The following is a 52,020-nucleotide window of genomic DNA, read 5'->3' as shown; positions in this document are numbered from 1 at the left end:
AGCCGTTTCGACTATTTCAGATAAACTACGACCACGATAGCCACGCCCAGGATCAGTAGTGCCAGGCAATAATTGAGGATCGTTCCGGATTGCCGCTTTTTTCCCTGATTGTACTGGTGGTGAACGGTAGACATTCTTTTCCCCGCGACAACATTAATTGGTTCTGGCGAGTTGGTTTCATGTCGACCGCGCGGCGAGACTGTGGTCAACGGTGGCTTTCAACTATATCTATCGGCAACTACTGGTAAATGCAGAGTCGGAGCGCATCCGACCCTGCATTTGATAGATTCTTTTGTGATTTTGGCTATCAGGGGAGCCAAATCACTTTGTTCGCACTGCAGAGATAGGCGATAAGGTAGAGGATTGCCGCAAAACTAGGCCAGACTGAATCCAAAGTTAATGGCGATCATCTCGGCCAGTACCGGAACTAAGCACTGAAGCTGCTCCATTGACCGCGAACTCCCAGTCGACCAGCGGGCCAACTCGCAGTGTCCCTTTGGGGAAAGGCATCCCCATGAAAAAGCCGACCGGCGCGATCAATATGACCGCCACCAGCATTCTGATCGAGACCGGCATTCCGCCAAACATCCCAAACAAATATCGAAAGACAAAAGCATCCAACAACAGCCAGCCAATAATTGCGAGAAATACGGTCCGATTTGAGAACTGACGCGCACCGGCTCCTGATCCCAGACGCGATCAGCAGAGTCAACAGCACCGGTCACGATACTATGCAGCGAGGCTCCGATCAACAACGACAGTACTTCTGGATCAACACACCTCCACCGCCATGAAGCCCACGCCGATCGCAAAGAAGTAAAGCCAGGGTCCTGCCGCGAGATGCTCCCCTTGCTCAGATAGGGATCAGGTTGACCGGCAAAAATGATCACCACCACCACTGCGAGAATGATCAACAACGTCACCTTCGAGAGGGAAAGCCGGAGAATTCCGGGCATAGTTGAAACCTTCTGCATATTCTCCGAGGTCAAATTGCGCCAGAGCCCGAGTTGCGCGACAAACGGTCGGTTGTCGGAGACGGGGAGAGATCTATCTTCGTGAACTGCGCTTTCGCCAGCCATCGTTAACGATCCGCGCGATTTGATTATTCGCCAATGACTCGTTCGCTGGAGGATACAACAGATGGATCTGGCCGAATCGTTCCGGAGTAAGCGGCCCGGAGCGCATAGTAGCGAAGTGAATCGGTCAACGGCCGTTTCGAGAGAAGCAATATCTTCGCCGCATTTTGGCAAGTCATACACCGCGATATGCCGCGACGGGTCAGAGATGCCGCTTGCTCCGCCGAGAGCACCTCTGTTCTCCAGCGCGGCCAATGCCTCTGATACCAATCTCGGCGTGTATACCTGATGTTCCATCATCAGGAAGCCGCTGTCGGAAAGCCTCCCAGTAAATCCTCGAATGCCCCGGTCGTAAGAGATAGTTCTTTGCCAGGGCAAACGCGCCTGATGCCAGAGCCGCCCAGCTATTCGAACTGAGCGAGTAGATGACACTCAAACTTTTTCTTTTTTTTTTTTTTTTACCCCGAATTTCCGGACATATGAGCGCGCATCTTCGGTTACTAACAGTCACCGTGGATCGCGATAGAGATTCCCGGCAACTCCGCAACCGAAAAAGCATCCGTGTCGTATCATACACCGCTCTGGCTGAATCAACCTGTGCCACGCTCCAACTGCTATCGGGGACGAACGGCGCCTTGTGGTAACCGGTCGTGTCATCATTCAGCATCATCCAGTTGATGTGCGGGTTGACCTCAACCGCGTGAACCTCAGTCGCACCTTCCACCAATGCCTGCAAAACATCACCGCCGCCGCCGGATCCCAGCGAAAGGAATCTGCAGGAATCAAACTGCTGTATCAAATAGGAGACATCGATCCCCACTCAACCGGAATCAGGATTGATATCTTCCCATTTTCCGTCGACTCGATTTACCGGCGAATTGGCGACATTATCTATATTCAATCCGCGATAGTCCGGACCATAGTCGTACATTTTCAATTTAGAGACGGCATCCCAGTGCGTGTAGATCACTGCGCATGTTCCCGTCGAGGGGCCGTTGAGGGACGCCGTTCGCCCCCCGGAGCTACGATAAAGACCGCCACCGCAACACTACCGGGAGAATCCGGATCCATCCGGCGGCAAGCAGAAACGAGGCCATCAGAATAGGCAGGGCTACCAGTACCGATGCGACCGGAGTGCCGAATTGATTCATTCCCCAGAGTCCAACCAACAGTCCCAGCCCTGCGCCTATCAAATCTGCCATATAAAGGTGGGGCATCTCTGCGGAACGGCGCTTGAAGATCATGGCCAGCCCCATGCCGCCAAAAAAGAACGCGGACATCAGAATCAGAACCGTCACCAGCAGTTTTCCCACCATTGCCATACTGGCGAAGAGGGCCGAGAAATCGAGGCCCAATTGAAATACCAGCATCGGCCCCACCAGCGCGCAGAGCCCTGAGATTGCCAGATAAGGACTTAACAGCAGATCGCGATCCGCCGCCTTGCATAGTCGCAACATCAGACCACCCAATCCAAGTCCCAGGATCGCCAGCGAAAGAACAAGAAACGCAAAGGTATAGAAGAATTCTGCTGAGAAAATGCGGGTCCAGGTCAGTTCAAGGGGGAGAAGGGTCAGAGAGATCAACGCAATTGCCATCAATATTCGAGTCATGGTCACTCCAGGTGTCTTGCGGGTTGCGTACCAGGGCCACCTGTTAGGTACGCATAGCCCCGGGTCACTTGTTGTGGGTAAACTTGTCCAATTTTGGCTTTCGAAAAAGTGGTTGCCTCACGCCCAAACCGACCTGACATTGAGTCCAGTCGGGCCTGTCGAAACTGCACCACCCCATGCGTGAGGGCATACTTGTGAGGATCACTATCATTCAGTTTGCACCGGCTTTGGCCGACCTGCAAGCCACCCTGCAAAGCCTGGACCGTCTCATGCCTCAGGCGATCGGCTCAGATCTGGTCGTCCTGCCGGAACTCTGCAATTCAGGATACAACTTCACTTCGCAGGAACAGGCGTGGGCAAGTTCTGAATCCGTCATCGATGGCCCATTCACCGGCTATCTCCATGCATTCTGCAGACAGCATAACTGCACGATCGTCAGTGGCCTTAACGAGCGCGATGGAAAACAGCTCTACAACTCGTCGATCCTGCTCACTCGCGATGGTGTCATAGGCAAGTATCGCAAACTTCATCTCTATTTGAACGAAAAGATTTTTCCAGCCCGGCAATCTCGGCGCGCCCGTCTTTGAGGTGAATGGCGTCCGCATCGGCATGTTGATCTGTTTCGACTGGTGGTTTGGCGAAGTCTGGCGCCTGCTTGCCCTCAAAGGCGCGGATATCATTTGCCATCCTGCCAATCTGGTCATTCCAGGCAAATGTCAGCGCGCTGTACCTATACATGCCATGACAAACAGAGTTGCGGTCGTGACCGCCAACCGGATCGGTTCCGAAGGAGGCCTCAACTTCACCGGCCTTTCGGTCGTCTGCGATGTCCGCGGAAATGTCATTGTCACCGGTCCGAGAGGGAAGAAGCGGTGATCACCGTTGATATCGATCCGAGAGAGTCGCGCGACAAAGCGGTCAACCCCCGCAACGATCTGTTCGTAGACCGTCGCCCCGATATCTACGCGCCGATCATTTCAACCGATCTGACAGAGAAATCGCGGTGACGAAATCTCCTGTCGTCAAAGCGATCTGTCAGGTGATCCGCAAGATCCCGCGCGGAAAGGTTGCTACCTACGGTCAGGTCGCCGCAATGGCCGGCAATCCTCGTGACCCACGGTCTGTCGGGTGGGTGCTACATGGCTGCTCCGAATCCGAGAAACTCCCCTGGTTCCGCGTTATTAATCGCGAAGGGAAGATCTCGCTCCGCCGGGTGAAGGGTACGAAGTCCAGCACAGTCTACTCGAAAGCGAAGGGATCTACTTTGGGTTTCCGCGACCGTATTGACCTGAAATTCCAATGGCAGCCAAAATCGCCGTGGCTCCATGAAGAAGAAATCTGCGCCTTCAACCAAAAGATCCCACGCAGGAAACCACGGTAGCGCTGCGCCTCTCTGTCTGAAGTAAGTTACGCCAATGAATCAATCCCCCTCTCGACGACTACAGTTTTGGTCCGACACCGGACTATTCTATGCCGCCCTTATCTGGGGAACGACCTTTGTCATTGTCAAATCAGCGCTGACCGGCGTCGATGCCGTGACTATGGTCGGCTATCGTTTTCTGATCGCCGGTGGCCTGTTGTTGGGCTATCTCCTGATCAAACGTAAACCGGTTCTCCCGAATATTCGCCAAGGTCTCTTTCTTGCCGTTGTTCTTTGGACACTTTATGTCACGCAGACAGTCGGTCTGAATTACACCACCGCCTCAAACTCCGGCTTTATCACCGGCCTGTTTGTTCTCTGGGTGCCGGTTTTTCTCGTGACCCTCTTCAGGCGTCGCCCCACTTTGATGGAGATCATCGCCTCGGTCATATCGCTGGTCGGTCTTTGGATACTCACCGGCGGCCTGAAAGAAGTCAACATCGGCGACCTGCTGACGATCGTCGCTTCGATGGCCTACGCCCTGCACTTGTTGCTTTCCGATAAGTACATCAAGGCGGGTGTCGATCCTATCGCCATCAGTTGTCAGCAGTTTCTATTGGTTGGCCTGGGCAGTATTGCCATGACCGCAATCACCGGGCGCTCTTTCGATGTCACCACCAATGCTGCCTGGAGTGCGATCATTTTTCTCGCCCTCTTTCCGACACTTTCTGCCTTTTGTCATCCAGATGTTTGCTCAGCGCCACGTCACCACTCCGTGTGTCACTTATCTTTGCACTGGAGCCGGTATTCGAGCGGCGGCGGCGGCCTGGACAGTTGGGAGAGCAGTTCACCATGCACAGTGGCATCGGCGGCGCATGTATTGTCATCGGCTTAGCCCTGTCGGGTATCCAACTCCCGAACAAGAGTAAGTCAGGTTCTGTTAGTTGATTCTCCTCGTCTCACTCATTTTCTCCTTGCAAACGAAGACATGGTACGCTACGTTATGTCTGGAGTGAATGACTGATCAGGTAAAAGTTTCGCCAAGCTCCGTCGTCACTATTTCACCACTCCATTTTAAGCGCTCAATACACCATCGAAAGCTTCACCGGATCACTTCCGTGCATTTTTTGCATTGATCGTTCCGGCGACCATGAACTGAGTCTTCTGATATACAGATGTATCTTCAACCTTCACCGGTTCCCCAACCGGCGTTCATCTCATGGAGGTGAAAAATGGTTCGCCTGATTCTCTCATTCAGCAGAGTTGCCGCGATCATCTGCTTCCTGGGTTCAGTGTCATGGCTAACTCACCCGTGGCTCCGGACATCCACCCGGGTCCGAACAAAACAACACAGCAGTCTCCTGGAACGAGATCAAACCGGGAGAGATCTACACCTTTACAACAATCATTTGCCAGGCCTTTTTCCAGGCGGTGACGATTGACTGGGCATGGTCACCGGCTTTCGGCGCTTCTGGTTCCTGGCTGCCAATGGGTGTGACCGCGCCGCCCCCTATCCAGCGACTGGAACCCTTCACTTGGCTCTGCTCCAGGTGGTGGATTCATGATGGGCGGCACTGCCTTTGGACCAGGGACAGCAATTCACGCCGATCGGAAACGCGGTCTACATGTCTGAAGTCTTGGCGGTGGCGCACCGTTCGCCGCACCTTTTTCCGATCAGTATCAGCCCGGCAATCAATCAATGGTTCGACTACCCAGCTCTTCCATTGTTGATGTCCCTGGTATCCCCGTTCCAATGATGGGTGAGGCTACTTATGCCTGGGTGCAATCCACCGACATCGATGGCGACCCAACGGAGACTTGAACTTCTACAATGATCCTGCCGACCTTGCCGCTATCTGGTCCTCCTCCACAAATCTGCTTTTGGCGGACCTTTCCCCTATCCGGCACTTTCTCGGCCCGCCCCAGTCATGCCGGGCATGCCGCATGGCGCGTATCTGCAGGACATAAGCCAGCCCTCGATTTTGCCGGCCCAGCCGGAACAGGATTTCTCCCTCCCGGCGCGACTTACTGTATCTGGCGCGACATTCTGGCAGGTAACATCGTGATGTCTTGGAACCCGACTCCTACCGGCGGTGCGCCATGGTCCCTGCCGCAATCATTACCGGTGGAATTCTTCCTGTACCTCCCACACTCGCTCCGGGAATCGAAGTCGCCAATACGGTTGACCTCGCGATTGACAAGGTGTTGCCGGCGGATGTCCCAGTTATGTCTATATTGTCTGGGATGCTCCCGGTCCGACCGGAACCGATATCGATATCTGGATGACCGTCAGTCCGGCTGGCGGAGCTCCCGGATCATTCCTCCCGCCGATGCGCGTCAATCAGGACCCGGTTGGTAATGGACGCGATCAATGGGCGCCGACGATCACTCTCGACCGCAACACCGGCGCGGTGATAGTCAGCTACAACGACCGTCGCAATGACCTGGCCAACAACGCCGTCGAGATCTGGTCATCCATCTCGCGCGACTGTGGCGTTACGTTTCAGGATTGCATACTCACGCGCAATGGTCCATTCCCACCGGTTAGCACCATTCCGCGTCCTTTGGGACAATACATCGGGTCCTATTTCGATTCGGATTTCAACCTGATCAATCCCTTCGGCATCGTCTGGAACGATGGCCGCAATGGTGTCGATCAGGATGTCATCTTTGAGAATGTTTTCGCCTGTGACACAGACAATGACGGCATTATCGATTCGCTCGATAATTGCGACTTCACGCCCAATCCCTCGCAGGTCAACTCCGATCTCGACACGCTTGGCGATGCCTGCGACAACTGCAGAGCGGTAACGAACAACAATCAGCTCGATACCGATGCCGACACCTTTGGTGATGCCTGCGACAATTGCCCGACCATCTCGAATCCGACTCAGCTTGATGGCGACCTGGATGGAGTTGGCGATCTGTGACAACTGCCCGACTGTCTCAAATCCAACGCAGTCTGATGTCGATTTCGATCTGATCGGCGATCTGTGCGACAATTGCCCCAACAAATACAATCCGTTGCAGGAGGATTCTGATGGCGATGGTGTCGGCGATTCCTGCCAGACAGTCAGTTGCTGTGTTGGCACCACCGGCAATGTGAACGATGGCGTTATTGAAACGCCTGACCTGTCGGATCTCTCTCTGCTCATCAGCTATCTGACAATTGTTCCGCGTCCGGTCCTGCCATGCCTGCCGGAAGCGAACGTCAACACCACAGGCTCTATCGACCTGTCTGATCTGTCGCTCTTGATAGCCTATCTGACGCAGGTACCACGCCCGACCTTGCCCAATTGTCCGTAAAGAGAAATGCCCGTCCCTTTGCGGACTTGCACACGGACGTGTATACGAAAAAGCCTCCGGATACTCTCCGGAGGCTTTTTTCGAACATCCACCCATCTTCGCCCGGCCAACGAAGGCCCCCTACATCCAATCCCTCAGAAATTTCTCCTCTCCCTCTGGGAGAGGGGGCCTGCTATCGGCGGACGGTGAGGGCGCAATTTCCCCCTCGCATCCCTGCAACTGAACCGTTACCTTACCGTAAGTATGGGAGGCTGCGCTTCGCGCGGAATCAATGGATTGCTTCGCTACGCTCGCAATGACTTTGCGCGGCAGACGTCCTCGTCTGCCCGAGTAAACATAAGGGAAACCAGAATGCGCCACCTTCGCACCATCTTTGCAATCGCGCTTCTCATCAGCGCCACCCTCGCCGGATCATCCGTCGCCCAGACCGACACCACCGGCGACACCCTCACCGCACTCGAAGTGCTGAATCTCCAGGCGGACACGCTTGCGACTTTCGTCACTTCACCCATCGCCAAACAATTCCTCGCGGCGGTCCCCGATCTACCGTCGATCGAATCCCGCGTCGTTTATGTCAACAAAACGACCCGCTCATACATGTCCGAAGCTGAATACAAAAAAGCCACAGACACGTCCAATGTCATTGCGAGGAGCGAAGCGACGAAGCAATCCATTGAAGGCTACGAAAGACGCGATGTCGGCGAAGAGTTCTACTACTTCACCCGCTATGGCACACCGCTCGCCTTCGCCCGCGCGCTCGACCTCGTCGGCATAGCCGGCCTGGCAAAATTGGATTCCGCCCGTATTGCCGACTACGGCTTCGGTTCGATCGGCCATCTCCGCCTGATGGCCTCCTGCGGCGCGAATGTCACCGGTATCGAAGTTGACCCGCTTCTCAAACTGCTCTATGCGCAGCCTGCCGATGCCGGCTATATCGCGCGTGCGCGTGTGGCAGGGGAGGGAGCGCCGGGACACCTCACGCTCGCGTTCGGTTCATTCCCCGCAGACAGCGCGACGCGCGCCATTGTCGGCGAGGGCTACGATCTGTTTATTTCCAAGAACACGCTCAAGCATGGGTACATTCATCCGGAGCGCGAGGTTGACCCGCGCATGCTGGTGCAGTTGGGGGTCACTGATTCCGCCTATGTGAAAACTATCTACGATCTGCTTAAGCCGGGGGGATATTTCATGATCTACAATCTCCATCCGAAACTGAGCGGGCCGGACGAGAAATATGTGCCGTGGTCCGATGGCCGCTGCCCGTTTACGCAGGAGCTGCTCGAAAAGACCGGCTTTACGGTGTTGGGGTATAACGTCGATGATACCGAACCTGCCCGCGAGATGGGGAAGTACTTCGGCTGGGATAAAGAGATGGACTACGCCAAGGACATGTACGGCCAGTACACGCTAGGTGCGGAAGTAGGGGGGACTATCGACGTTTCTTGTGAATCTGATCGTGACAGACGTTACATAATACAATGAGATTCTCGGCTTCATTCTTTCCACCGTGAGAATGCGGAACACTGTGGTGAAGCTCGAGAAATCGCGGGTCCGATCGATTCCACTTCTTGTGATGCCATTTGCAGTTAGCACAACGGTACTTTGCTTGTTCGAGGACTGTGCGTCGTACCAAATCGGGAATGTTCCTGTCATGTTCGGGGCTCTGTCGGTCCTGTTCGAGCACATACATTCCAACAGGTAGATCTGGTCTGCCGGTATTGCGTGTAACAATTGGCCAGCCATTTTCAGTTCTGAGTTCTCTCACACGTCTGGCCCATTCTGATTTGTCATTAGCAGCGTAACGTAATTCTTCTCCGCTTATTGGCTGACCCACGTTTTGACGGAAGAATTCAATAATTTTCTCTTTCGAGCCGCCTTTTCCCTTTCGGATGTCGTTGGCTACATGCCAACGCCTAGCAGCCTCCCGATCTTCTTCTGGGCTCGCGAGAAAATACTGATTCGGTTTCATTTCGCTGATTTCAACGCCGTTAATGACAAGAGGAGATTCCTCTTTCAGCATCTCCTTGGCTGTGATTCCACTAATGATGCTCCATCCAAATTGAACTCTAAGCTCTCGCACCCTTCTTGCCCACTCACTAATTCCGGAAACCACCATGATTTCCTCTCCATCGATTATCGTCGAAGGGTATTTCCTAAAGTAGCAAAGAATGCGATCCCTGGCCGACTTGGCAATCTCCATTGGAATTAGTGAACTTCCTAAGTTGTGCAGCAATCGATATGCGTCGACTAGTGAGAGGACTTTTCGACGTAGGTCTTTGGATCTGAGCTCCGCCTCAAAATTCATCAATAAGTCGATTAGTTCGATTCGGTGGGACTCGGGTTGCTCACATTTTGTCCGTCTTGGCATTGTTTTTGTCCGCCTATCGTTGGAAATAATTCCGAATCTTTGATGCCAGGAAGTTGTCGCGCTTGGTTTCACATTCCCATACGGTCAAAACACGCCAACCCAATTTTCGCAATAATCTGCCATTCCGTTGATCCCGCATCCTAGTAGATTCAATTTTCTCCATCCAGAACAATCTATTACTTTGTGGTTTACTTGCTCTTTTGCATCCTTTGTGGTCATGCCAGAAACAGCCATTTACAAATACAACAGTACGATGTCTTGTTAGAACTATATCGGGTCTTCCGGGTAGGTCCGACCGATGAACAGAAAAGCGATATCCATTTCGATGAAGGAGTGATCTTACTATTCTTTCGGGTGTTGTATCGCGCCCCTTCACAAGCGACATTATCTCGCTGCGCTTCTTACTAGAAAAAACGTCGCTCATGTAGCTTGTTCCTGAGAGAGCCAAAGAGAAAAAACGCAGTCTGCGACTCGAGCAGCTAACATTGGAGGAACTGCGTTGCCGATCTGTTTTGCGATTTGAGTCTTTGAACCGTGGAATAGAAAATCATCTGGAAAACTCTGCAGGCGCGCCGCTTCCCTGTGCGTAATCGGCCGATGTTCACACGGATGAAGGTACCGACCTTTTTCTGGCTTGAAGAATTCTGTTCGAATAGTTAAAGCGGGTTTATCCCACCATAAGCGCCCAAACAGGTCAGTCCCGCCGGAAGTCTTCCTTATCCAGCAATCTGGAGTCAATTTAAGGGCGCGTCGTTGTAGGTCGAACCTGTTCATTCCTTCTTCTGGAATTGCACGATATCTTTGAAGGGACTTCTGAGTCGGCGTCCTGCCGAAATGAAGGTCGAATGGTGGCGCTACTGCAGCTATTTCGGTACCTGTTGGCTGTGGAAGATCCGCTATTGCATCTCTGACTGTCCTCCATTTTTGGGGATTTGTCAAAAATGCACCATTCGATTCTAATAAATCAAGAGTGCTGCCATTACAAGGGTTATAATGCGATTTCTTAGGCGGGAAGGAGATCCTCGGATCTGCAAATGAACACCCAATAATGAAGGCGCGATACCGCTTCTGGGATACTCCATAGTCTGCTGCGCATAATACACGCGACTCGGTCTGAAAACCTAGTTTCTTGGCATAACCAAGAATCTCTGTATGCTCTGGTGTACCAAGCAACTGCGGGACGTTTTCCATGACAAACAGCTTTGCCTTAGAGTGCTTGACTACATCAAGAAACGGTCTCCATAGTTGCTTCCTCGGATCACCGTCCCGATTCTTGTTAAGCAGGCTGAACCCTTGGCATGGTGGCCCTCCAATGACCACGTCTGCATGAGGAATCTTGTAACTCCTGGCAGCCAAAATATCTATAAGGTCTCCTGACACACAGTGGCAGTCAAAATTCAAGTGGTAGGTTGTAACGGAAGCCTCATCAATATCATTTGCCCACACCGGCTCAAAACAGTGCCCGAGTCCCTTGGTGAAGCCGAGCGTCATCCCCCGCTCCAGCGAACAAGTCTATCAACGTCGGACGTTTACGACGCTTCACAAGTTCGCCAGCAATTCTAGCTCGAAAGACATCTTGTTCAGTAATTGCAAGCCTAAATTCTGAATTGGCGCTCTTTGTTCGATTACCCATCTTGTTTTCTGCTCACTTGTTGCTTCTAAATTGCATAGTAGGAAGCCGCTTGGCAATCACTAAATGAGCTGCTCTCATTCGCCTGCCGTGGGCCGGGACGCCAAGCTTCAAAAATCCTGCCAATGCTCTATCCCCTCCCGTATTACCCCGCTAGCGCTCCCTGAACTCCCCCCTCTAGTAGAGGGACCATCCCACGCTTCGGCGGCAATCTGATATCGAACCAAAACCCAACGCCAGCCGCCAAAGGTCAATCGATTCTCCTCCAACAACCTGATGATTCCACCCCGGCACCGCCCATGGATCCTGAATCAAGTTCAGGATTAGGCTTTTCCGGGCGGAGGATGAGGCGGGGGAAGGGGAAGGATGAGGCAATGGTGAGGCAGTGGTGAGGCAGTGGGGAGCGATGAGCATAAGAAAGGCGAGTCCGTTTCCGAACCCGCCATCTGATCTCTTCAAGTACTATAATCGTCGCCCTGAGCGAAGTCGAAGGGCATACATTTTACGCCACAGGATACTGCTTCTTATGCCCGACATAATACAGAATCGGGACCGCCACACGGCTGATCAACAGCGAGGCGACCTCGCCCGCCATCAATGCGATCGCCAGACCCTGGAAGATCGGGTCGAACAAAATCACTCCTGCACCGACAATCACTGCGCCGGCCGTGAGCAACATCGGACGGAACCGCACCGCGCCGGCATCGATCACCGCTTCCGCCAGCGGCATCCCTTCCTTTAGACGAAGCTCAATGAAATCGACCAGAATGATTGAGTTTCGTATGACAATTCCCGCCCCCGCCATAAATCCGATCATCGAGGTTGCCGTGAAAAACGCCCCCATCGCGCCATGCGCCGGCATGATCCCAATGAGCGAGAACGGAATCGCCGCCATCACGATGATCGGCGTCAACAGCGACTGGAACCATCCCACCATCAGAATATAGATCAGGATCAGTACTGCGGCGAATGCGATCCCCAGATCGCGGAAGACCTCTATCGTGATATGCCACTCACCATCCCACTTAAGTGCGGGCTCGAGAGTGGAGAACGGCATACTCGCATTGAGAATCTGCAGCTTATTCTCTGTCCCGCCATACTGGATCATCTCAAGCTTCTCCAGCTTTTTGTTCATATCCATGATGGCGTACACCGGCGACTCGATCTCACCCGCGACATCGCCGATGATATATGTCACCGGCATAAGGTTTTTCCGATAGATTGTTTTCTCCGCAATCGTATCAATTACCGTCACCAGTTCTCGCAGCGGCACCAGCGGTGCATCGGCGGCATTCGCCGACTGAACCGTGTTCGGCATCCGTATCTGCAGGCCGAGAATATCCGCCGCGGAGGTTTTCTGCGCGCGGGGGAGTTCCAGTATTAACGCGACATCTTCGCGCTCATTGTCGCGATGTCCGATGTCGACCTGTATCCCGCTGGACCGCAAGTTTCACCGACTGGCCGATCATCTCCGGCGGTGATGCCGTGGAGCGCCGCTTTTTCATGATCGATCGTGAAAGTCAGTTTTGGCTGATCCATCTCTTCGTAGGCGTCAACATCAACCACGCCGGGCGTCGATTTGAAGATCTCCTCGACCTTGCGCGAAAGCGCGGTGCGGGTGGAATCAGTCGGTCCATAGATCTCCGCTACCAGAGTCTGTAAGACCGGCGGGCCGGGTGGTACCTCGGCGATCGCCACCGCCGCGCGATACTTCTTCGCGATATCATCCACGCGCGGGCGTACCCGCTTGGCGATATCGTGCGACTGGTCAGACCGCTCACCCTTCCCGACCAGGTTGACCTGGATATCCGCAGAATAAGAGCCGCGCCGCATGAAGTAATGCCGCACCAGACCGTTAAAATTGAATGGCGATGCATTCCCCGCATAGATCTGGTAATCCGTTACCTCGGACTCTTTGGCGATTGCTCCGGCGATCTCGCGAGAGGCCTGGACAGTCTCTTCGAGCGAACTCCCCTCCGGCATATTAATGATAACCTGGAATTCGTTTTTGTTGTCGAACGGGAGCATCTTCACCTGCACCCAGCCGATGCCGACAAGCGCCATCGCTCCAACCAACAGCACGGTGATAGTGGTCAGGTAGATCATTCGGGTTTTCGGCTTGGTGATCAGTTTGGTCATCTGACGGCGATATGCGCGCGTTGACCAATCCTCATTGGATGCATCATGAATGATATGCTCTTTCGATTTTCCCCATTTGAGTACACGCACTGCCGCCCATGGCGTCACGATAAATGCGACCACCAGCGAGAAGAGCATTGCCGCGGTCGCGCCGATCGGGATCGGCCGCATGTATGGCCCCATCAGTCCGCCGACAAACGCCATCGGCAACACTGCCGCGATCACCGCCCAGGTGGCAAGGATAGTGGGATTGCCTACCTCGGAGACGGCATCGATCGCGATCTTCGCCCAATGTCGCCCCTTGTTCTGCGCAAGATGCAAGTGCCTGGTGATATTCTCCACCACCACGATCGCATCATCCACCAGAATACCGATTGAGAAGATCAGCGCGAAAAGCGTAATACGATTGAGCGTAAATCCGGCAAGATAAAATACAAGAAGAGTGAGCGCGAGAGTTGATGGTATCGCCAGCGCTACGATGATCGATTCGCGCCATCCCAGGGCCAGCAGGATGAGCAACGACACGGAAAAAACCGCGATCATCATATGGAATAGCAGCTCGTTCGATTTCTCTTCGGCTGTTTCGCCATAGTGGCGGGTGATCGTCATATCAACATTCGACGGGATCACTTTTCCTTCGAGGAAATGGACTTTCTCCAGAACATGTTCGGCGACCTGGATCGCATTGGTCCCTGGACGCTTGGCAATTGAAAGCGTGACCGCCGCTTCCTCCTCGTGATGCGGGCCGATCGCGGCTCCCGAACCAAACAAAACAACCTGATTCAGCTCCTCCGGACCATCGATGATCTTGGCGACATCGCGAAGGTAGATCGGGGAGTTGTTATAGACCCCGAGGACAACCTTTTCGGCATCCTCTTTCGAGCGGATAAATCCGCCGGTCTCGATTACCACTTCCTGATTGTTGTATACCAGCGACCCGGCCTTGTTCTGGCGATTTGCCTGACGGAGCACCGGGATGATCTGTAACGGGTCAAGTTGCCGCGCGGCGAGCGCTTCCGGGTCGAGCTGAATCCGGTATTGACGGCGGAGTCCGCCGATTATGTTTGTCTCTGAGACATCGCGCACCTGCTTGATCTGATCCTCGACCTCGGCGACCACGCGCCGGAGCGAGTAATGATCCAGTTCCGCGCTATGGAAGGTCATCGCAAGGATCGGGACATCATCGATCGAGCGGGGCTTCAGCAGTGGGAAAGAAACATTCGGCGGGATCTTGTCGAAGTTCGATTGGAGTTTCTGGTTCAGCTTGACCAGGCTCTTCTCGACATCCTCACCGACGAGATAACGCACGATCACCAGCGCTTCTTCGGGGCGGGAGATGGAGTAGACATATTCAACTCCGGGAATCTCCCAGATCAGTTTCTCCATGGGAGCGGTGACGCGGTTTTCGACTTCCTTGGCGGTGAAGCCGGGGACCGAAACCATGACGTCAACCATCGGCACTTTGATCTGCGGTTCTTCTTCGCGGGGGAGCATCGCCACCGCAAATGCGCCAAGCAGTACTGAAGTTAAAATAAGCAGTGGGGTCAGTTTGGAATTAATGAACCCCTTCGCCAGCATGCCAGCGAGGCCGTGGGCCGGAACTGTGTGATGTTCCTGGCTCATGGCTGGACCTCAACTTTGTCGCCATCGACTAGACCGGTCAATCCACGGGTCACGACCAGGTCGTGGCTCTCCAGTCCGGCAAGAATCTCGATCTTGTCGCCAAGGGAACGTCCAGTTCGGACAAACTTAAGCACCGCGACATTCTCCGCATTAAGACGAACCAGCGCCGCGCTGGGAATGTAGATCGACTCATCCCCTCCGACAGAAAGAAGCAACCGACCGAATTGGCCGGGGCGCGCGATCGAGGCTGGAAGATCGATCTTCACGATAAACGACCGGGTCACCGGGTCTGCGCTGGGGGAGAGCTCCTTCACCGTGCCGGTGATGGCGGTGTCCAGCGATGATATTTCTACCTGCACCTGATCGCCGATAGCGATCTTAGTGCGCTGTGATTCCGGAATGGTGACCACAAACTGCGGCGCTGATTCTTCCTCGAGAGTGAAAAGCGGCTGGCCGGGTATCGCCAAATCGCCGACATCAACCATCTTGCGTGTCACGACTCCGGAGAAGGGGGCGGTGATTGTCGCGTAGCTCATGAGCGCTTCGGCTTCATCGAGATTCGCTTCTGCTACCGATGCCCGCGCCTTGACTGCGTCAAACTCCTGCTTGGTGACGGCATCTTTGTCCAATAGCGACGTGTAGCGGGTCAGATCCAGATCGGCTTGCTCCTTCACGGCGCGCGCCTGCTGAACGCGGGCCTTGAATTCGCGGGTATCCAGTTCGGCCAGTGTGCCGCCTCTGTTTACCCGACTGCCGATCACTACCGGGATCCGGTCGATGCGCGCCTGAACCTTGGTGCTCAGGTCGGCGGTGTTGCGGGCGCGGACTGTCCCCATGATCTCGTCATGCGCGCCGGTCGTCAGACGATCCGCTTTGACCGCGCTGACCGGCTTGGGGGTTCCGGTTGCGGTATTCGCCGTCTGTTCGCTGGAACTACATCCGGTGAGCGCCGCGGCGAGCAGCAATCCGGAAAGTAACAGGGTTGTTCTCATACCTCTTCCTTTATGGTCAACTTTTTTTTTGTCGGCTCTTGACAAACAGATAAACATATAGTTATATATAAATGTGCCAACAAAAAAAGCAACAGATTTTTCGCAGATGCCCGAGCAAATGCTCGAACTGGTCGCCGGATGCTTCCAGGCATTGTCCGACCCGACCCGGCTTAAACTCCTGCGGGCCTTGAAGTCCGGGGAAAAATCGGTACAGGATCTGGTCGCGCTGTTCGACTGGACCCAGCCGAATATCTCCCGTCACCTCGGGATCCTTGCCCGCGCCGGTATGGTCAAAAAGACGAAACAGGGGTCTTTCGTCCTCTATTCTATTGCCAATCCGAGGGTCTTTTCGTTGTGTGACAATGTTTGCTCCCACGTCAATCGGGTGCTCAGCGGCTACGCCGAAGAAAAGGACTGACAGTAGTCCGGTTTTCTGGACCGCTCCTCTATTATAGTATAGAGTAGCAGAGGAGTGAACCGCGCTATCGGTTCTGCGCGGACGCAGCCTGCCGGTCGGGCAGAACCAGGCTGATCAACGGAGCAGAGATAAGGGAGGCGAGCATTCCGATCGTCCCTGCCTGCGGTGAGGGGTCCCACTAATATACAGCCCGACGCAGAGCGCCAGGCTGACCACCGATGATGTGATCGCCGCCAGTTTGGAGGTCCGTTTCCAGAGAAGACCCCAAACGAACGGTCCCAAAAACGCCGAGCCTATCGCTCCCCACGAAATTCCCAGAATAGCCACGATGGATGCTGGCTTGAAGTAGGCCAGGACCACCGAAAGCAATACGAAGACGGCAGAACAGATTCGCATCAGCATGGTCAGTTGTCTATCGGTAACCTTCTTATTAATGAAGCCGGCATAGACATCCTTGGCGACCGATGAACTGGAGATCAGAACCAGTGCCGCCAGCGTGGACATAGAGGCCGACAGGATCAACAGCAACATCAGAATAGAGAGCGACTGCGGAATGATATTGGCCAGCAGCTCGGGCATGAGTGCATCGAAGATAGGTTTGCCGTTACTGAATGCAGAGGGAGAAGATTCCGGAGACATCAACACGCGGCAGGTTGCGCCGGAAAAATAAGCAACGCCGCCGATCAAGAGCGCAAACAGCGTTGACGCTACCATCCCGATATGGATCGAGCGTTGATCTTTGATCGCATAAAACTTCTGCACCAATTGCGGCATGGCGAACGGCGCCACTGAAGTCAGGAAGACGAGCGAAAAGAGCGGCCAGAGTCCGGGAGGGCCAACCGGGTCGATCAGTTTTGGATGTATTGCGCTCAGATCGGTCTTGAGCATACTGAACCCGCCGGTCTTATCCAGTGTTGTCGCCAGGAGTACAACCGTACCGATAGCCATGATGATCCCAAAAATGACGTCGATCATAGTCATCGACTTATATCCGCCCATGACCAGGTAGAGCGCAGTGAAGATCCCCATGAAGAGAAGAGCCAGGCCGAAGTCTATGCCGAAATTCACTTGAAAGAGGTAGGTCAGTCCAATAAAGACCGCGGCTGAATACGGGACAAAGAAAACAAAAATGGCAATCGAACTGTACAGTTTCAACGCCGGGCTGTGGAACCGCTTTTCGAAGAATTCCGGCATCGTGTCGACACCATACGTGGTTGACATCTGTTTGATTCGCCATCCCATGATCCACCAGACGCCTAGTACTCCGACAACGGCGTTGCCGATTCCGACCCAAAGACCGGAGAGGCCGAAATCCCAGCCAACCTTTCCGGCAAAACCGATGAACAGCACCGCCGAGAAGTAAGCCGCGCCGTAGGTGAATGCGGTCATGAATGGTCCGATCGTCCCGCCGCCGAGAAAATAATCCGAAAATGTCTTGGTCCGTCGCATCCCGATGATCCCGATAACAATGATCATCAGGCCAAAGAGCGAAATTATGATCAGTTTTGCGAGCATAGTCGATATCCAGACGTTAGAAAGTCAACATCACTTCCATCCGCATCCAGGAGGAAGACTTGGCGAAGTCTGCATAAAATGATTCCGGGTCAAAATGCTCATACAAGATGTGCCCTGTCAGGCGTGGCTTGATCCGGTAACTCAGTTTCATAATAGTCAGGTCCCCGCGAGAGGTGCCAACCGCATCGGCGAAGACTGAGTAACTCCAACGCATCGCTTGCGTTGGACATTCGTCCGCCATGAGGTAATGGTACTCCATCGTGGCGATCAGATCGGATCCGATCGGGGCGGAGGTTTTCAGAAACAATGAAGCAAAATTGCTCCAGTAGGCAACACCCGTCTCATTGGTGAGTGTATAGACATACGACTCGGACCACTTCGGCCAGCGGCCAAAGAGCGGATCCCATCCTTCATGTTTTGCGGTCGACTCGTCATCGCCGGTGAGGTAAACGCCTCCCACAGTAAAAATCGATGGGAAATAGAGTGGCCAGTTGGTTTTGCACTCGAAATAGCCGTAGCCACCCAGTGCTGTGTGATCCTGATCTCCCCAATCACCGAACTGTTTGGCCAGTTCACCCGTGATCGTGATCTGCGGCGTGATTGGTGCCTGGGCGCGAAGGCCGATGCATCCAATTCCGGCATGGGGGAGCTTGCTCGATGCATTACGCTCCATCTGCATCAGATATGGCTCGAGCTTGATAGTGCCGAGCGAAGTATTGAAATAGACTAGTGCGGACTTTTCATCTCCCTCTGTGAGTCCCTTGTGCTGGTCATGGATCACCGGAAGGATGTCATCATCTTTCTGCTGATTGGCGAAAATCACACGCATAGTGCTCTTTGCAGAAAATTGCCAGGCCAGATTGACCGCGTTGAAATAGGCCGTGCGAGAACCATCGAGAGGACCACCCTCTGCGAACAAGAACCCTTCGCCAAGCGTAATGTTCTGGCGGCCGATAGTTGCAGCTAGCGGCAGTCCACCAATGCTGTCTCCTTTGACATACAACTGGTCAAAGACCACTTCATCATAAGTACGTTTTGTGCCGGTAGGGGCAAAGTAGCGCCGGAATTCATTGGTCAGCCTGATCCCCAACTCGTACTTCGGAATTGGCATGACTTGGACCATCAGGCCAGTACGTTGACGATAGTAACTTGTCCCGGAAATCGGAAAGTGCGAGGTATTGAAACCAAGATTGGTGGCATAATCAGTCGTTTCGATACGACTGCGGAGCGTGACGCCGACCTTTACTATTGAGGTTGAATCTGCGGCCTCGACAAGACTTGAAGAGATCACCAGAAACAAGAGCAAGAAAAATGCAAGATGTCTGTTCATAGCAAAATGTCCCTACGTTACCTGAAGCGACAATATCAGGCAATTACCGAACAGAGTCAAGATGAACCATGATTGTGGAGGATTCGTCAATAGTCCGACTATTGCGGAGGATTCGCCCAAAAGAAGGGCGACGAGAAGGTTTAATTGGAGTCCGCCGCCCGGTCCCGAGGTGGGTTACACCATCGGGCTGACGGGCGGCGGAGGGTGGGAGAATACGCTAGACCTGAAACAGATACTGCAGTTTCAGGAAAAATTGACGCTGCGCCAGCCGCCATGCGCTGGGGCTATTCGGATCGTTGGGGAGATCCGGCCAATCCTGATAGTCCATCGTTGAACCGGCATAAAAAACTGAGAATGGACTGAGACGGTAGGTCAGCAGCGGATCGACCGACCAAACCCGGCCAAAGTCGTCATACTGAGCCACCAGTCGGATCGACAACTCTTTGGCGAACTGATACTGAATACGCGCTCGTGAGATATATCCATCAAAGTATGCCGTGTCGGCTGCGCGATCGGAGATCGAGTAATAGGTTGTGTTTGATTCAATCGTCAGCCGGTCGATCGGTTTGAAATTGAGGCCGAGCACGGCCGTCAATTCGTTCGCCTTTTCCGGAACGGGCAGGAAGTGAGTCACGGCAGTGCCGGAGTAAACCTCCACCGAGGTCGATAGACGACTATGCGGTCGGGCGGAGAACTGTCCAACCAGCGTATACAGACCGTCAATGTCGTATCCGGCAAAAGACTCAAATATGTCGCGGTAAGCCATGAAGATCGAGGACTGCGCGAACCGGAATCCCACGAAGCAATTGAGGGCATTGGTTTCATTCAGGCGGTCGCCGTCAAAGTTGAACCGTCGAAAGACAAATCCCCCGGGCTGAAAAGTCTCAATGATCCCGCCCTTGGGACGGGCTGTCACCGAACCATAGATGGAGCTGCTTCGATGGTCATTAACGGGGTCGTACCCGGTGTGAGTGCGATAGCTGGGACTGACCTGATTGTAGTCGAGCGTCAGATTCCAGTGCTCGGAGTAACGTCCAATCCGCTGTATGAATGCGGTCCCCCAATATGACTCGCCATCGAAATCGACCGTATATTTCCCATGATCGAAGGTAATGCCGTTGAAGCGCTCAGTCAGTGTCGGTTCATTCATTTCGGCCGTGTGGCTCATCAGGTACTGACCATCGATAACATACTTCTGCCCAAGGCGAAGGACATAGTCACCTGAAAGGATATTGCCGGAGCCATCGTGGCGGAATCGCCGGTCAGTCAGCATCAGCCCTATCTGAGAGCCACTCCCCAAAGTCTGTGTGCCACGGAGCACATTAACATAGCTTCGACCGCTGTTCAAAGTGGGCAGGCTGAATTCACCGACAGGAATGAGATACGGAGAGTTTTCATCGACAGCGCTCAGAAGTCCAAAGCGAGTTTTGGGTAGCCGACCGGTGATCTTGGCCGCAAACGATGGATCGGCGACTGTGCGTGTATAGAATGAATTAAAGAGCGTCTGGAAGATGTCACTCCCTTCATTAAAGAAGGGACGTCGCTCCGGGTAGAGCAGGGCGACAGTTGAATTGACATCGATCTGACCGGCATCCGATTCGATCTGGCTGAAGTCGGGATTGATCGCGGCCTCAATCGTGATATCCGATGTGGTGGTATACTTACCGGTCAGTGACATTGAGCCCTTGGGGTCATGCTCCTGAAAAGATTCGCTTGAGAGACGCTCGCCGGTGCGATATCCAACAAACGCCGGAAGCAATTCGATCCCACGACCGGGATTGACATTTTCGATTCCGCTGATCGTCCCGAACTGGCAAGGATAGCATTGCTGATTGCGATCGACCGCCGACCAGGCGTACTGCATGTACGTGTCGCGGGGGCGAACGCGGCGGAAGTCGATCCGCCAGGATTGTTGATCGCTGTCGGGGAAGCGCAGGCTGGCAAACGGGATCGCTATCTCCACCTGATAGCCGGAATCAGTTCGCATAGCGGCGGACTCCCAGACCAAGATCGAAACCGATATCGGTCTGCGCAGAGACCGACCAGAGTTGATCGCGCTGGACCCCGTGCGGGTTAACCATCAGTTCGTAGGCCCAGGTCCCGTTGCCGTAGGTGTCGAGGGCGATCATCACCATGTCGTCGCTGGTCGTCTGGTCGCGCTGGCAGAGAGTGGAGCGAATGCTGTTGGGATCATCTTTGCAGAGAAACGCAACATAGATGCCATGGTCATCATAGGTCGCCCATACTTTGGTCTCGACTGCGGGTGCGGTATTGTTCCCCGGTCGGATCTCCACAAATTGATCGATCACTGAGGCATGCTGCCATCCGCTATCACTGATGCGGCCATCGACTTTGATCTCAGCGGTGGCGGATTTCAGCGCCAATTCCGGCGAGAAACTTGTCGCGGTGAGAGATGTTGCCATTGAAGGGGATGATGAGAACAGCGCAATAATGAGCAGACCAGCCAGGGAAGTTCCCCGCAAGGCATAGATCGATCGCATGATGCCACTCCTGGTCAATCAAGCGTACATGATCGACTGCCTATGAATCTGTTTCGGTGCAAGTCGGGCCGGGAGGTCCTGCCCCACCTTGAAAAAGAGGGGCGCCGGCCAAACGTAATGAGTCTTCAGGTATCTCACTAGCAATGACGAGCCGGGAAACAAAATGTTGCATCCGAAGCAGCGAAATCTGTTGGGCGGCCGGAGCCGCCCCCAAAAACAGTGGATTGATCTGTCCGGGTGACTAATAGACCGATTTTATCGTTTATGGACGACTTGGAATCGTTGGCAGATCAGTGGCATTTTGGGGTCAGCCTCGAGGCCAAGCGGCTTAAGGATGCGGCCAAAGAACCGCCAGTGCCCTTCGCGCCAAGTCTCTAATGAACGGTCCCCCTCGCCTTCCTCAAATGCAAAGGAAGCATCCACTTCGTCAAAAGGGGCGGATTGTCACCTCAGTCAGGAGGTAGACCGCGAGCGGCCGGTTCTGACCATCCAGGACTATCTCGTACTGGCCCGCCTGGGGGATCGGCAATCCCTCCAATTCGTGTTCCCACAGGGAGGCACAGGTGGCGGTCTTGATCCCCTGATGGATCAACTGCCCAAGTTCTTCGGCAAGTTCCGGATTGTCACCGAATCCTTCGGCGACCGGGATCGGACGCGAGTGGGCGTGATGGTCCGGGGGGAGAGTTGCCAGAAATTCTCTCCAGAAGGCATCTGCGTGTTCATTCATCTTGAAGTTCATCCTGCTTTCTCTAGTCGCGGCTTCTGCTCAAGTTAAAGAGGACAGGTTGGATCGGCCAGCCAATTTCACTGACAATTCGATCAAAAACTGATGACAGCGAAAATCAGCCTTTGTATACTCCCGCATATGCAGAAAAAAGTAGCCATCCTTGGTGCGGCGGGCGCGATCGGCAAGGGAGCGACCCCGGAAATTCTCAAACAAGGACTCGCTGTTCGCGTGGTCGGTCGAAGCCGGGAGAAGTTGACGCGCGCATTTGCGGGTCAGTCGGTTGAGATCCAGACCGCGGATCTGACGACGATAGAAGGATGTCGTTCCGCGCTTGCAGAAGTCGACACGGCGATCTACGCGATAGGCCTTCCATATACAAAGAAGGATTTTGCGCAGTATCCACCGATGATGCATGTCTGTCTCGAAGCGGCGCGACAGGTCGGGCTGAAGAAGTTGATCCTGATCACCAATGTCTATCCCTACGGATTGCCGCAGTCTGAAAAGGTGACCGAAGATCATCTTCGAATCCCCTGTTCAGTTAAGGGAGAGTATCGGAAACAGCAGGAGGATATCGCGCTGGCATCGCACGGGCAGAATGGGCTGTCGGTACTCTCACTGCGACTACCCGATTTCTACGGTTTCGACGCGGAGAACTCCCTGGCCTGGCAGGTCTTCAGCGCGGCAGCCAAAAGAAAGACGGCCAATGTCTTTGCACCGGTTGAGACTCCGCATCAGTTCTTCTATACCCCGGATATTGGTGCAGTCATAACCGGGTTGATCGATCAACCGGAGCTATTTGGCGTTTCTTATAATGTCGCATCAGATGAGACCATCTCCGTACACGAATTCGCGCAGAAAGTCTACGCTGAATTTGGAATGGATAAACCAAAGTATATGGCGGTCGGCAAAACCATGTTGACGGTGTTGGGGCTTTTCTCGCCGCTACTACGGGAGTTGAAAGAGATGGCTTATTTGCAGGAGCAGCCGGTCATTCTGGATGGCAGCAGATTGCGCAACGCACTCCCTGCTCTTCGATTCACATCATACTACGACGGGATCAAGGCGACTGTCGCGCAGCTACGCGCCGACACCCGTTAGTCTTACTTTGTTTTAGTCCGACTAACTTCATCCGATATTTAACCCGTCATTGTGTACTCTTTGGTATACAAAGGTGCGTTTTTTCTGAAATAGTTTGAACTTCTATTGGCCGATTTCGATTATAGATGGTACTATCCATGTGGTAGTAATGATTCTTATTTGGAGACGGCACTGAAAAACGGGCAAGAAATAGCGCAGCGGATCGATCACTTCTACGATATCTGCGATCGGCATCAGGTCAAAGTGACGCGCGCTCGCGAAGAAGTCTTTCGCGCGGTCGCCTCAAGCGAACTTCATCCCGATGTAGAGACTATCTACAAGGGAGTACAGAAGCGTATTCCGCGAGTTTCACTCGATACGGTCTATCGGGCGGTCCGGCTCCTCCGGGATCTGCACCTGCTACATACCGTTGATTCATCACCAGATCGGATCCGTTTCGATGCCAATCTCGGTCCGCACCATCACTTTGTCTGCATCCAGTGCGAAACTGTCTACGATTTCCAAAGTCGTGAGTACAGAGCACTGCGAACTCCGGCTGCAGCGCAAATGATAGGAAGGGTGCAGGAGACGCGTATCGAATTGCGGGGGATCTGCCATCACTGCAGTGAGGCGACAGGCAAAGCAACAAAGAAGAAAAATTGAGACCGAACAACCAATACACAAGGAGCAAATCATGAGTGAATCGACATTGGCACAGAGGACGGATGACGTTCGCGTCCCGCTGATCGGCGAAAAGGCCCCGTCCTTTCATGCCGTCACCACCCAGGGCGAGATCAATTTCCCGGCCGACTACAAAGGGAAATGGGTGATCCTGTTCTCACATCCGGCGGATTTCACGCCGGTTTGCACGACGGAGTTTATGACTTTCGCCTCCATGGAGCCGGAATTCAAGAAACTGAACACCGAATTGATCGGTCTGTCGATCGATTCCCACTACAGCCACATTGCCTGGCTTCGTTCGATCAAAGAGAAGATCAAGTATCGCGGGATGGAAAACGTTGAGGTCAAATTCCCTGTGATCGCTGACTTGACCATGGATGTTGCCAAGAAGTTCGGTATGGTTCAGCCGGGCGCCAGCAATACGCAGGCGGTTCGCGCGGTCTTTTTCATCGACCCTGAGTCAATTATCCGTGCCCTAATCTATTATCCGTTGTCGAACGGGCGGAATTTCGACGAGATCATGCGCTTGTTGGTCGCCATGCAGACCTCTGACAAGCATAAGGTAGCCACCCCGGCGGACTGGCGTCCGGGGGACAAAGTGATCATTCCGCCTCCGGGCTCCTGCGGCGTGGCGAAAGACCGTGTCGACAATGCCGGCGACGATTACGAGTGTCTCGACTGGTTCTTCTGCATGAAATCCCTTCCGAAGTAATACTCTTTAGTATACTTGCAGACCGGCCGTCAGCTTGTGGCGGCCGGTCATCATATCTCTGCCTCCCGCACAACATTACCGACTCAAACATCGTGGACAATTTTGTTGGTCTTAAGACAGAATTGGTGGTATATTGGTTCGGTAACGACGGAGGTATTTGCGATGTCGAATATAGAAGTACAGGGGAAGACTCTGGCACTGAACGAAGAGGGCTTTCTTTCTGACCCGACTGCCTGGGACCACGAGGTCGCTAAAGTTCTGGCCAAAGTCGAAGAGGGACTTGATGAGCTGACTCCCGATCATTGGAAAGTGATCGAGTTTATTCGGGGGCATTTCCTGGAAACGAATATGGCACCCATGGTCCGTGCCGTCTGCAAATCATCGGGTCTTCCGCTGCGCCGTATCTATGAGTTGTTTCCCTCCGGCCCCGCCAAGGGAGCGTGCAAACTGGCCGGCCTTCCCAAACCGGATGGCTGTGTCTGATCTATGGATTGGGCCACTTTCTCTTCTGAAGTATGCGGTGATCGGCGCATTTGCATTTGCGCTGGTCGGCCTGATCCTTGCTTTGCGTAAAGCTCGCTCTTTTGGAGAGAGAAAGTCGTATGCGCTAGCGGTTGGGAGTGAAAGCGCGGGTATCCGCTATGCGTTTGTCGAAGGGATGATGCCGTGGGAGAAAGATTCCGCGCGTCAGCATATAGCGACGTATGTCGCCGGAGTGATCTACCATATAGGGATCTTTGCAGCATTTCTGCTGCTTCTGCTTTCGCTCGCGCCTCCGCAAACTGGTCAATTCTGGAATGCAATTTTAGTAGCGCCGGTGATCGCAGGATGTCTGACTGGTTTTGGGTTACTCATAAAGCGGATCAGCACACGGTACTTGCGGGCGATCAGCCATCCGGATGATTTCCTGGCCAATCTTCTGGTCGACATCTTTCTACTGGCGGCTGCTGTGGCAATCTATGAACCAGACCTGACGCCGCTTCTGCATATCAGTGCGATCCTGCTGCTGCTCTACCTGCCACTGGGGAAGATTCGGCATTGCTGCTTTTTCTTCGTCAGCCGGGTGACTTTCGGTAAGTATTTCGGGCGCCGGGGGGTGCTTCCACATGATCAGGCAGGAGCATAAGAGATGACCAGCGGACCCGATGTCAACGCATGCAAACTGGACAGCCCGGCTACATCCGAGCAGCTAAACCAGATAATCGCTTCGCTGGAAGCAACGCTCGATGGAGAACTGGTTTCGCAGATCCTGACCTGTGTGCATTGCGGTCTCTGCGCCGATAGCTGTCATTATTTCCTGACCAATCCAGAGAACGAGGCAATTCCGGCGTACAAGGCCGGGTTGATAGCCGATTTCTATAAGAGCAGGCATACTGTCGCGGGGAGGTTCTTTCCGAAGCTGGTTGGCGCGCGACCACTCGATGCCGGCAGTGTTGCCGCATGGGTCGATTCGCTGTATGGTCGCTGTTCTCTGTGCGGGCGATGCACGCTCAATTGCACGATGGGAATCGGCATCCACCAGATCATTCGCCGCGGACGTACCGCGCTGGCATCGGCCGGTTTGGTTCCGAGTTCGCTCCAATCGACAGTCGACACCGCGATCAATAGCGGCAATAATATGGGGATCTCGAAAGAGGAATGGCTCGATACTATCGCCTGGTTGACCGAGGAATTACAGGGAGAGACAGGCGACCCCACCGCGGAGCTCCCATTGGATAAGACGGATGTCGACTACCTGTATTCGATCAATCCACGAGAAGCAAAATTCTATCCGCTTTCGTTACTGGCGGCCGGAAAGATCTTTTATGCTGCCGGAGTGAGCTGGACTTTTGCATCGGACAACTACGATGTCACCAATTATGGGCTGTTCAGTGGTGATGATGAAAAATCGGCGCTGATCGCTTCACGCCTCCAGGATACAGCAATACGACTCCGCGCCAAAACCATCATCCTCGGGGAGTGCGGCCACGGCTTTAATGCCAATCGATGGGAGGGACCGGAGTGGCGGGGGAAACCTCACGAGATTCCGGAGATCAGCATACTCGATATATTGGAACGCATGCTGGCAGAGAAAAAAATCACGGTCGATCCGGGCAAGCACACCAAGCCAGTGACACTCCATGATCCCTGCAATCTCGGGCGGCTCGGCGGCGTGGTAGATCCACAGCGCGTTGTTTTGAGACAGGCGGTTTCGAATCTGGTGGAGATGAATCCCAATCGGGAGAAGAATTTCTGCTGTGGCGGCGGCGGTGGGCAGTTGTCAATGACTCGCTACGCCGAAAGACGAATCAAGGCCGGACAAATGAAAGCAGACCAGATCGCGGCGACCGGCGCCAAGGTGGTCGTTGCGCCGTGCCACAACTGCATCGATCAGTTGTCAGAACTCAACAAGCATTACAAACTCGGTGTTGATATAAAAACCGTCACCGAGATGGTGGCCGACGCGCTGGTATTGAACCCGCCCGCCTGATCTATGAATGCCGGCGGCCGTTGGCGGCGACAGCGTGTCTCATCTGTGTGATCTCCGCTACCGCACTGACCGCAGTTTCAATATCCGATTCAACAGTAAATGGCCCGATCCCAAAACGAACCGAGCCGTGAATTTTATCTGTGCCGAGCTGTTCATGAACCATCGGCGCGCAATGTAGTCCGGTTCGACAGGCAATATTGTAGTCAACGTCCAGCATTGTGCCGACCTCGGCCGCCTCAGTTCCATCGACATTAAACGACAGCACCCCGATATGGTTGGCCAGATCGTCCTGACAATACAGTGTGATTCCGTCGATCTTCTTTAGGCCATCGCGGAGTAATCGAAGCATCCTGGTTTCGGTCCGTTCGATATTCTCCAGCCCCTCTTTTTGGAGCCATTTCACGCCGGCCTGGAGACCGGCGATGCCGAGGAGATTGGGCGTACCATACTCGAGGCGGTACGGATATTCGTCGAGATGCGAACGGATAGCTGACCGGACGCCAGTCCCGCCGGCGCGAGTATGACAAACCTCAACTCCCTCGCGCACATACAGGCCGCCGATCCCCATCGGCCCCATCAGCGATTTGTGACCAGTGAAGGCGATGATGTCGAGATTCATTGCCTGCATATCGATGGGGATCTTCCCTGCAGTCTGGGAGACATCAACGATCAGAGTGACATCGCGTTCGCGGCAGAGTTTACCGATTGTAGAAACATCCTGCACCGTTCCGATCACATTCGATCCGTGATTGACGGCCACGACCTTGGTATTTTTCTTGAAGAGCTTCTTGATCTCATCGGGGGAGACAAAGCCGTCTTTGTCAAACGGCACATGGTCAACCTCGACTCCATGATCCCGCCAGAGATGATAAAGGGGGCGGAGGACCGAGTTATGTTCAAGGGTGGTGGTGATGGCATGATCGCCCGATTTCAAAGACCCGAACAGAGCCAGATTGAGCGCGTCGGTCGCATTGTAAGCGAAGGTCAGTCGATTCGGGTCGGTTCCGTTAAAGAAGCTGGTCAGTAACTTGCGCGTATTTTCAACTACTTCTCCGGCAGCGATACAGAGGTCATAACCGGACCGTCCGGGATTCACCCCGTAGTTCCGATAGGTGAAATCAATCGCCTGGTAGACCTCTTCAGGTTTCGGAAAGGTGGTGGCACCACTGTCGAGGTAAATCAATCTATCCATTCCCGTCGCCTCATCATTAAGTAAGTTGTAGTAATAATAGCAAATATCGTCAATTTAGTCAACAATCACGGTAAAAATGGGATTCTTTAGCTCCTCGCTTGCACGTGCCACTGGCGAAAATCTCTACCAAAGCGTATCTTATGAAGAGTAGTCGGGTGAATCTAAGGTATGGGAGGTCCAATTGCAGCACCTGCAAACATTTGTAAAATTGTTACCGAGCTTTCTTGTGGCGATTTTTGTCGTCTTATCGGGATGCGATGGTGGCCCCAACAAACCGGCAATCGACAATCTGGCGCCGGATCCGATCACCAGTCTTTCAGCCGTGCAGGTCAGTTCTGCCATGGTCAGACTGACTTGGATAGCAACCGGCGACAACGGATCGAAAGGTAGAGCGACATCGTATGACGTTCGATGCTCGACCGTTCCGATCGTTGACTTTGCCACCTGGGATGACGCTCTATTCTGTGATGGTGAGCCGCTGCCAAGCCAGCCCGGCGACTCTGAACATTTTGTCTTCACTTCGCTCCTACCTGCAAGCAAGTACTTTTTCTGCGTACGAGCATTGGATGAGGTAGGAAATCAGTCAGGGCTGTCAAACCTTGATTCCGCGCATCTGTTGCCACTCTTTGCTGAACCGTTGCGAACCGCTAGCTCGTATGGGAGCGAGAATTTCAAAGTCGCTGATATAGATAATGACGGCGACAGCGATGTCGTCAAATTCGATTACTGGGAGGGAATCGGTATTCTGACCAATGACGGACATGGCCAGCTGACACCGCAACCGGAGATAGCGTTTACCAGGATGATGGGCGATGGCGATGTTGGTGATCTGGATGGTGATGACGACCTCGATATCGTAACCATCAGCTCTAATCTGGATTCTCTGTTCATTTTCACGCAGATAGCACCGGGTGTGCTGGTTATCGACACGGCATGGTACCTCTTTGATGGACCGCATGGTGTGGCCATCGCAGATTTCAATAACGACTCAAGAAATGATCTGGCGCTCATTGGCAGTTCAGTCGGCTTGCAGATATACCTGAACGCCGGGAATGGTCAGTTTATGTTGACAGATCAGGATGCAACGGGGATTGCCCCCTATAATATTGCTCAAGCGGATCTCGACGGCGACGGCTACATTGATCTGGCAGTCTCGAATTACTATTCATCCAGTATATCGGTCTATCACAATAACAGCCTGGGGAGCTTTGATGAGGTGCAGCGCCCGTCGGCCGGGCAGATTCCGGACGGGATTGTCATTGCCAACTTGAACGAAGATGAGTTCCCGGATGTGGCGGTTACCAACAGATTCACCGAATTGGTGACTGTGCTTTATGGTTCCGGGTACGGTTGGTTTGGTCCGTACATGGACACGTGCAGTGCGACCGGTATGTGTCGCGCCATATCTGCCGCCGATCTGGATGGCGATGGCGACATTGATCTGGCACTGGCAAATGAGACGATAAATGGTATTACTCTGTTGTTAAATGCGGTCTGGCCACGATCGTTTGCTGCTCCCTTGCAGCTTGAAGAGCCACATGATTGCTTTGATGTCGAGGCTGTCGATATGGATGGCGATGGTGACATTGATCTGGTGGCTGGCTGGGAGACTATCTCGGTTTACCTGAATAATTCCGTCATCAGTGACAGTGCCCGACGTCGATCAGCCGGCGATATCGCCAGAGTCAGGTGAGTTCTTCAGCAGGCGAATCTTGCAGTTGGGTTGCCTGATGCGATAGCGGGCCGGTAGACCTTACTCAAGCGCATATCCTCAGGTTCTCCGGACGAGCTACTGGTCCATGGGCTCGTGCTTTTTTTCACCTGAGCACAAGTCGCTCCATCACTTCTGACAAACCGCTTGCAATATGGATAGAATAACTCTATTCTGTCCTCTCGAACCGGGTTAGGTTACCCCTTACTCATAGCGCCAATATCCAAAACTCCATCATTATTGAGGTACGGATGTCTGAATTGTTGGGAAAAAAGCTGGGTCCATATGAAGTTCAGTCGGCGCTTGGTGCCGGCGGTATGGGCGAGGTCTACCTGGCCAAAGATACGCGGATCGATCGAATAGTCGCGATCAAAGTCCTTCCTTCCCAGACGGCAGCCACACCGGAACTTCGCCAGCGATTCGACCGCGAGGCTCGTGCGATCTCCAGTCTCAACCATCCGAATATCTGCGCGCTCTACGATATCGGCCAGCAGGATGGGATCGACTACCTGGTGATGGAGTATCTTGAAGGGGAGTCGCTTTCCAAAGTGCTGGAAAAGGGGCCGATGCAAACGGCAGAGTTGCTAAAGATCGCTATGCAGATAGCCGATGCGCTCGATAAAGCGCATAAGCAGGGGCTGGTTCATCGCGATCTCAAGCCGGCCAATATCATCATCACCAAGAATGGCGCCAAGCTGCTGGATTTCGGATTGGCGAAATTTCAGACGACCGGCGCGGTGACCAATCTTTCGATGACCCGGACCTCGTCGCCGTTGACAACCGAAGGGACGATCGTCGGGACATTCCAGTATATGTCACCCGAGCAGTTGGAAGGGAAAGAGGCGGACGCCCGTTCCGATCTTTTCTCGTTTGGTGTCGTGCTCTATGAGATGGCGACAGGGAAACGTCCATTCGAAGGTAAAAGCCAGGCGAGTCTGATCGCATCGATCATGAAAGAAGAGCCGCGACCGATCTCGGCGATCCAGCCGATGGCGCCGCCAACGCTGGAGCGAGTGGTGACGCAATGTCTGGCGAAAGAGCCGGATGATCGCTGGCAGTCGGCCGGGGATTTGAAGCGCGAACTGAATTGGATCACATCGGGTGGTTCGCAGATCGGTATCCCGGCGCCGGTAGTGGCACAACGTCGCCGACGTTTGCACGCGAGCTGGATCGTGGCGGCGGTGGCGATCGTCAGTGCGCTAGGTCTGCTCGGTATGCGCTTGATGCAAAAGGAACCTGAGAAGGAAGTCCACCGGTTCACGATTGAGCGTCCTTACACGGGGATGCGCTTTGACTGGCTCAAGCTGTCTCCCGACGGGAAGATGCTGGCGGTTCAGGCATTTGATTCGAACAGTGTGCGCTCCATCTGGGTCAGACCGATGAATTCTCTGGATCTGTACCAGCTTCCCGGAACCGAGGGGGCTGGCCGTCCTTTCTGGTCGCCGGACAGTAAATATTTGGCGTTCTTTGTCGGTAGACAATTGAAGAAGATGGCGGTGACCGGTGGCCCCGCCCAACTGATCACCGAGGCAGCCGGCTCGGACGGGACATGGGGGAAAGACGGGAACATTATCTTTGATAATAATGTCGGCGATTCACTGCATAAGGTACCCGCGAGCGGCGGAACCGCAACCGCCGCGACTACTTTCTCCAAGACCGAGAAGGAGCTGATGCATGCGTGGCCCTGTGCGCTGCCAGATGGAAAGCACTTTCTCTACCTGATTCAGATCGACACGTCAAGTCAATCCGGCGGTATCTATACGGTCTGTGTTGGTTCCAACGACGGTTCGGAAGGTAAGAAGTTGTTCCGTACTTCGTCACAAATCGACTACAGCGCGGCCGGGTACATTCTGCATATTCGGGAAGGCGTGCTCTTGGCTCAGCCGTTTTCGATGGACAAATTGGACATTGTCGGCGAGTCGGTCCCGGTAGCCGAGCGCGTGGCCCAGGCTTTCGGTGCATATCTGTTTTCTGTCGCCGACAACGGAACATTGGTGTATCAGGTTGGCTCGATTGCGGATGCCGGGAAATTGGTCTGGTTCAACCGAGATGGAAAGCCGATCGATACGATCGGCCCGTCAGCGCCATACCGCGATATTGAATTATCGCCGGATGAAAAGAGACTGGCCTATGGATTATTCGATCAGCAAAGTCAGGCTGAGGATATCTGGGTGTACGATCTGGTGCGTGAGGTTCCGACTCGATTGACCTTTTCCTCGGACACGGATGTCTGGCCGAAATGGTCCCCGGATGGGAACAGGATCGTGTATAGCAATGATGCGGGTGGTACGTACAAGCTGATGGAACAACAGGCGAATGGTATCGGAGAACCACGCGTTGTGTTTACCACCAGAGGGAATGTAGGTGCGAGCGACTGGTCGCGAGATGGTCGCACGATCGCAGTGGGGCAACAGTCAGGGGAATGGGACATCTGGCTGCTCAGTGCAGGTGATAGTGGCAAGTTCACTGAGTTTACGAGTACGCCACACCAGGAACGAAGACCGAGATTTTCCCCCAACGGCAGATATATTGCTTATCAGAGCAACGAGTCAGGACGCTTTGAGATTTATGTAAGGGAGAACTCGCCAACCGGCGGCAAGTGGCAGATCACCGCGAATATTGGATTTGCGCCGTCTTGGAGAGCCGATGGCAAAGAGCTCTTCTACTATGACAACAGCGGAGATTTTGTGGCGGTCCCAGTGGTGACAGACAAGGGATCTTTTGAGGCCGGCGTCCCGAAGAAGTTGTTCAATCAACGGATCAATGGAGCGGGACTTATTCAGCACCGGTACGCGGTGAGTGCGGATGGGCAGCGTTTTCTGGTGAACATTCCGTTGTCGGATCAGAGCACCAGTTCAACGTTGGTAACGCTGAACTGGGATGCGGCAATAAAGTAAGGGGAAAGCGGCTAGCGCAGCTTTCTCCGTTTTTCACGGTCGGTGGGGCGACGCGGCGCGCGGCCAAAGGCCGGACCCTCAGACTTCGGCTTGGTTCTTACTTCCGACTCATATTTGACCTGCGTCCGGGGAGCGCGATCAAATGGAAGTGCCGGCACCTGTTTGACCGCCAAAGCAGAGCGGATCAATCGTTCGATCTCCCGAACATCTTCACGCTGATCGAAAGTGGCGAATGAGATAGCTCTCCCGGCTCGTCCGGCGCGAGCTGTCCGTCCGATGCGGTGGACATAGTCCTGAGTGTTGGTCGGCAGATCAAAATTGACGACCAGTTCAATTCCAATCACATCGATCCCGCGAGCGGCGATATCCGTCGCGATCAGGACACGATACTTGCCGGACTTGAATCCATCGAGCGCCTCGCGTCGTTGTGCCAGTGAACGATTGGCGTGTATCTCAGCGGCCGAGAAGCCGGCACCGCGAATGTCGCGAGTCAGTTTCTTCGCGCCATGCTTAGTTCGCGAGAAGACCAGCACCGAGCCCTGATACTGCTTGAGCAGTTCTTCAAGGAGATATCTTTTGGCGGCCTTCTCGATGAAGAAGACTTCCTGTTCGACATTGTCCGCAGTCGATCCGGTCGGGGCGATCTCGATCTGGATCGGGATCTTCATATGTTGCTGCGCTAATGAAACGATCTCGCGCGGCATGGTCGCGGAGAAAAGCATGGTCTGGCGCACTTTGGGAACCATGCGGATGATCTTGTTAAGTTGCGGGGCAAAGCCCATATCCAGCATCCGGTCGGCCTCATCGAGTACGAGTATCTCGATATTGGACAGATTGACGATTCGCTGTTCCATCAGGTCAACCAGTCGACCAGGTGTGGCGACAATTATGCGAGGCTGTTTTTCGAGCGCTTTTTTCTGGGTGACTTCCGAAACGCCGCCGATCAACACGGCCGTGCGAAGACCAACGGAGCGTCCAACCGCCATCAGAGATTCATCCACCTGGATCGCCAATTCGCGTGTCGGGACGAGGATGAGGCCGCGGCCTTTTAGCTGAGCGAGCCGCTGGATCATCGGAATGCCGAATCCCAGCGTTTTGCCGGTTCCCGTCTGGGCGACGGCGATCAGATCTTTCCCCTCAAGGGCGATCGGGATCGACTTGCGTTGGATGGGGGTTGGTTCGGTGAATTTCAGTTTTGCGATAGCATGTTGCAGACCAGGGGCGATACCCAGCCCATGGAAGCCAGTTGGCGTAGGTGTGGTCACAATGTCCTTTCGCCGAAACGGCTCATAAATCGGTCATTTGCCGATTTCGGCGGTCGCGGCCGTATGTATTTCCTGGAGGGAAGCTACGGAAATTTTTGCCTCCTGGAAAGCGGCAATTGCCTCGACCGAGGCGGTGGCACCGGAGAGGGTGGTGATGCAGGGGATGCCGTTCTGTATAGCAGCGGTCCGGATCGACCAGCCATCCTGGGCGGAAGTTGCTCCCAGTGGGGTGTTTATGACGAGTCCGATATCGCCGGACTTGATGATATCAACGCAGTTAGGTCGACCTTCGCTGACCTTGAGGACGGACTCTGCCGCTACCCCCATATCGCGGAGGAAACCGGCGGTTCCACCGGTTGCGACGATCGAAAAGCCGAGCGAGGCGAATCGTCGGGCAATTGCGACTATCCCCTTTTTGTCCCGATCATTGACGCTGATCAGCAGTTTGCCGTCATGCGGTAGTTTGATTCCGGCAGCAAGTTGTGCTTTGTAGAAGGCGGTGCCGAAATTGTCGCCGATGCCCAGGACCTCGCCGGTTGAGCGCATCTCGGGGGAAAGCTTTGGATCGACGCCGGGAAATTTGATAAATGGAAAGACCGGCGATTTGACGAAAAAGCGGTCAACTTCAAGGTCACGCGTCAATCCGATCTCAGCGAGTGTCTGTCCAAGCATCAGACGAGTAGCGATCTTGGCCAGCGGCACACCAGTCGACTTGGCGACAAACGGGACAGTGCGAGAGGCCCGTGGGTTAACCTCCAGCACATACAGTTCTCCCTCAGCGACAGCGTACTGGATATTCATCAGGCCGACCACTTTGAGTTCACGAGCCAGTTGACGGGTCACCTGACGAATCTCTTCCATGCGAGCGGCATCATTAATGTAAGCAGGGAGAACAGAGGTTGAGTCGCCGCTATGCACGCCGGCCTCTTCGATATGTTGCATGATCCCGGCGATAATGCACTGCTTACCATCGGAAAGAGCATCGACATCAAACTCGTAGGCATCCTCCAGGAATTTGTCGATCAGGATCGGCTGGCCGGGGGCGGCATCAAAGGCAGAGGCGAGATAGGCATGGAATTGCGCCATGCCATAGATGATCGCCATTCCACGCCCGCCGAGGACATAGGACGGCCTGACCAGAAGCGGGAAGCCGAGCTTTTGAGCGGCGGCATCACCTTCGGCCATCGTGCGCGCGATCGCATGATCCGGGTGACGGATCTTAAACCTATTCAGGAATTCCGCAAATCGCTCACGATCTTCGGCGAGATCGATTGAATCCGGCGGCGTGCCGAGTATCGGAATGCCGGCGTTGGCAAGCGGCATCGTGAGTCGAAGCGGTGTCTGTCCGCCGAATTGAACGATCACGCCATCGGGGCGCTCTTTGTCATATATCTCAAGTACATCTTCGAGAGTGAGCGGCTCGAAATAGAGCCGGTCACTTGTGTCGTAATCGGTCGAAACCGTTTCCGGGTTGCAGTTGACCATGATGCTTTCGATACCGGCTTCGCGGAGCGCAAATGATGCATGACAACAGCAGTAGTCGAATTCGATCCCCTGCCCGATACGATTGGGGCCGCTACCGAGGATCATTACTTTCTTGCGGGCAGTCGGTTCAGACTCATCCTCGGTTTCATAGGTTGAATAAAGATACGGAGTGAATGACTCAAATTCACCGGCGCAGGTATCCACTCGTTTAAAGACTGGGCGGAGATTGATATCGTGGCGTCGCTGACGGACCTGATCCTCGTCGCAATTGGTGAGATAGGCGATACGGCGGTCAGAGAAGCCGAATTTCTTGGCGAGACTCAGCTCGGTATTTTCAATCGAGTCAAGGCTTCGACCCCGGATCTGCCGCTGAAGTTCCGCGAACTGGGCGACATGGTCGAGAAACCAGGGGTCAATCTGCGTGAGGCGGTTGACCTCGTCAACCGACCAGCCGACATCGAGCGCGTGTACTATATAATGTAGCCGGTTTTCATTGGGGGTGGCGAGGGCGGCGGTGAACTGCTCGCGCGTCATTGCGCCGGGGCGAAACGGCTTGATAGCCTCGAGCGAGCGAAGCGCCTTAAAGAGCGACTCCTTGAAGGTTCGGCCAATCGCCATCACTTCGCCAACAGACTTCATCTGGATGCCAAGTGATGCATCGGCGCCGGGGAATTTTTCGAAAGCAAATTTCGGAATCTTAGTGACTACATAATCAATCGCCGGTTCGAACGCGGCAGGAGTTTTGCGCGTGATATCATTAGGGATCTCATCAAGGGTATAACCGATCGCCAGTTTAGCGGCGATCTTGGCGATCGGAAAACCGGTCGCCTTGGAGGCGAGTGCAGAGGAGCGTGAAACACGGGGGTTCATTTCGATCACGACCAGTCGGCCCGTGCGGGGATTGACGCCAAACTGAACATTGGAACCACCGGTTTCCACGGCGACACGACGGAGGATAGCGGCGGCGGCATCGCGCATCCGCTGAAACTCCTTATCGGTCAGTGTCTGTGCGGGAGCCACGGTAAGAGAGTCACCGGTATGGACACCCATTGAATCGAAGTTCTCGATCGAGCAGATAACCACAAAGTTATCGCGGCAGTCGCGCATAACTTCAAGTTCGTATTCTTTCCAGCCAAGCAGTGATTCCTCGACCAGCACTTGTCCGACTGGAGAGAGGGCGAAGCCACGAGTGACGATCGAATCGAGTTCTTCCAGATTGTAAGCAATGCCGCCGCCGGACCCGCCAAGCGTGAAACTCGGTCTGACAATGATCGGAAAGCCGTTCTGTTTAGCGAAGCTTTTCGCCTGTGCATGGTTTGAGACGAGCGACGAACGAGGGACATCCAGACCGATCTCGATCATCGCTTGCTTGAAGAGCTCTCTATCTTCGGCGAGGCGAATAGCCTCGGCAGATGCACCGATCAACTGGACGTTGTACTTCTCGAGTATGCCGGCTTTATGCAGGGCAAGAGCGAGGTTGAGCGCCGTTTGGCCACCCACACTTGGGAGAATGGCGTCCGGACGGTCACGCTGAATGATCTTTTCGAGGAAGGGAACGGTCAGCGGTTCGATATAGGTGCGGTCGGCCAGCTCTGGGTCGGTCATAATGGTGGCCGGGTTGGAATTGACCAGCATAACTTCGATCCCTTCGGAGCGAAGCGCCTTGATAGCCTGTGTGCCGGAATAATCAAACTCACATGCCTGTCCGATCACGATCGGGCCGGATCCGATCACGAGGATCTTGTGCAAATCGGTACGTTTAGGCATGGCTGTGAGGCTCCTGCCATTGCTTCATGAGTGCGATGAAACTGTCAAAGAAGGGAAACGCGTCGTGCGGTCCGGGTGAGGCTTCGGGATGATATTGCACGGCGATGGCCGGGACATCTCGCAGAGACAATCCTTCGACTGTCAGGTCATTCAGATTGATGTGCGTGATATCAACTGTGCGATCCCGGAGCGAGTCGGCATCAACGGAAAAGCCGTGGTTATGGGCAGTGATCTGGACTTTGCCGGTGCGATGGTCGATCACCGGATGATTGCTTCCGCGGTGTCCGAATTTTAGCTTGTACGTTTTCCCACCGGCGGCCAAAGCCAACAGCTGATGCCCGAGACAGATACCGGCTATCGGCAGTCGGCCAAGCATCGCTTTGATATTATCTGTCGCATAGGTCAATGGATCAGGGTCGCCGGGTCCATTCGAAAGCAGGAGGCCATCCGGTTTAATGTCCAATATGTCGTTTGCCGAAGTGGAGGCTGGAACGACTGTTACTTTGCAGCCGAGCCGGGTTAAACAGCGAAGGATGTTATACTTAACGCCATAGTCATAGACGACCACATGCAGCGATGATTGAATCGAATTTGAAAAGAGATCTTGCTGATGCCAGTGACCATTGAGCAGAAGCTCCTGACTGTCCCATTGGTACCGTCGGCCAAGCGTGACTGTGGAAGCAAGATCGACTCCAGCCATGGAAGGATGTGCGCGGGCGCGAGCGATCAGGTCTCGATCTTCGTCGGTGATGTTCGCAATGACACCGCGCATGGCGCCGAATGTTCTGAGGTGGCGAACTAGTGCGCGAGTATCCAGCCCCTCTATCCCCGGGATATTGTTAGCCGCCAGATGGTCGTCGAGTGTTTGGATCGACCGCCAGTTGCTGGCAACGCGGCTCAGTTCTTTGATGATCAGGGAAGAGAGGAAAAGCTGGCGGGATTCGGCATCATCCTGAGCGATCCCGTAATTACCGATCTGCGGGGCGGTCATCACCACCATCTGGCCGGAATAAGACGGGTCGGTGAGAATTTCCTGATAGCCGGACATGGCGGTATTAAAAACGACCTCGCCGATGGCATCGGTTCGAGCGCCAAAGCGATTGCCGGGAAAGAGGCGGCCATCCTCTAAAACCAGCTTGGCGTTGTAGGTTTCGCGCAGCATTTCCGGAATCGATTTCCCTCTCGTGTTGCCCGGGGAGTTGGATCAATGGTATGTGGTGTCGCGCGAAGGTACTGCACGACGCGGCGGCTGTCAAGCGGCCACCTGATTCGCTGAAAGAACGGTCTGGCGGGAAATCAGAGGGGCTAGTATAATCATGGAATGTCACAGTCTTGTATCGGGATAGCGGCATGAAAATGACCTGTGTGCTGCGCAAAGAGGCGGGGTCGGTCGATGACCTGTTTGGATTTGTCGGCGATTTCGCCCGGCAAGGGGCACTCGACGAACAGACCGCGTTTGCACTGACTGTGGCCGCCGAAGAACTTTTCACCAACCTTGTGAAGTACAGCACAAAGAGTCATCAGCCGGTTCGGATCACTCTGGAGCAAACCGAGGAGTGGATTGAACTTGAGATGACCGACTTCGATGCAGAGCTGTTTGATATCACTACTGTCTCACTTCCGGATCTGGATGTTCCGATAGAAAAACGCCGCCACGGTGGAATGGGGCTCCACCTGGTCAGAAAGTTCGCCGATCAGCTGGGTTACCGGCATGAATCGGGGAACAGCATTATCACCTTCCGCAAACGATATCCCGTATCCAGCTAAAACGTGGGCATGCAAAAGGCCCGACTGAAGTCGGGCCTTGCGAGGATCAAAAGTCTTTGGCATAACCGATGCGGAGCATAAACGCTTTCAGGTCGGGAAAGAGATCAAACTCCTGCAGCGGTCCGAACGCTTCCGGCGGGCTTGGGTCTCCGCTCTGCGAGTACCACTCCAACGACAGTTGCAGGGTAGAGGCGAGCGAGATCGGCAGGTCGTAGCCAAGTCCGTAGGTTAATCCTGAGAATTTGGCCAGACGGCTGTCGGCCGAAGCATACTGCGGTAACGGCACTCCCTGAACCAGGAATGGGCGGGAGAAATCCGCACGAGACTGCTGGTACCATCGGATCGACGGTTTCACCGCGCCGGATTTTCCAAAGTCGTGGCGCAGGGAAAAAGTAGTAGTATGCGAAACAACTCCCCAATCATCCCAGAAGTATCGATAGGAAGCATCGAGAACTCCCAAAGAGATCGAGTGGCGTAGCTGACCAAAGAGCGCGTTGCCGGTTCTTCGGTCGGGACGCTTTTCATGCAGGTTCTGCACTGGTTCGCCCGGATCGGCGGAGTCAACTGGCTGTACCACACTGATGATCTTGTAAGGATCGGTCAGGTAGCCGGAGGCATCCGATAGCGAATAGTTAAAACGGAGCATGGTCCGTTTGCCAAGAATGCGAGTGACCCCTGCGACCAGGTCATAGGTGGTCTTGCGACGGCCATCTCGTCCGAGTCGTCGCTCGCCATCATCTTCATCCTCTGCCGTGATATCGGTAAACGGCTCCGGCATGCCACCAAGCATGGAGACATTGTCCCGAGCGATCGAACCGGAGAGGCTGAGGGCAGTTTTGCCGCCATCGAATTCCTGAGAGACGGCGCCGCTGAAACCGGTCGACTTGTAGTCATGTTCGCTGGAGAGGTGCAATCCCACGGTAAAAGTGGTGCGCTCCCAGAATCTGCGCGAAAGCGCCATGTCGCCGGAAAAGCGAGTATCCTGGAAGCTCTTGTCGATCGGGATCTCTCCTGCGGCAGTCACCACGCGGCCGCCGCCCGATGACCGGGTAATGGTCATCGGATACTTTGAGGGAGAACCGCCGGTCGGCGAAGCTCCGGTCAGACCATCATAGGTCAGATTCAGATTCAGAGTAAACTGATTCTTAAGCTGCCTGGTCAGGTTGAACATCGCCTCGGTCGCCTTGATCCGATCCTTTTCACTATAGAAGAGGATGGAGCTTTCCGAGCGATTTTGGGCGTGCGTGGTGAGCGCGGTCGAACCAAGTACCACAGCGGTGAGCGACGCCAGCGCATGTTTGATCGGTTTGATGCGCATCAGTTACACCCACATCCGCCTCCGCCAAACGACCGACCACCACTGGAGGCTTCTTTCGAGAAGTAAATGTGGTCGTCGATGATCTCTTTGCTGAGCTGCTTATCGAGTTGCAACTCTTCGGCGGCGACCGGAGGCTTGGTGCAGATCTGTCCACTGGTGGCACAACCGCCAATCAGCAGAGATCCCGTCAGTACCAAAGCAGCACACATCATTGCGCGCGTATTCAGTCTCATGATATTCTGCATAGTCCCGTCCATTGGTACGAAAGAGGCCGGTTGAACGGCCCCTTTCGGTTCAGGTTAACACGAACAAGCATGGAGGAGCGTGGCCGAGGACCTGGCCAGACGCTGTCGAGGACTCTGCACTAAAACTTGTACGAGACACCGAACATCAGCCGCACCTCAACATCGGGCTGAGCGATCGCTGCATCGGCGTCATCATAGGTGTAATCTTCCTTGGCATGCAGGTCGTCGCCGTTCGGACGGTAATAGGTGTCATGGCCGGAGAGTTCACTCCGGAAATAATAATCCGCACCGACCGTGAACAACATCGAAACGCGCGGACTGACCGGGAATGAGGATTCCAGACCGCCGCCAAGACCCCAGGCATTGGTGGTAACATCAAACGTCTCGTTGCCGCCGATGTACTCGAAGTGCGAGTTATAATAGGCGTGACGCACGCCGCCATAGACATTGGAGTATTGCAGTGAGGCGATCTTCACGGGATAAAGCACATCAAGTCGAGTATCCCACAACTTAGCCCAGCCTCGCGGCGAGCCGTTGGTGTTGTTGTCGATGAAAATGCGACGAGCCGCGACGGCATCGCCAGTCGCTACGCGTGCGTAACCGAGACCGAACCGTACACTGAAAGGAAACCCTACCGCAAAGTGATTGAGTGTTCCACTGCAGTGTAAACCAACACCGGCATAATATCCGGTGAGCACCTGCCCGGTGAAAGCGCGGATAGTGGGTGACGAAGCACTTCCATTACTGTAGTCCGACTTGGACTTTGGGTTGGCGGCCATCAGGGAACCGGCAACCAACAGCAGGGCGAGGGCCGACAGCAGATTGATCCGTTTCATGGACATCTCCTTTTGCTTGCTTGACTGGCCGGCAGACTTTCCTGAGTCGGCGAACAAGAAATCGCGACATCTACCGGGCTACTCCATGTTTCGGAACGGAACAGGCGAAATCTTAGAAAAAGAATCTTCGACATATCAAATTGCCAGGCAATCCCTTAGCGAGAGAAAGTGGATTTTGCCAGGCGACTTTCTAGCGAGCGGCAGCAAAATCACACTCCTCAATACTATTCTATCGTCGCCGCCGAGGTGGATTGTTGAATCTATGGAATCAAGTCAAGGTATTGCTTGATTTGTCGACCTTAAGTAATGTGGTCCGATTGATGCTTTTTTATCCAAAAAGGGGTGGCTATCTGAATGATGTCTGCAGAGCAGCGACAAAAGCTGGCGTTTCGGGTTCTCCTCATCGACGATGAAAAGGAGATACGTGATCTGCTGCAGCGAGCGATCATCGCCTCCGGCTTTTCATGTGAATCGGTCGGTGATGGAGCAAAAGCGATCGAGTTGATCCACACGAATGCCTTTGGGTTGATCATCACTGATATTCGGATGCCCGGACTTTCGGGGGTAGAGGTCGCGGAACAGATCCTCGCTGTTGATTCCACTATCCCGGTGATATTCATCACGGGCTTTGCGGAATATGAATCCGTCTCGCAGGCAATACGACTTCGTCCGTTCGGATTTCTCGAAAAGCCGTTTACACCCGATCAGCTACTGACGCTGGTTGATCGAGCCTATCAGCAAGCGTGTATCGAGCGCGACCTGGTGATCGCACGGCGGCAACTTGAATCGGAAGTTGCGGAGCAACATCGCGAGCTGGCTTTCCGGACCGAACGACTCTTTGCAGAAAAAGAGCTGCTCCAGGGAATAATCCGGAACGCGAACTTTGGTCTGGTGGCAATCGACAACAACCAATGCACCCATCTGCTAAATGAATTTGCAGTCCAGCTGTTGGGGATGATCAGCCCGTTGGTGGCTGGGTATCACGGTCATCCGTTGAGCCAGTTATTGCCGGACGCGTGTCGCGAGCCGATGCTTCGTGCGGCGCGAGAGGTACTGGCCACGGGGGAGATGCAGCGCGACACTTTCACGAATTCGATCACTGAAAAGCGCCTCGACCTGATCGCCTATGCGATCAAACATAAAGAGAGTATTGCGGCGGTTGTGTTGATCGTCCACGATGTAACCGAGCGGGAGATCCTGCAGCGGCGGTTGCTTCAGACGGCCAAGTTGGCCTCGATCGGCGAACTGGCCGCAGGGGTCGCGCACGAGATCAACAATCCGCTGGGGTTTGTCATCAGCAACTGCAACTCCCTGGCGCAATATGTGGAAGCGGTGAAATTGTATACGACAGCGCTCGAAGAGACGACTCGCGCCGTGCAATTACCCCAGCATCTGCAGGAACGCGTCAGCTCGACACGGCAGTCACTTGATATCGAATATATCTTTGGGGATATCAGCGGTCTGATGAAAGAGACGCTGGATGGGTTGATGCGCGTCTCGAAGATCGTCACCGATCTCAAGACCTTCGCAAGAGTGGAGGGAGACGTACCGCAGGTTTGCCAGATCAACAGTCTATTGGACGATGCTCTGAACCTGGTGCGCAACGAAACGAAATACAAGCTGGAGATAGTGCGCGAATTCGGTGAACTGTCGGACCTCTCCTGCTTTCCGAATCAACTGGTTCAGGTCTTCACGAATATGTTCGTGAACTCGGCGCATGCGGTGGAGAACACGGGAATTCTCACGATCAGCACTTCAGAACGCAACAATGTGATCAAGATCCAGATACGTGACAACGGCGCCGGAATACCCGACAAGCATTTGTCGCGCATTTTCGATCCGTTTTTTACGACCAAGCCGCCGGGCAAAGGGACGGGTATGGGGCTCAGCATCTCCTATGGGATAATCCAGCGGCACGGCGGCCATATCAGTGTGACAAGTGAATCTGGCAGGGGGACAACCTTTAGCATAGAACTTCCTCTCCCCGGCGTGTTGACTCCGGTAGAGGCGGAAACGGTGTGAGGAACGACGGATGGATCGTTACAGTGTACTATTTGTGGATGATGAACCGAACATACTCCGTTCGTTGACCCGCCTGTTTCACCGGGAGTCATTCGATGTTCTGGTGGCATCCGGCGGTGAAGAAGCGCTGGAGCTGTTGCGTTCGCGTCCGGTCCAGTTGGTAGTGACTGATAATATCATGCCGCGGATGACCGGCGTTGAGCTGATCAAAAAGATCCGCGACAGTTGGCCGGACACGTTGCGCATCATTCTCTCGGGACAGTCGGATATGCAGGCAGTGCTTGGAGCGGTCAACCAGGGAGAAGCCTTCCGATTCCTGCTTAAGCCGTGGACCGACAGCGACCTCAAGGCCAATGTTTATATAGCGCTCGCTCATTATAAGCTGCGGCAGGATGTCGCCAGCCTGAAGAACCAACTGACTGAAATGGAGTTGGTCCTCGTGTACCTCCAGAAACAGCATCCGGAAGTTCTTGCGACGGCACCACCCGAGATCCAGCGGATCATGACGCTGGAGTCACGGAAACAAGCGGAAACACCTGAATTGATGGTGGAGTGAATTAATGACGCAATCGATCTCAGATGTTGTAGACCATCTTTCGGCACTACCTCCCTTTCCGAAGGTGACGACCAGGCTGTTTTCATTGTTGAATGATGACAGTGCATCGGCGACCGAGCTTGCCAATGTGATCAGCGCTGATCCTTCGCTCTCTATGCGCGTGGTTCATCTGGCGAATTCGCCGTTTTATATGCTGGCCCGTCCGGTATTGAGTGTCAAGGAGGCGGTGCTGGTGCTGGGGATGAATACGATCAAGAATATTACCACGGCTGCTTCGCTGATGACCGGTCTCTCCGCTCTGCATCCTCGGGTGGATGTTTTTGACATGTCGGAATTCTGGAAACACTCGAATGCCACCGCGATTGCCGCTCACAAGTTGGCGGTGCACAAGCTCACGTCGATGGCTGACTCATTGTATCTGGCCGGTTTGATCCACGACATCGGTAAGGTCATTGTCGCTTATCACTGGCCGGAGTCCTGGAAAGCGATCGTCAACACCATGCGGCACACCAACGAAGATTACTGGCAAGTGGAACAGCGGCTGTTTCACGGGTCACATGCGGAGATCGCCGCATCGCTGTGCACTAACTGGCGTTTCCCCAAACTGATCGTGGAGATCGTCCAGCACCACCACGCGGAAGCGGTGGAGCAGGAGTTCGAATCACCTCACAAAATACTCTCGACGGCTGACTATCTGGCACGAGCTACCGGTCTTTCGTGTCCTGCCATTGGTTCGATGGAAACAGCTGATCTTCCTGCGGACCAGCAGGAGATCGCCCGGCAGTTGCCGGAAGAAGTGGAATACCAACTGTCGACTCTGGAGCGGACATGACCACATTGACAGAAGAACCGCAGCGGGAGCAGGCTGAGGCGACACAGTCCACCGCGGAAGTGCTGTTTTTAGATGATGAAGCACCGGTGTTGCGTGCGCTTCAACGCGTATTTCACAATGAGGCCGGGTTGCATTGCCACTTTGTCGGTTCGCCCAAAGAGGCGCTCGAAACCCTCAGTGCGCATTGTATAGATGTTATAGTCTCGGATCATCGGATGCCGCAGATGACCGGAGCGGAGTTCCTCGCGCGAGTCAAGGAAAAGCGGCCACGCGCTGTCCGTCTTATGCTCACCGGCCAGGCCGATCTGGCGGCGGTTCAAAAGGCAGTCAACGACGGAGAGATCTACCGGTTTCTCCTCAAACCGTGGAAGGATGAGGAACTCCGGTTGGCGGTCCGTCAGGCAGTGGAGTATGGCCGTCTGCATGATGAAAACCGTCGTCTCCTCGTGCTGACGCAGCAACAGAACGCCAGACTCGAAGCAGCCAACAATGAACTCGAGGAGCAGGTGCAAGCGAGAACAACCCAGCTTGCTGATGCGCTGTATACTGCCCGCGCCCTGAATGAACAACTCGAGGACGCGCTGTATTCCAGCACCAAAGTTTTCTTTACGTTGATCCAGTCGGCCCGTCCGGAATTGGGAAGCCATAGTCGGCGCGTCGCGGAACACGCGGTCGAGATAGGCAAGCTCTGCAAGCTGGGCCGTCAGGAGATTCGCGATCTCGAGATAGCAGCGTTGTTGCATGATGGCGGCAAGCTCGGCTTCCCGATCTTCCTGGTAGAAAAGCATGCGGCCGACTATAGTCGGGAAGAGCTGGATCTGTACAAAACGCACCCGCAAAGCGGCACGGATTACTTGAAGGGGATCAGCTACTACGATCGGATCGCGACGATCATTCAGCAACATCACGAACGGTATAATGGCAGTGGCTTCCCAACAGGGCAGAAAGGGCTTTCCACGCTCACCGAGAGCTATATCGTGGGAATCGTTGATGCCTACGACCATTTGATCATGCGTCCGTCGCGAAGTCCGGAATTTGCGTTCCAATTTGCGTGTCAGACGATCGCCGAGATGGCAGATCAGGATTTCCCGTCACGGCTGGTTCAGATCACTCTGGATTACATCAATCGAATGAATGACCGTCGCGCGAACGACAATATTTTGCGAATCGGTCCTTCCGATCTTGCGCCAAACTACATATTGGCCCGCGATCTTTATACGATGACCGGATCATTGCTGGCGGCCAGCGGCACTTGCCTGACTGCCCAGAATATCGCCCGGATCAGGGCGATCGTTCGTCTGGATCCGGCGGCGGGAGAGATCTGGGTGATGCGTAAGCCGCGTCGCCAGGAAGGGCACGTCGATCCTGCATGAAGCAAACGGTGCAAAACTGGAGACGGGAGTTTCAAGGGAAGGTTTGGCTCTGGATAGTCATTTCAGTTCCTGCGTTTGTCGTCGTGCGCGTTTTAATCTGGGAGCATTTTGGACGGCAACTAGTACGCGAGTATCAGTTGGAGCATCTAACAGACTTTATTACCTCACTGGTCGGGGCATCGCTCCTGGTTGCGGTAGTAGCGACCATGGCGTGGTACTTCAACAGACTTTTTGACCGCTATTTCGACCAGGGTTACCAACAACTGCTTCGCCAGGTCGAGTCTGAGCGAGACAACTACCATTCGTTGCTCGAGGGGATCCCGGCAATGGCCTGGCGAACCGACGCCACGGGCAAGCGAATCTACTGCAATCAACGCTGGCTTGAATTCACCGGTCGATCTCTGGTCGAGGAGACGGGAGAAAACTGGGAGTCGGTGATCCATACAGAGGATCTTCCATTGTACACGGCCCGGCTATCCAAGGCGATAGAAGGTGGACAGTCAATGAACCTGGAGTATCGGGCAAGAAGATACGACGGGAAGTATCGGTGGATCAGGGATGGCGGACGTCCGCTTCGTGAAGCAGACGGCCGGATCAGCGGATTTGTGGGCGTCTGTTTTGACGTCACGGAGCAACGCGACGCAATGCAGCGGCTGAGAGAGAGTGAAGAACGTTTTCGGGCAATGATCGAAACAACTCCAGATGGGATCATCGTTCATCGGAGCGGAATCATAGTCTATCTCAACAGCACGATGCGTGACATTCTCCGTGTGGGAAGAGACGAGTCACTGCTTGGTCAGAGTGTTCTGAACTTTGTCGACCCAGAACAGCATCTGGAGGTGATCGAACGGATCAATCGGCGTTCGGATGGCGAAACGCATTTTGCGCCGATGGAGCTACGTCTAGTCAAGGCTGATGGGACGATGTGCGATTCGGAGATCACGGCCACGGTTATCGGCATGGATGGAGAGCCGGCGATCCTGGTTTTCGTGCGCGACATCTCAGATCGAAAAGATACCGACCGAATGCTGGCGGAGGAAGCGATCCGCCGTCGGATCCTGATCGAGCAGTCGAGAGATGGCATTGTCGTGTTGACGGAAACGGGTGCGGTCTACGAAAGCAATAACCGATTCGCTGAGATGCTCGGGTACACGGTCGAGGAAACCGCTTCACTGCATGTATGGGACTGGGACACCACATGGACGCCAGAAGAACTTCTCGAAATGCTGAGGAAGTCGGACGCGGCCGGAGAGAAATTTGAAACCCGCATGCGCCAGAAAGACGGCAGTCTTGTGGATGTCGAGATCACGAGCAACGGAGCGACCTGCAATGGACAGAAGCTGATCTTTTGCGTGTGCCGCGATATATCGCAGCGGAATCAGGCGGAACAGGCGCTGCGCGAGAGCGAGCGAATGCTGGCATCGCTGATGAACAATCTGCCGGGGATGGCCTTCCGACGCCAGATGCGTCCCGAGCGTCTGCTGGAATTCGCGAGCGGAGGTTCGACGCGAATTTTCGGCTATTCGCCGGAAGAGCTTATCCTTTGTGTAAATAGCAGCGAAATGCCCTTGATCCATCCGGGCGATCAGGGGGCAGTAGAGCGCGCTCGGGAAGAGGCGATCGAGTCGCAGATGCCGCTTAATGTCTCGTACCGTGTCCAGCACAAAGACGGGACCTTTCGATGGGTGATGGAGCAAGCAAGCCCTTCAAGCTCGTCAGATGGCCTGCAGGCGTTTCTTGAGGGGATCGTCTACGACGTTGATGAACACTATCGAATGGTGCTGCGGCAGTCGCTGTTGAATGCGGCGATCGAGGCAGCAGATGAAGCGATCGTAGTGACCGATCCACTCGGGACGATCGAGTACTGCAATCCGGCTTTCTCGCGAGTGACCGGTTATAGCACAGAAGAGGCGATCGGCAAAACTCCGGCTGTTCTGAAGAGCGGCAAACTGAGCAGCGAATTCTATTCGCGACTCTGGTCGACGATCACCTCCGGTCAGATCTGGCGCGGTGAATTGATCAATGTCGCCAAGGATGGTCATGAGTTCGTTGAGCGCGCGACCATTTCGCCTGTTTTGGATAGTCAGGGAAAGATCGCGCACTTCGTGGCGGTCAAACATGACATGACGCTGCAGAGGAATCTCGAACAGCAGTTGCTGCAATCGCAAAAGTTGGAGGCAGTCGGAATTCTGGCCGGTGGGATCGCTCACGATTTCAATAACCTGTTGACCGTGATCATCGGCCACAGCCATATGTTACTCAAACACTTTCCTGAAGATAACCCTCACCGGGAAGATATAGCGCAGATACTGGAGACCGGCAATCGGGCCGCTTCGTTAACCCGGCAACTGCTGGCATACAGCAGGAAGCAGATAAGTCGACCGCAGTCGATTAATGTGAATGCGATCATCGACAATTTACGAAAGATGTTAAGCCGTATCCTGGACGAAAATATCATCCTCACAACTGAATTTGACCCGCACATTCCGCATGTCGTGATCGACCCCGCGCAACTTGAGCAGGTGATCCTGAATCTGGTGGTGAACGCGCGAGATGCGATGCCGCAGGGAGGGAAGATCACCCTGAGGACCAAGGCGATTCTGGGGATGGCTCCACTATTATCAGCCAACGATTTCACGGATCTGACTGCGCATGTGCAATTGATCTGTAGCGACACCGGGTGCGGTATGGATCAGGCAACCATGGACCGCGTCTTCGATCCGTTCTTCACGACCAAGGAGGTCGGCAAGGGGACAGGATTGGGACTTTCTACCGTTTATGGCATAGTCCATCAGGCAAATGGCGTAGTTACAGTACAGAGTGCGGTCGGAGAAGGAACAACGTTTGAAGTCTGGTTACCAGCGGAACCAGTATCGCATATCGAAGTGTCACCGAAGGACAAAACTGGCCAGTCTTTAATCGCGAGAGGCAGCAAACTGGTTTGTCTCGTCGAGGATGAACATGCGATCAGGCAGTTGGTACGGCGAGTGCTTGAGCAATCCGGGCATCAGGTGATCGAGGCATCTTCGGGCGAGGAAGCGATCGAGATGCTGCGACGGCGGGAGATCACTCCTGACATTCTGATCACTGACATTATTATGCCGGGGATGAATGGCCGTCAGTTGGGGGATCTGGTGCGATCGCGGTATCCCGGATGTCGATCACTGTACATGTCAGGTTACACAGATGACGTGTTAGGAAGGAATGGCGTGGTGGGAGATGATTGTGAGCTTCTGCAAAAGCCGTTCCAGCCGGAAGAGCTTCTTGCGGCGATTGACAGAATAATTGATCAGCCGGTCCAGCCAACGAGTCGAATCGTTGAGGGCACCGTCGCAATTGTGAGCAGCGGAAACGGGTCGAGTCAGCAAGAGTGAAAAATTGATATAATTGGGGGTTTCGATGAGTGGGAATGAAGGGCAGGGAGAAGCGGGAAAGCACGCCATCCTGCTGGTGGATGATGAACCGTCTATTCTAAATGCGCTACAGCGAGCATTGCGCCGCGAACCATATACCCTGTTCACGGCTAATGACTGTATGTCGGCGATGCAGTTAATGGCGACGCACGAGTTTGCGGTGGTGATCAGCGATTACACCATGCCGGAAATGACAGGCGCAGAGTTGCTGGCTGTCATGGAGTCTCGGAATCCGCGCTGTATCCGGATCATGCTGACGGGAGCGACCAAAGCCCAGTCGGTTCCTCAACCGATCGCCGACAGCATTCTGCATTGCCACAAATTTCTCACGAAGCCATGGGATGACGACAGCCTTCGAAGCATGATCCGGCAGTCGCTGGAAGAGTATGTTCGAACGACCACAACCAAGTGAGTCCTGGTAGCTGGGACATCTCCTTCTTTTGGGTTGTCACAAAACAGGCCAGGCATGATGCCTGGCCTGTGGTCATTCGGGTGATGATAGTCTATTTGCCGGAGATCAGTTTGTCGACTCTGGCTCTCAACTCATTCAGCTCTTTCTGCAGTCGTTCATTTTCTTTCCTGATCTTCTTGCTCTCTTCATGGAGTTGAAGGTTCTGTTTATTCAGCTCTTTGATCGCGGCAAGAGCGATACCGGAGGGATCAATAGTCGAGATGGTCTTGTCGTTCTCGCCAACGCCAAAGACTTTCTGGAAGTCTTGCGCGGTCGGGCCGATGTGGGTCACATTGTCAGATTCACTCTTGTAGTTCCACTGGCTGATCGGAAGTTCTTCGAGCTTCTCCAGGAGTTCTTCGCCATTTACCATCCTGAAATTCTCTTTGAGATTTTCGTCGGACGCGTTGGTCCAGACACCGCCGGAAGTCAAGTGTGCCCCACTGGAGGGATGATCAATGGGATTGTTGGCATGAGCCGGTCCGCCAACTCCCAAGCGACCATCGCCGTCCATTTGCATGGAGATCGCGCCAAGTGAATCAGTCATAGAGACCGAACCACTGGCGGGCGTGAATGCAAAATCAAAGGTATAATGGCCGGATTGGGGTGCCTTGAATCTGAGCTTAGTTTCTGATTCGTCGCTGTAAACTGCGACCGCAGTATCGGGGCCGGCGCCCATAACAAGTCCAACGCTGGCTTGATGGGCTGAACTCTGCGATTTGGCATTCATTTCGATGAACCTCGGAATGGCGACTCCGGACTGTATGGTGACTCCAGCCTCATCATCATCGGCACCGATTTTTATGGTAGTATCCGAGCCGACTCCCATCAACATTCCGATATCAGCCTTTTGCGCGGCAGCCTGAGCCTGGGCTGTGACGTTGATGAACTTGGGAATGGCAACACCGGCCTGAATAGAGATTCCGGCGTCGTCATCATCGCAATCTTCGGTGACCCGGCGATCAAAGACACCATCTCCATCTTCATCCCACTCCAGTGAGTGTGCAACACTGCTGGGGGATGAGGTCATGAGGGCACTACCCTTTATGATGGGCGTGCCGGAGGAGGCATCCATACTCGAAAGATTCACCACAGTCGGTCCGGCTGGTTGCGCGGTGAGTCGAATACTGCCAGCGCTAGTCGCATCCTGCCCGAGGATCTCGGTCACTGCACTGTCGATATCGGTGCTCGACGAAACAGAGACGACTCTTCCAATTTGTGCGCCAGCACCATGTACTTCAATTGTCTCAGAAGCCGAATCCGGCGTGAGCGAACTCGTGGAGCTTGACCTGGCCAGTATTCCTATTGACTGTAGTCTTGCTTCGAGTTCGTTGACACGGACTCGCATGCGGCTC

At 54.2% G+C, this 52,020-nt stretch carries 40 protein-coding genes and 5 pseudogenes (1 of these 45 running past the window's edge); 23 read left to right on the top strand and 22 right to left on the bottom strand.

Annotation, left to right across the window (positions count from 1 at the left end; all coding sequences use genetic code 11):
• Nucleotides 1-396: 396 nt before the first annotated feature.
• From IPH75_13370 to IPH75_13355, 4 genes are all read right to left on the bottom strand, one after another.
• Nucleotides 397-576, bottom strand: a complete 180-nt coding sequence (locus tag IPH75_13370) for a hypothetical protein (protein ID MBK7143057.1) — start codon at nucleotides 574-576, stop codon at nucleotides 397-399.
• Nucleotides 537-1,376 (bottom strand): hypothetical protein, encoded by an 840-nt coding sequence (locus tag IPH75_13365; protein ID MBK7143056.1) that lies wholly within the window; start codon nucleotides 1,374-1,376, stop codon nucleotides 537-539. The genes IPH75_13370 and IPH75_13365 overlap by 40 nt, the downstream gene beginning before the upstream one ends.
• Nucleotides 1,377-1,896: 520 nt before the next feature.
• On the bottom strand, nucleotides 1,897-2,046 hold the full coding sequence (locus IPH75_13360; protein MBK7143055.1) for a hypothetical protein: 150 nt from the start codon (nucleotides 2,044-2,046) through the stop codon (nucleotides 1,897-1,899).
• A gap of 52 nt (nucleotides 2,047-2,098) precedes the next feature.
• Nucleotides 2,099-2,686 (bottom strand): hypothetical protein, encoded by a 588-nt coding sequence (locus tag IPH75_13355; GenBank protein ID MBK7143054.1) that lies wholly within the window; start codon nucleotides 2,684-2,686, stop codon nucleotides 2,099-2,101.
• Nucleotides 2,687-2,880: 194 nt separating this feature from the next.
• Here IPH75_13355 and IPH75_13350 point away from each other — a divergent pair, with 194 nt between their 5' ends.
• From IPH75_13350 to IPH75_13320, 7 genes and pseudogenes are all read left to right on the top strand, one after another.
• Nucleotides 2,881-3,273 carry a hypothetical protein gene (locus IPH75_13350; protein ID MBK7143053.1) on the top strand — a complete coding sequence of 131 codons (393 nt, stop codon included), beginning with the start codon at nucleotides 2,881-2,883 and terminating at the stop codon, nucleotides 3,271-3,273.
• Nucleotides 3,236-3,562: pseudogene (locus IPH75_13345) on the top strand (carbon-nitrogen hydrolase). Before IPH75_13350 ends, IPH75_13345 begins: the two are co-directional and overlap by 38 nt.
• A 154-nt stretch (nucleotides 3,563-3,716) precedes the next feature.
• The gene (locus IPH75_13340) at nucleotides 3,717-4,067 is read left to right on the top strand and encodes an MGMT family protein (protein MBK7143052.1); all 351 of its coding nucleotides are present in this window, start codon (nucleotides 3,717-3,719) and stop codon (nucleotides 4,065-4,067) included.
• Nucleotides 4,068-4,101: 34 nt separating this feature from the next.
• The gene (locus IPH75_13335; GenBank protein MBK7143051.1) at nucleotides 4,102-4,941 is read left to right on the top strand and encodes a DMT family transporter; all 840 of its coding nucleotides are present in this window, start codon (nucleotides 4,102-4,104) and stop codon (nucleotides 4,939-4,941) included.
• Between the two features lie 1,387 nt (nucleotides 4,942-6,328).
• Entirely contained in the window at nucleotides 6,329-6,976 is a 648-nt protein-coding gene (locus IPH75_13330; GenBank protein ID MBK7143050.1) for a thrombospondin type 3 repeat-containing protein, read from the top strand.
• The gene (locus IPH75_13325) at nucleotides 6,882-7,352 is read left to right on the top strand and encodes a thrombospondin type 3 repeat-containing protein (protein ID MBK7143049.1); all 471 of its coding nucleotides are present in this window, start codon (nucleotides 6,882-6,884) and stop codon (nucleotides 7,350-7,352) included. The genes IPH75_13330 and IPH75_13325 overlap by 95 nt, the downstream gene beginning before the upstream one ends.
• Nucleotides 7,353-7,703: 351 nt before the next feature.
• Nucleotides 7,704-8,834: a hypothetical protein gene (locus IPH75_13320; protein MBK7143048.1), complete on the top strand. Its 1,131-nt coding sequence runs from the start codon at nucleotides 7,704-7,706 to the stop codon at nucleotides 8,832-8,834.
• Here IPH75_13320 and IPH75_13315 read toward each other — a convergent pair.
• The 5 genes and pseudogenes from IPH75_13315 to IPH75_13295 all read right to left on the bottom strand — a co-directional run bounded on the left by IPH75_13315 (nucleotide 8,782) and on the right by IPH75_13295 (nucleotide 16,104).
• On the bottom strand, nucleotides 8,782-9,720 hold the full coding sequence (locus tag IPH75_13315; protein ID MBK7143047.1) for an HNH endonuclease: 939 nt from the start codon (nucleotides 9,718-9,720) through the stop codon (nucleotides 8,782-8,784). The two genes, IPH75_13320 and IPH75_13315, sit on opposite strands and share 53 nt — an antisense overlap.
• A gap of 13 nt (nucleotides 9,721-9,733) precedes the next feature.
• Nucleotides 9,734-10,144 carry a DNA mismatch endonuclease Vsr gene (vsr, locus tag IPH75_13310; protein MBK7143046.1) on the bottom strand — a complete coding sequence of 137 codons (411 nt, stop codon included), beginning with the start codon at nucleotides 10,142-10,144 and terminating at the stop codon, nucleotides 9,734-9,736.
• Nucleotides 10,141-11,353, bottom strand: a pseudogene (locus tag IPH75_13305) (DNA cytosine methyltransferase). The gene vsr and the pseudogene IPH75_13305 overlap by 4 nt, the downstream one beginning before the upstream one ends.
• A gap of 499 nt (nucleotides 11,354-11,852) precedes the next feature.
• A pseudogene (locus IPH75_13300) lies at nucleotides 11,853-15,112 on the bottom strand (efflux RND transporter permease subunit).
• Complete coding sequence (locus tag IPH75_13295; GenBank protein MBK7143045.1) at nucleotides 15,109-16,104, bottom strand: efflux RND transporter periplasmic adaptor subunit; 996 nt, start codon at nucleotides 16,102-16,104, stop codon at nucleotides 15,109-15,111. The pseudogene IPH75_13300 and the gene IPH75_13295 overlap by 4 nt, the downstream one beginning before the upstream one ends.
• Before the next feature lie 106 nt (nucleotides 16,105-16,210).
• Here IPH75_13295 and IPH75_13290 point away from each other — a divergent pair, with 106 nt between their 5' ends.
• Nucleotides 16,211-16,522 carry a winged helix-turn-helix transcriptional regulator gene (locus tag IPH75_13290; protein ID MBK7143044.1) on the top strand — a complete coding sequence of 104 codons (312 nt, stop codon included), beginning with the start codon at nucleotides 16,211-16,213 and terminating at the stop codon, nucleotides 16,520-16,522.
• A gap of 64 nt (nucleotides 16,523-16,586) precedes the next feature.
• Here the strand turns inward: IPH75_13290 and IPH75_13285 are convergent.
• From IPH75_13285 to IPH75_13265, 5 genes and pseudogenes are all read right to left on the bottom strand, one after another.
• Nucleotides 16,587-18,037: pseudogene (locus tag IPH75_13285) on the bottom strand (sodium:solute symporter).
• Nucleotides 18,038-18,053: 16 nt separating this feature from the next.
• On the bottom strand, nucleotides 18,054-19,367 hold the full coding sequence (locus IPH75_13280) for a hypothetical protein (protein MBK7143043.1): 1,314 nt from the start codon (nucleotides 19,365-19,367) through the stop codon (nucleotides 18,054-18,056).
• 217 nt (nucleotides 19,368-19,584) lie between these two features.
• Nucleotides 19,585-21,354, bottom strand: coding sequence for a hypothetical protein (locus IPH75_13275; protein ID MBK7143042.1), 1,770 nt, complete (start codon nucleotides 21,352-21,354; stop codon nucleotides 19,585-19,587).
• Nucleotides 21,344-21,868, bottom strand: coding sequence for a hypothetical protein (locus IPH75_13270; GenBank protein ID MBK7143041.1), 525 nt, complete (start codon nucleotides 21,866-21,868; stop codon nucleotides 21,344-21,346). The genes IPH75_13275 and IPH75_13270 overlap by 11 nt, the downstream gene beginning before the upstream one ends.
• Nucleotides 21,869-22,123: 255 nt before the next feature.
• Nucleotides 22,124-22,595 (bottom strand): annotated as a pseudogene (locus tag IPH75_13265) (ASCH domain-containing protein).
• 138 nt (nucleotides 22,596-22,733) lie between these two features.
• Between IPH75_13265 and IPH75_13260 the strand changes: the two are divergent.
• The 6 genes from IPH75_13260 to IPH75_13235 all read left to right on the top strand — a co-directional run bounded on the left by IPH75_13260 (nucleotide 22,734) and on the right by IPH75_13235 (nucleotide 27,535).
• On the top strand, nucleotides 22,734-23,693 hold the full coding sequence (locus IPH75_13260) for an NAD(P)H-binding protein (protein MBK7143040.1): 960 nt from the start codon (nucleotides 22,734-22,736) through the stop codon (nucleotides 23,691-23,693).
• Nucleotides 23,694-23,852: 159 nt separating this feature from the next.
• On the top strand, nucleotides 23,853-24,335 hold the full coding sequence (locus IPH75_13255) for a transcriptional repressor (GenBank protein MBK7143039.1): 483 nt from the start codon (nucleotides 23,853-23,855) through the stop codon (nucleotides 24,333-24,335).
• A 31-nt stretch (nucleotides 24,336-24,366) separates the two neighbouring features.
• Nucleotides 24,367-25,065, top strand: coding sequence for a peroxiredoxin (locus tag IPH75_13250; protein ID MBK7143038.1), 699 nt, complete (start codon nucleotides 24,367-24,369; stop codon nucleotides 25,063-25,065).
• Between the two features lie 162 nt (nucleotides 25,066-25,227).
• A complete protein-coding gene (locus tag IPH75_13245; protein ID MBK7143037.1) occupies nucleotides 25,228-25,548 on the top strand; it encodes a TusE/DsrC/DsvC family sulfur relay protein in 321 nt (106 codons plus the stop codon).
• The gene (locus tag IPH75_13240; protein ID MBK7143036.1) at nucleotides 25,541-26,191 is read left to right on the top strand and encodes a hypothetical protein; all 651 of its coding nucleotides are present in this window, start codon (nucleotides 25,541-25,543) and stop codon (nucleotides 26,189-26,191) included. Before IPH75_13245 ends, IPH75_13240 begins: the two co-directional genes overlap by 8 nt.
• Before the next feature lie 3 nt (nucleotides 26,192-26,194).
• On the top strand, nucleotides 26,195-27,535 hold the full coding sequence (locus tag IPH75_13235) for a (Fe-S)-binding protein (GenBank protein MBK7143035.1): 1,341 nt from the start codon (nucleotides 26,195-26,197) through the stop codon (nucleotides 27,533-27,535).
• Nucleotide 27,536: 1 nt separating this feature from the next.
• On the opposite strand, the gene IPH75_13230 is transcribed toward IPH75_13235, so the two are convergent.
• Complete coding sequence (locus IPH75_13230) at nucleotides 27,537-28,727, bottom strand: aminotransferase class V-fold PLP-dependent enzyme (protein ID MBK7143034.1); 1,191 nt, start codon at nucleotides 28,725-28,727, stop codon at nucleotides 27,537-27,539.
• Nucleotides 28,728-28,953: 226 nt separating this feature from the next.
• Between IPH75_13230 and IPH75_13225 the strand changes: the two genes are divergently transcribed.
• On the top strand, nucleotides 28,954-30,420 hold the full coding sequence (locus IPH75_13225) for a VCBS repeat-containing protein (protein ID MBK7143033.1): 1,467 nt from the start codon (nucleotides 28,954-28,956) through the stop codon (nucleotides 30,418-30,420).
• 269 nt (nucleotides 30,421-30,689) lie between these two features.
• Complete coding sequence (locus tag IPH75_13220; protein ID MBK7143032.1) at nucleotides 30,690-33,335, top strand: protein kinase; 2,646 nt, start codon at nucleotides 30,690-30,692, stop codon at nucleotides 33,333-33,335.
• 11 nt (nucleotides 33,336-33,346) lie between these two features.
• On the opposite strand, the gene IPH75_13215 is transcribed toward IPH75_13220, so the two are convergent.
• From IPH75_13215 to carA, 3 genes are read right to left on the bottom strand one after another with little or no spacing between them, the layout of a single operon-like run.
• Nucleotides 33,347-34,600 carry a DEAD/DEAH box helicase gene (locus IPH75_13215; protein ID MBK7143031.1) on the bottom strand — a complete coding sequence of 418 codons (1,254 nt, stop codon included), beginning with the start codon at nucleotides 34,598-34,600 and terminating at the stop codon, nucleotides 33,347-33,349.
• Between the two features lie 33 nt (nucleotides 34,601-34,633).
• The gene (gene carB, locus IPH75_13210) at nucleotides 34,634-37,852 is read right to left on the bottom strand and encodes a carbamoyl-phosphate synthase large subunit (protein MBK7143030.1); all 3,219 of its coding nucleotides are present in this window, start codon (nucleotides 37,850-37,852) and stop codon (nucleotides 34,634-34,636) included.
• A complete protein-coding gene (gene carA / locus IPH75_13205) occupies nucleotides 37,845-39,014 on the bottom strand; it encodes a glutamine-hydrolyzing carbamoyl-phosphate synthase small subunit (GenBank protein MBK7143029.1) in 1,170 nt (389 codons plus the stop codon). The genes carB and carA overlap by 8 nt, the downstream gene beginning before the upstream one ends.
• 188 nt (nucleotides 39,015-39,202) lie before the next feature.
• Here carA and IPH75_13200 point away from each other — a divergent pair, with 188 nt between their 5' ends.
• Nucleotides 39,203-39,619 (top strand): ATP-binding protein, encoded by a 417-nt coding sequence (locus IPH75_13200; protein ID MBK7143028.1) that lies wholly within the window; start codon nucleotides 39,203-39,205, stop codon nucleotides 39,617-39,619.
• Nucleotides 39,620-39,665: 46 nt separating this feature from the next.
• On the opposite strand, the gene IPH75_13195 is transcribed toward IPH75_13200, so the two are convergent.
• The 3 genes from IPH75_13195 to IPH75_13185 form a co-directional block, all read right to left on the bottom strand.
• A complete protein-coding gene (locus tag IPH75_13195; GenBank protein MBK7143027.1) occupies nucleotides 39,666-40,937 on the bottom strand; it encodes a DUF3570 domain-containing protein in 1,272 nt (423 codons plus the stop codon).
• Nucleotides 40,937-41,170: a DUF4266 domain-containing protein gene (locus tag IPH75_13190; protein ID MBK7143026.1), complete on the bottom strand. Its 234-nt coding sequence runs from the start codon at nucleotides 41,168-41,170 to the stop codon at nucleotides 40,937-40,939. Before IPH75_13190 ends, IPH75_13195 begins: the two co-directional genes overlap by 1 nt.
• Before the next feature lie 131 nt (nucleotides 41,171-41,301).
• The gene (locus tag IPH75_13185; protein MBK7143025.1) at nucleotides 41,302-42,018 is read right to left on the bottom strand and encodes a hypothetical protein; all 717 of its coding nucleotides are present in this window, start codon (nucleotides 42,016-42,018) and stop codon (nucleotides 41,302-41,304) included.
• A 354-nt stretch (nucleotides 42,019-42,372) separates the two neighbouring features.
• On the opposite strand from IPH75_13185, the gene IPH75_13180 reads away from it, so the two are divergent.
• The 6 genes from IPH75_13180 to IPH75_13155 are packed head-to-tail and all read left to right on the top strand — an operon-like array spanning nucleotide 42,373 to nucleotide 50,626.
• Nucleotides 42,373-44,040: a response regulator gene (locus tag IPH75_13180; GenBank protein MBK7143024.1), complete on the top strand. Its 1,668-nt coding sequence runs from the start codon at nucleotides 42,373-42,375 to the stop codon at nucleotides 44,038-44,040.
• Nucleotides 44,041-44,050: 10 nt separating this feature from the next.
• Nucleotides 44,051-44,596, top strand: a complete 546-nt coding sequence (locus IPH75_13175; protein ID MBK7143023.1) for a response regulator — start codon at nucleotides 44,051-44,053, stop codon at nucleotides 44,594-44,596.
• A 4-nt stretch (nucleotides 44,597-44,600) separates the two neighbouring features.
• Nucleotides 44,601-45,428 carry an HDOD domain-containing protein gene (locus IPH75_13170; GenBank protein ID MBK7143022.1) on the top strand — a complete coding sequence of 276 codons (828 nt, stop codon included), beginning with the start codon at nucleotides 44,601-44,603 and terminating at the stop codon, nucleotides 45,426-45,428.
• A complete protein-coding gene (locus IPH75_13165; GenBank protein ID MBK7143021.1) occupies nucleotides 45,425-46,801 on the top strand; it encodes a response regulator in 1,377 nt (458 codons plus the stop codon). The genes IPH75_13170 and IPH75_13165 overlap by 4 nt, the downstream gene beginning before the upstream one ends.
• Nucleotides 46,802-46,809: 8 nt before the next feature.
• Nucleotides 46,810-50,175: a PAS domain S-box protein gene (locus IPH75_13160; GenBank protein ID MBK7143020.1), complete on the top strand. Its 3,366-nt coding sequence runs from the start codon at nucleotides 46,810-46,812 to the stop codon at nucleotides 50,173-50,175.
• 25 nt (nucleotides 50,176-50,200) lie between these two features.
• A complete protein-coding gene (locus tag IPH75_13155) occupies nucleotides 50,201-50,626 on the top strand; it encodes a response regulator (protein MBK7143019.1) in 426 nt (141 codons plus the stop codon).
• 91 nt (nucleotides 50,627-50,717) lie between these two features.
• On the opposite strand, the gene IPH75_13150 is transcribed toward IPH75_13155, so the two are convergent.
• Nucleotides 50,718-52,020, bottom strand: partial view of a tail fiber domain-containing protein gene (locus tag IPH75_13150; GenBank protein MBK7143018.1) — the 3' portion only. It continues 1,136 nt past the right edge of the window; only the last 1,303 of its 2,439 coding nucleotides appear in the window; the start codon falls outside the window, past its right edge; the stop codon is at nucleotides 50,718-50,720.

The organism is bacterium, from assembly GCA_016708025.1.
GTDB lineage: Bacteria > Zixibacteria > MSB-5A5 > GN15 > FEB-12 > FEB-12.
Note: the sequence above shows the minus strand (reverse complement) of the source record. Positions and strands in the feature narration are given on the sequence as shown.

Coding starts and splice junctions, on each gene's coding strand:
- IPH75_13355 (MBK7143054.1), bottom strand. CDS start 2,686: ATGACTCGAATATTGATGGCAATTGCGTTGATCTCTCTGACCCTTCTC.
- IPH75_13270 (MBK7143041.1), bottom strand. CDS start 21,868: ATGCGATCGATCTATGCCTTGCGGGGAACTTCCCTGGCTGGTCTGCTC.
- carB (MBK7143030.1), bottom strand. CDS start 37,852: ATGCCTAAACGTACCGATTTGCACAAGATCCTCGTGATCGGATCCGGC.
- IPH75_13185 (MBK7143025.1), bottom strand. CDS start 42,018: ATGAAACGGATCAATCTGCTGTCGGCCCTCGCCCTGCTGTTGGTTGCC.
- IPH75_13295 (MBK7143045.1), bottom strand. CDS start 16,104: ATGAGAACAACCCTGTTACTTTCCGGATTGCTGCTCGCCGCGGCGCTC.
- IPH75_13320 (MBK7143048.1), top strand. CDS start 7,704: ATGCGCCACCTTCGCACCATCTTTGCAATCGCGCTTCTCATCAGCGCC.
- IPH75_13180 (MBK7143024.1), top strand. CDS start 42,373: ATGATGTCTGCAGAGCAGCGACAAAAGCTGGCGTTTCGGGTTCTCCTC.
- IPH75_13290 (MBK7143044.1), top strand. CDS start 16,211: ATGCCCGAGCAAATGCTCGAACTGGTCGCCGGATGCTTCCAGGCATTG.
- IPH75_13330 (MBK7143050.1), top strand. CDS start 6,329: ATGACCGTCAGTCCGGCTGGCGGAGCTCCCGGATCATTCCTCCCGCCG.
- IPH75_13325 (MBK7143049.1), top strand. CDS start 6,882: ATGCCGACACCTTTGGTGATGCCTGCGACAATTGCCCGACCATCTCGA.
- IPH75_13235 (MBK7143035.1), top strand. CDS start 26,195: ATGACCAGCGGACCCGATGTCAACGCATGCAAACTGGACAGCCCGGCT.
- IPH75_13230 (MBK7143034.1), bottom strand. CDS start 28,727: ATGGATAGATTGATTTACCTCGACAGTGGTGCCACCACCTTTCCGAAA.
- IPH75_13260 (MBK7143040.1), top strand. CDS start 22,734: ATGCAGAAAAAAGTAGCCATCCTTGGTGCGGCGGGCGCGATCGGCAAG.
- IPH75_13190 (MBK7143026.1), bottom strand. CDS start 41,170: ATGAGACTGAATACGCGCGCAATGATGTGTGCTGCTTTGGTACTGACG.
- carA (MBK7143029.1), bottom strand. CDS start 39,014: ATGCTGCGCGAAACCTACAACGCCAAGCTGGTTTTAGAGGATGGCCGC.
- IPH75_13335 (MBK7143051.1), top strand. CDS start 4,102: ATGAATCAATCCCCCTCTCGACGACTACAGTTTTGGTCCGACACCGGA.
- IPH75_13275 (MBK7143042.1), bottom strand. CDS start 21,354: ATGCGAACTGATTCCGGCTATCAGGTGGAGATAGCGATCCCGTTTGCC.
- IPH75_13370 (MBK7143057.1), bottom strand. CDS start 576: ATGCCGGTCTCGATCAGAATGCTGGTGGCGGTCATATTGATCGCGCCG.
- IPH75_13245 (MBK7143037.1), top strand. CDS start 25,228: ATGTCGAATATAGAAGTACAGGGGAAGACTCTGGCACTGAACGAAGAG.
- IPH75_13165 (MBK7143021.1), top strand. CDS start 45,425: ATGACCACATTGACAGAAGAACCGCAGCGGGAGCAGGCTGAGGCGACA.
- IPH75_13200 (MBK7143028.1), top strand. CDS start 39,203: ATGAAAATGACCTGTGTGCTGCGCAAAGAGGCGGGGTCGGTCGATGAC.
- IPH75_13170 (MBK7143022.1), top strand. CDS start 44,601: ATGACGCAATCGATCTCAGATGTTGTAGACCATCTTTCGGCACTACCT.
- IPH75_13250 (MBK7143038.1), top strand. CDS start 24,367: ATGAGTGAATCGACATTGGCACAGAGGACGGATGACGTTCGCGTCCCG.
- IPH75_13220 (MBK7143032.1), top strand. CDS start 30,690: ATGTCTGAATTGTTGGGAAAAAAGCTGGGTCCATATGAAGTTCAGTCG.
- IPH75_13280 (MBK7143043.1), bottom strand. CDS start 19,367: ATGAACAGACATCTTGCATTTTTCTTGCTCTTGTTTCTGGTGATCTCT.
- IPH75_13315 (MBK7143047.1), bottom strand. CDS start 9,720: ATGCCAAGACGGACAAAATGTGAGCAACCCGAGTCCCACCGAATCGAA.
- IPH75_13365 (MBK7143056.1), bottom strand. CDS start 1,376: ATGATGGAACATCAGGTATACACGCCGAGATTGGTATCAGAGGCATTG.
- vsr (MBK7143046.1), bottom strand. CDS start 10,144: ATGAGCGACGTTTTTTCTAGTAAGAAGCGCAGCGAGATAATGTCGCTT.
- IPH75_13155 (MBK7143019.1), top strand. CDS start 50,201: ATGAGTGGGAATGAAGGGCAGGGAGAAGCGGGAAAGCACGCCATCCTG.
- IPH75_13175 (MBK7143023.1), top strand. CDS start 44,051: ATGGATCGTTACAGTGTACTATTTGTGGATGATGAACCGAACATACTC.
- IPH75_13195 (MBK7143027.1), bottom strand. CDS start 40,937: ATGCGCATCAAACCGATCAAACATGCGCTGGCGTCGCTCACCGCTGTG.